The 48,621-nt window shown below is 68.6% G+C and carries 48 protein-coding genes, 4 tRNA genes and 1 pseudogene; 29 read left to right on the top strand and 24 right to left on the bottom strand.

The window, feature by feature from the left end; genetic code table 11:
* The coding region (gene mutS / locus KDH83_RS08220) for a DNA mismatch repair protein MutS (RefSeq protein WP_249204934.1) at positions 1 to 1,802 on the bottom strand (1,802 nt) is incomplete at its 3' end.
* A gap of 124 nt (positions 1,803 to 1,926) precedes the next feature.
* Between mutS and KDH83_RS08215 the strand changes: the two genes are divergently transcribed.
* A complete protein-coding gene (locus tag KDH83_RS08215; protein ID WP_212314287.1) occupies positions 1,927 to 2,844 on the top strand; it encodes an aldose 1-epimerase in 918 nt (305 codons plus the stop codon).
* A 30-nt stretch (positions 2,845 to 2,874) separates the two neighbouring features.
* Positions 2,875 to 3,231 carry a hypothetical protein gene (locus tag KDH83_RS08210; protein ID WP_212314285.1) on the top strand — a complete coding sequence of 119 codons (357 nt, stop codon included), beginning with the start codon at positions 2,875 to 2,877 and terminating at the stop codon, positions 3,229 to 3,231.
* A 75-nt stretch (positions 3,232 to 3,306) separates the two neighbouring features.
* Here the strand turns inward: KDH83_RS08210 and KDH83_RS08205 are convergent, their stop codons facing one another.
* The 5 genes from KDH83_RS08205 to KDH83_RS08185 form a co-directional block, all read right to left on the bottom strand.
* Positions 3,307 to 3,705, bottom strand: coding sequence for a hypothetical protein (locus KDH83_RS08205; protein WP_212314283.1), 399 nt, complete (start codon positions 3,703 to 3,705; stop codon positions 3,307 to 3,309).
* Entirely contained in the window at positions 3,702 to 4,913 is a 1,212-nt protein-coding gene (locus KDH83_RS08200; protein WP_212314282.1) for a DUF418 domain-containing protein, read from the bottom strand. The genes KDH83_RS08205 and KDH83_RS08200 overlap by 4 nt, the downstream gene beginning before the upstream one ends.
* Positions 4,914 to 5,088: 175 nt before the next feature.
* On the bottom strand, positions 5,089 to 5,364 hold the full coding sequence (locus tag KDH83_RS08195) for a hypothetical protein (protein ID WP_249204933.1): 276 nt from the start codon (positions 5,362 to 5,364) through the stop codon (positions 5,089 to 5,091).
* Positions 5,365 to 5,508: 144 nt separating this feature from the next.
* Positions 5,509 to 6,522 (bottom strand): zinc-binding alcohol dehydrogenase family protein, encoded by a 1,014-nt coding sequence (locus tag KDH83_RS08190; protein WP_212314280.1) that lies wholly within the window; start codon positions 6,520 to 6,522, stop codon positions 5,509 to 5,511.
* 30 nt (positions 6,523 to 6,552) lie between these two features.
* The gene (locus KDH83_RS08185) at positions 6,553 to 7,347 is read right to left on the bottom strand and encodes an SDR family oxidoreductase (protein ID WP_212314278.1); all 795 of its coding nucleotides are present in this window, start codon (positions 7,345 to 7,347) and stop codon (positions 6,553 to 6,555) included.
* A gap of 162 nt (positions 7,348 to 7,509) precedes the next feature.
* Here KDH83_RS08185 and KDH83_RS08180 point away from each other — a divergent pair, with 162 nt between their 5' ends.
* The 3 genes from KDH83_RS08180 (at position 7,510) to KDH83_RS08170 (ending at position 9,189) form a co-directional block, all read left to right on the top strand.
* The gene (locus tag KDH83_RS08180) at positions 7,510 to 8,412 is read left to right on the top strand and encodes a LysR family transcriptional regulator (protein WP_212314276.1); all 903 of its coding nucleotides are present in this window, start codon (positions 7,510 to 7,512) and stop codon (positions 8,410 to 8,412) included.
* 149 nt (positions 8,413 to 8,561) lie between these two features.
* Complete coding sequence (locus KDH83_RS08175; RefSeq protein WP_103275523.1) at positions 8,562 to 8,777, top strand: dodecin; 216 nt, start codon at positions 8,562 to 8,564, stop codon at positions 8,775 to 8,777.
* A 232-nt stretch (positions 8,778 to 9,009) separates the two neighbouring features.
* Positions 9,010 to 9,189, top strand: a complete 180-nt coding sequence (locus KDH83_RS08170) for a hypothetical protein (protein ID WP_212314274.1) — start codon at positions 9,010 to 9,012, stop codon at positions 9,187 to 9,189.
* Between the two features lie 367 nt (positions 9,190 to 9,556).
* Here KDH83_RS08170 and KDH83_RS08165 read toward each other — a convergent pair whose 3' ends face one another.
* A complete protein-coding gene (locus KDH83_RS08165; RefSeq protein ID WP_212314272.1) occupies positions 9,557 to 10,108 on the bottom strand; it encodes an NAD(P)H-dependent oxidoreductase in 552 nt (183 codons plus the stop codon).
* A gap of 168 nt (positions 10,109 to 10,276) precedes the next feature.
* Here KDH83_RS08165 and KDH83_RS08160 point away from each other — a divergent pair, with 168 nt between their 5' ends.
* Complete coding sequence (locus KDH83_RS08160) at positions 10,277 to 10,816, top strand: antibiotic biosynthesis monooxygenase (protein ID WP_212314270.1); 540 nt, start codon at positions 10,277 to 10,279, stop codon at positions 10,814 to 10,816.
* Positions 10,817 to 10,869: 53 nt separating this feature from the next.
* Here the strand turns inward: KDH83_RS08160 and KDH83_RS08155 are convergent, their stop codons facing one another.
* The gene (locus KDH83_RS08155) at positions 10,870 to 11,103 is read right to left on the bottom strand and encodes a hypothetical protein (protein ID WP_212314268.1); all 234 of its coding nucleotides are present in this window, start codon (positions 11,101 to 11,103) and stop codon (positions 10,870 to 10,872) included.
* A gap of 235 nt (positions 11,104 to 11,338) precedes the next feature.
* Between KDH83_RS08155 and KDH83_RS08150 the strand changes: the two genes are divergently transcribed.
* From KDH83_RS08150 to KDH83_RS08125, 6 genes are all read left to right on the top strand, one after another.
* Positions 11,339 to 12,637, top strand: coding sequence for an imelysin family protein (locus KDH83_RS08150; RefSeq protein ID WP_212314266.1), 1,299 nt, complete (start codon positions 11,339 to 11,341; stop codon positions 12,635 to 12,637).
* The gene (locus KDH83_RS08145; protein ID WP_212314264.1) at positions 12,634 to 14,142 is read left to right on the top strand and encodes a di-heme oxidoredictase family protein; all 1,509 of its coding nucleotides are present in this window, start codon (positions 12,634 to 12,636) and stop codon (positions 14,140 to 14,142) included. Before KDH83_RS08150 ends, KDH83_RS08145 begins: the two co-directional genes overlap by 4 nt.
* Positions 14,143 to 14,225: 83 nt before the next feature.
* Entirely contained in the window at positions 14,226 to 15,320 is a 1,095-nt protein-coding gene (locus KDH83_RS08140) for an imelysin family protein (RefSeq protein ID WP_212314298.1), read from the top strand.
* Entirely contained in the window at positions 15,310 to 16,461 is a 1,152-nt protein-coding gene (locus KDH83_RS08135; protein WP_212314262.1) for a DUF1513 domain-containing protein, read from the top strand. The genes KDH83_RS08140 and KDH83_RS08135 overlap by 11 nt, the downstream gene beginning before the upstream one ends.
* A gap of 184 nt (positions 16,462 to 16,645) precedes the next feature.
* Positions 16,646 to 17,488: a mechanosensitive ion channel domain-containing protein gene (locus KDH83_RS08130; RefSeq protein WP_212314260.1), complete on the top strand. Its 843-nt coding sequence runs from the start codon at positions 16,646 to 16,648 to the stop codon at positions 17,486 to 17,488.
* 57 nt (positions 17,489 to 17,545) lie between these two features.
* The gene (locus tag KDH83_RS08125; protein WP_212314246.1) at positions 17,546 to 18,322 is read left to right on the top strand and encodes an APH(3') family aminoglycoside O-phosphotransferase; all 777 of its coding nucleotides are present in this window, start codon (positions 17,546 to 17,548) and stop codon (positions 18,320 to 18,322) included.
* Between the two features lie 91 nt (positions 18,323 to 18,413).
* Here KDH83_RS08125 and KDH83_RS08120 read toward each other — a convergent pair whose 3' ends face one another.
* Entirely contained in the window at positions 18,414 to 19,175 is a 762-nt protein-coding gene (locus KDH83_RS08120; protein WP_103275514.1) for an IclR family transcriptional regulator C-terminal domain-containing protein, read from the bottom strand.
* A 172-nt stretch (positions 19,176 to 19,347) separates the two neighbouring features.
* Between KDH83_RS08120 and KDH83_RS08115 the strand changes: the two genes are divergently transcribed.
* A complete protein-coding gene (locus KDH83_RS08115; RefSeq protein WP_212314244.1) occupies positions 19,348 to 20,337 on the top strand; it encodes a tripartite tricarboxylate transporter substrate binding protein in 990 nt (329 codons plus the stop codon).
* 105 nt (positions 20,338 to 20,442) lie between these two features.
* Here the strand turns inward: KDH83_RS08115 and KDH83_RS08110 are convergent, their stop codons facing one another.
* Positions 20,443 to 21,315, bottom strand: coding sequence for an RNA methyltransferase (locus tag KDH83_RS08110; protein ID WP_283093807.1), 873 nt, complete (start codon positions 21,313 to 21,315; stop codon positions 20,443 to 20,445).
* Between the two features lie 119 nt (positions 21,316 to 21,434).
* Between KDH83_RS08110 and KDH83_RS08105 the strand changes: the two genes are divergently transcribed.
* Positions 21,435 to 22,220 carry an inositol monophosphatase family protein gene (locus KDH83_RS08105; RefSeq protein WP_103275511.1) on the top strand — a complete coding sequence of 262 codons (786 nt, stop codon included), beginning with the start codon at positions 21,435 to 21,437 and terminating at the stop codon, positions 22,218 to 22,220.
* A gap of 25 nt (positions 22,221 to 22,245) precedes the next feature.
* Here KDH83_RS08105 and KDH83_RS08100 read toward each other — a convergent pair whose 3' ends face one another.
* The 7 genes from KDH83_RS08100 to KDH83_RS08070 all read right to left on the bottom strand — a co-directional run bounded on the left by KDH83_RS08100 (position 22,246) and on the right by KDH83_RS08070 (position 31,140).
* Complete coding sequence (locus KDH83_RS08100; protein WP_212314242.1) at positions 22,246 to 23,250, bottom strand: FAD:protein FMN transferase; 1,005 nt, start codon at positions 23,248 to 23,250, stop codon at positions 22,246 to 22,248.
* A gap of 104 nt (positions 23,251 to 23,354) precedes the next feature.
* A complete protein-coding gene (locus KDH83_RS08095) occupies positions 23,355 to 23,855 on the bottom strand; it encodes a nitrous oxide reductase accessory protein NosL (RefSeq protein ID WP_212314240.1) in 501 nt (166 codons plus the stop codon).
* Positions 23,852 to 24,685: an ABC transporter permease subunit gene (locus tag KDH83_RS08090; RefSeq protein WP_212314239.1), complete on the bottom strand. Its 834-nt coding sequence runs from the start codon at positions 24,683 to 24,685 to the stop codon at positions 23,852 to 23,854. The genes KDH83_RS08095 and KDH83_RS08090 overlap by 4 nt, the downstream gene beginning before the upstream one ends.
* Positions 24,682 to 25,599, bottom strand: coding sequence for an ABC transporter ATP-binding protein (locus tag KDH83_RS08085; RefSeq protein WP_212314237.1), 918 nt, complete (start codon positions 25,597 to 25,599; stop codon positions 24,682 to 24,684). The genes KDH83_RS08090 and KDH83_RS08085 overlap by 4 nt, the downstream gene beginning before the upstream one ends.
* Positions 25,596 to 26,870, bottom strand: coding sequence for a nitrous oxide reductase family maturation protein NosD (locus KDH83_RS08080; RefSeq protein WP_212314236.1), 1,275 nt, complete (start codon positions 26,868 to 26,870; stop codon positions 25,596 to 25,598). The genes KDH83_RS08085 and KDH83_RS08080 overlap by 4 nt, the downstream gene beginning before the upstream one ends.
* Positions 26,871 to 26,876: 6 nt before the next feature.
* Positions 26,877 to 28,793 carry a TAT-dependent nitrous-oxide reductase gene (gene nosZ / locus KDH83_RS08075; RefSeq protein WP_212314235.1) on the bottom strand — a complete coding sequence of 639 codons (1,917 nt, stop codon included), beginning with the start codon at positions 28,791 to 28,793 and terminating at the stop codon, positions 26,877 to 26,879.
* Between the two features lie 55 nt (positions 28,794 to 28,848).
* Positions 28,849 to 31,140, bottom strand: a complete 2,292-nt coding sequence (locus KDH83_RS08070) for a 4Fe-4S binding protein (RefSeq protein WP_349291608.1) — start codon at positions 31,138 to 31,140, stop codon at positions 28,849 to 28,851.
* 293 nt (positions 31,141 to 31,433) lie between these two features.
* On the opposite strand from KDH83_RS08070, the gene KDH83_RS08065 reads away from it, so the two are divergent.
* The 3 genes from KDH83_RS08065 (at position 31,434) to KDH83_RS08055 (ending at position 34,643) form a co-directional block, all read left to right on the top strand.
* Positions 31,434 to 32,078 carry a hypothetical protein gene (locus KDH83_RS08065; protein ID WP_212314234.1) on the top strand — a complete coding sequence of 215 codons (645 nt, stop codon included), beginning with the start codon at positions 31,434 to 31,436 and terminating at the stop codon, positions 32,076 to 32,078.
* A gap of 98 nt (positions 32,079 to 32,176) precedes the next feature.
* The gene (locus KDH83_RS08060) at positions 32,177 to 33,760 is read left to right on the top strand and encodes a TerC family protein (protein WP_212314233.1); all 1,584 of its coding nucleotides are present in this window, start codon (positions 32,177 to 32,179) and stop codon (positions 33,758 to 33,760) included.
* A 19-nt stretch (positions 33,761 to 33,779) separates the two neighbouring features.
* Entirely contained in the window at positions 33,780 to 34,643 is an 864-nt protein-coding gene (locus KDH83_RS08055) for an undecaprenyl-diphosphate phosphatase (RefSeq protein WP_212314232.1), read from the top strand.
* 115 nt (positions 34,644 to 34,758) lie between these two features.
* Here the strand turns inward: KDH83_RS08055 and KDH83_RS08050 are convergent, their stop codons facing one another.
* The 3 genes from KDH83_RS08050 to KDH83_RS08040 all read right to left on the bottom strand — a co-directional run bounded on the left by KDH83_RS08050 (position 34,759) and on the right by KDH83_RS08040 (position 36,852).
* Entirely contained in the window at positions 34,759 to 35,532 is a 774-nt protein-coding gene (locus tag KDH83_RS08050; protein ID WP_212314231.1) for a UDP-2,3-diacylglucosamine diphosphatase, read from the bottom strand.
* Positions 35,525 to 36,034: a peptidylprolyl isomerase gene (locus tag KDH83_RS08045; RefSeq protein WP_103276590.1), complete on the bottom strand. Its 510-nt coding sequence runs from the start codon at positions 36,032 to 36,034 to the stop codon at positions 35,525 to 35,527. Before KDH83_RS08045 ends, KDH83_RS08050 begins: the two co-directional genes overlap by 8 nt.
* A 134-nt stretch (positions 36,035 to 36,168) precedes the next feature.
* Positions 36,169 to 36,852 (bottom strand): tetratricopeptide repeat protein, encoded by a 684-nt coding sequence (locus KDH83_RS08040; RefSeq protein ID WP_212314230.1) that lies wholly within the window; start codon positions 36,850 to 36,852, stop codon positions 36,169 to 36,171.
* A gap of 294 nt (positions 36,853 to 37,146) precedes the next feature.
* On the opposite strand from KDH83_RS08040, the gene cysS reads away from it, so the two are divergent.
* The 8 genes from cysS to KDH83_RS08000 all read left to right on the top strand — a co-directional run bounded on the left by cysS (position 37,147) and on the right by KDH83_RS08000 (position 43,649).
* Entirely contained in the window at positions 37,147 to 38,601 is a 1,455-nt protein-coding gene (gene cysS / locus KDH83_RS08035) for a cysteine--tRNA ligase (protein ID WP_212314229.1), read from the top strand.
* 24 nt (positions 38,602 to 38,625) lie between these two features.
* Positions 38,626 to 39,270 carry a DNA-3-methyladenine glycosylase 2 family protein gene (locus KDH83_RS08030; RefSeq protein ID WP_212314227.1) on the top strand — a complete coding sequence of 215 codons (645 nt, stop codon included), beginning with the start codon at positions 38,626 to 38,628 and terminating at the stop codon, positions 39,268 to 39,270.
* 36 nt (positions 39,271 to 39,306) lie between these two features.
* Positions 39,307 to 40,272 (top strand): acetyl-CoA carboxylase carboxyltransferase subunit alpha, encoded by a 966-nt coding sequence (locus tag KDH83_RS08025; RefSeq protein ID WP_212314226.1) that lies wholly within the window; start codon positions 39,307 to 39,309, stop codon positions 40,270 to 40,272.
* A 194-nt stretch (positions 40,273 to 40,466) separates the two neighbouring features.
* The gene (tilS, locus tag KDH83_RS08020; protein ID WP_249204936.1) at positions 40,467 to 41,396 is read left to right on the top strand and encodes a tRNA lysidine(34) synthetase TilS; all 930 of its coding nucleotides are present in this window, start codon (positions 40,467 to 40,469) and stop codon (positions 41,394 to 41,396) included.
* Positions 41,397 to 41,563: 167 nt separating this feature from the next.
* A complete protein-coding gene (locus KDH83_RS08015) occupies positions 41,564 to 42,829 on the top strand; it encodes an aspartate kinase (protein WP_212314217.1) in 1,266 nt (421 codons plus the stop codon).
* Positions 42,830 to 42,918: 89 nt separating this feature from the next.
* Positions 42,919 to 43,011 (top strand) — tRNA-Ser (locus KDH83_RS08010).
* 349 nt (positions 43,012 to 43,360) lie between these two features.
* Positions 43,361 to 43,437: transfer RNA gene (locus KDH83_RS08005), tRNA-Arg, on the top strand.
* Positions 43,438 to 43,572: 135 nt separating this feature from the next.
* Positions 43,573 to 43,649: transfer RNA gene (locus KDH83_RS08000), tRNA-Arg, on the top strand.
* 164 nt (positions 43,650 to 43,813) lie between these two features.
* On the opposite strand, the gene KDH83_RS07995 is transcribed toward KDH83_RS08000, so the two are convergent.
* Positions 43,814 to 44,038, bottom strand: coding sequence for a DUF3079 domain-containing protein (locus KDH83_RS07995; protein ID WP_212314215.1), 225 nt, complete (start codon positions 44,036 to 44,038; stop codon positions 43,814 to 43,816).
* A 210-nt stretch (positions 44,039 to 44,248) separates the two neighbouring features.
* On the opposite strand from KDH83_RS07995, the gene KDH83_RS07990 reads away from it, so the two are divergent.
* Positions 44,249 to 44,325 (top strand) — tRNA-Arg (locus KDH83_RS07990).
* 209 nt (positions 44,326 to 44,534) lie between these two features.
* Positions 44,535 to 44,990 carry a GNAT family N-acetyltransferase gene (locus KDH83_RS07985; RefSeq protein ID WP_212314213.1) on the top strand — a complete coding sequence of 152 codons (456 nt, stop codon included), beginning with the start codon at positions 44,535 to 44,537 and terminating at the stop codon, positions 44,988 to 44,990.
* A 28-nt stretch (positions 44,991 to 45,018) separates the two neighbouring features.
* On the opposite strand, the gene KDH83_RS07980 is transcribed toward KDH83_RS07985, so the two are convergent.
* The gene (locus KDH83_RS07980) at positions 45,019 to 45,615 is read right to left on the bottom strand and encodes a short chain dehydrogenase (protein WP_212314211.1); all 597 of its coding nucleotides are present in this window, start codon (positions 45,613 to 45,615) and stop codon (positions 45,019 to 45,021) included.
* A 126-nt stretch (positions 45,616 to 45,741) separates the two neighbouring features.
* Here KDH83_RS07980 and KDH83_RS07975 point away from each other — a divergent pair, with 126 nt between their 5' ends.
* Positions 45,742 to 46,626, top strand: coding sequence for a LysR family transcriptional regulator (locus tag KDH83_RS07975; protein WP_212314209.1), 885 nt, complete (start codon positions 45,742 to 45,744; stop codon positions 46,624 to 46,626).
* A 174-nt stretch (positions 46,627 to 46,800) separates the two neighbouring features.
* Here the strand turns inward: KDH83_RS07975 and KDH83_RS07970 are convergent, their stop codons facing one another.
* On the bottom strand, positions 46,801 to 47,028 hold the full coding sequence (locus KDH83_RS07970; protein ID WP_103275490.1) for a hypothetical protein: 228 nt from the start codon (positions 47,026 to 47,028) through the stop codon (positions 46,801 to 46,803).
* An 88-nt stretch (positions 47,029 to 47,116) separates the two neighbouring features.
* The gene (locus KDH83_RS07965) at positions 47,117 to 47,737 is read right to left on the bottom strand and encodes a helix-turn-helix transcriptional regulator (protein WP_349291607.1); all 621 of its coding nucleotides are present in this window, start codon (positions 47,735 to 47,737) and stop codon (positions 47,117 to 47,119) included.
* 176 nt (positions 47,738 to 47,913) lie between these two features.
* Here KDH83_RS07965 and KDH83_RS07960 point away from each other — a divergent pair.
* A pseudogene (locus KDH83_RS07960) lies at positions 47,914 to 48,621 on the top strand (hypothetical protein); the annotation flags it as partial.

Raw genomic sequence — 48,621 nt, 5'->3', positions numbered from 1 at the left:
ATGTCGATGTCGGCCTGCTCGGACAGCTCGGGCGCCACCCAGTCGTGGCGGCGCGCGTGCTCGGCCAGCGCGGCCAGCGTGTCCAGCTCGGCCAGCGCCGCGGCGCAGTCGGACAGCGGGCGCACGTGTTCGGCCAGCACGTCCAGCAGCTGCTCGAACAGCCATTTCTCGCGCGCCAGCGAGCGGTCCTGCGCCGACAGCACCTTGTCTTCCCAGGTCTTGAGTTCGGGAGTGATGTAGCGCTCGGCGTTCTTCAGCGTCTGGCGGCGGCGGTAGTCCTCGGGCACCTTGGCGGTCTGGCCCTTGGTCACTTCGATATAGAAGCCGTGGACGCGGTTGAATTCCACGCGCAGGTTGCTGATGCCGGTGCGCTCGCGCTCGCGTGCTTCCAGTTGCAGCAGGAAATCGCCGCCGTCGGCGGCCAGGCCGCGCAGCTCGTCCAGTTCGGCATCGAAGCCCGCCGCCAGCACGCCGCCGTCGCGGATGGCCACGGCCGGCTCGGGCGCGATGGCGCGGGTCAGCAGGCCGGCCAGGTCGGGGTCGACCGACAGCTGCGCCAGCAGCTCGCCCAGGCGCGGCGAGGACGACATGGGGGCGACCAGCTCGCGCAGCGCCGGCAGCGCGTGCAGCGCGTCGCGCAGGCTGGCCAGCTCGCGCGGGCGCACCGAGCGCAGCGCCAGCCGCGCGGCGATGCGCTCGATGTCGGGAAAGGCGTTGAGCGTGGCGCGCAGCGTTTCCAGCAGGCCGGCGGCGCCGAAGGTCTGTTCCACGTCCATGCGGCCGGCCAGCAGCGCCGAGATGGCGTGCTGGCGCGCCAGCGCCGGCGCGTTCTCGCGCAGCGGGTGATGCAGCCAGCGCCGCAGCAGCCGGCTGCCCATGGGCGTGCGGCAGGCGTCCAGCAGCGAGAACAGCGTGGGCGCGTCCTCGCCCGACAGGGTCTGGGTCAGTTCCAGGTTGCGGCGCGTGACCGGGTCCAGCAGCACGTACTGGCCGGGGCGCTCGGCCGACAGGCTCTGCACGTGCGCCAGCGCCTGCGACTGGGTGCGCGCTGCGTAACGCAGCAGCGCGCCGGCGGCGCAGACGCCGGCCGGCATGTCCTCGACATCGAAGCCGGCCAGCGTGTCGGTCTTGAAATGCGCCAGCAGGTGGGCGCGCGCGCTGTCGCCCTCGAAGTGCCAGTCGGGCACGCGGGCGCGGGCGCCATCGAACGAGAAGGGCAGCTCGGCGCTTTCGGCGCAGATGATCTCGGCCGGCGCGACGCGGTGCAGCTCGGATTCCAGCTGGGCCGGCGCGCATTCGGTGACGCGGAAGTCGCCGCTGGCCAGGTTCAGCCAGGCCAGGCCGGCGCGCGGCGCGCGCGCGTTGCCGCCGATGAAGATCGAGGCCAGCGCGCGGTCGGCCTTGGCCGGCAGCAGCGCATCGTCGGTCAGCGTGCCGGGCGTGACGATGCGCACGATGCGGCGCTCGACCGGTCCCTTGGACGTGGCCGGGTCGCCGATCTGTTCGCAGATGGCGATCGACTCGCCCAGCGCCACCAGCCGCGCCAGGTACTGTTCCATGGCGTGCACCGGGATGCCGGCCATGGGTATCGGCGTGCCGTTGGACGAGCCGCGCTTGGTCAGCGTCAGGTTCAGCAGCCGCGCGCCGCGCTCGGCGTCTTCGTAGAACATTTCATAGAAGTCGCCCATGCGGTAGAACAGCAGCAGCGGCCCGGCCTCGTTCTTGAGGCGCAGGTATTGCTGCATCATGGGAGTGTGGCCCACGAGGGCGTCGGCGGCGGTGGTCTGTGTTGCGGAATTCATGCCCGTGATTGTATCGGGCCGGGCAATAGGACAAAGAGACGGTTTCGCGCCGGACTTGATCCCCGTCGCGTGCCCTGGGCACAATCACTGCCTGGGCGGCACAGACCAGCCGCCGGAGCCTTCCATGTCGGATTTCCCCAACGACGACACCCAACTGGATGCCAGTGAGCGCGTGCGCATTACCTGTGCCGGCCACACGGCCGAATTCGCGCCCGCGGCGGGCGGACGCCTGACCGGCCTGTCCACGGGCGGATTGGACTGGATCGTGCCGCTGACCGAGACGGACTGGCCGGCGGCCAAATGGCCGCGCGCCGGCTCGTATCCGCTGGCGCCGTATTCCAACCGCATCCGCGATGGCGTCTTCACCTTCGACGGCGCGCGCCATCGGCTGCGCTCGCTGGCGGGGCGGTCCGAGGCCATCCACGGCAGCGGCCTGTACCTGCCGTGGCAGGTGCGGGCGCTGGAGGCCGACTCGGTCGACCTGGTGCTGGACGCGCCGGCCGGGACGATGGGCTGGGCCTGGCCGTTCGAGTGCGTGCAGCGCTATCGGCTGGATGCCGGCGGCTTGAGCCTGACACTGATCATGCGCAATGGCGGCGACACGCCCATGCCCTTCGGCTTCGGCATCCATCCGTACTTCACCGCAAGGCGAGTGGCGCTGCACGCGCGCCGGCTGTGGCCGGCCGATGAGCGCGGCCTGCCCACGGGCAGCAAGGTCACGCATGTGCGCGAGCTGCGCCAGTCGGCCGAGGGCTGCGATACCTATCTGTCGCAATGGGAAGGGCGCGCCACGCTGCACTGGGACGACGGGCGCGAGCTGGCCCTGCGCGCCGATCCGGCCTTCGCGCATCTGGTGGTGTACACCGCGCCCGGCGCCGATTTCCTGTGCGTGGAGCCGGTCAGCAACGTCGCCGACGCCTTCAACCTGGCGGCGGCGGGCGACGCGCGCACCGGCATGCGAGTGCTGGCGCCGGGCGAGCGCCACAGCGCTTCGCTGCGCATGGATTTCCAGCTTGGAAAGCCCGGCGCGATCAGGCGATAATCCGCCGACATCAAGCCAGGGAGTCTCCAAGTGAAAAAGCTCAGCACCGAACAATTGCAGGCAACGGCGGAAATCTTGCGCCGGGTGCAGGAGCGGCTCGCGCGTTCGGGCAGCCTGCCGCTGGAGCCCACCATCTACGCCTGCGCCAAGGGTTTGCGCCGCAGCGCGGCGGACTACGCCTGGTCCTGGCTGTCCGGCCTGCTGGCGCCGCACAGGAGCCTGTCCGCCTGGATGGACGCGCACCAGCCGGACTGGCGCGCCGGCAAGACGCCGGCGGCGGTGGTCTATGCCCGCAGTGAGAACGGCTGGTTTTCCTGGCTGATCGCCGAGCTGGAGACCGAGATCAACGATCCCCAGGCGCGCGCCCGGCGCGACGCGCGCGGCTGAGGTCCGCCTGCGGCAGTAGCGGCCTGTCCGAGCGGGGCCAGACCGGACTCTGGGCGAGTCGCGCAGGCCGTCGCGCTAGCGGACCACGATGGCCTGGCCTTCCAGATGCTGCACTTCCTCCACCGAACTGGACGCGGTGTGCGATTGCCGGTTGTAGGTGGTGTTCATGCCGACCGCGCGCACGCCGCTGCCGGTCAGCAGCACGCCGTTGGCGCCCAGGCTGGCGGCCTGTTTCTTCAGTTCCTCGATCGCGTATTCCATCGAGCTTTGCGCTGTCAGGCCGGCGTCGCTCTCGGCCCGGACCAGTCCCACGACCTCGTAGTTGCGCCCCGGCGGCGCCGAATACAGCGTGACGTTCGCGGCCAGCGCGGGAGGATGACGGTTGCCGGTGGCGATGGCGGTGCCATCGGCGCAGCCGGCGCCCAGGACCGTCCAGGCCGCGAGGCAGGCGATGGCGGTGGATTTCATCATCATGCGTTCTCCATGCGCCGCTGCGGCGCGTTGACGGCGGTCGCCCGGCGACGCAGCGTTTGCCAGCTGCCGCAGGTGGCGCTGCGCCACAGCCATTCGCAAGGTCCGTAGTGAAAGCGCCGCAGCCACCAGGCGCTGCCCGCCGACTGGACGGCGAACAGCGCCAGGCCCAGCAGCAGGACGGGCGACAGCTCGCGGGCGGGACCGAGGCCGGCCCCGGCGCCGTAGTACAGCGCGACGCCGATCAGGCTTTGCGCCAGATAGTTGCTGAGCGCCATGCGCCCGGCGGGCGCGAACACCATCAGCAGCTTGCGCGGCAGGCCATGCTGGAACAGCAGCGCGAAGGCCGCCATATAGGCCAGCCCGAGCGAGAGCGAGGCCGCGGCCCGGATCACGCGGGCCGCGGCGCGAGCGTCGGCGCCGGCCCACCAGCCGTCGTTGAACAGGATCTGCTGGTCGCGCAGCAGCGCGAAGGCGGTGGCGGGCATGCCGACGGCCAGTCCGGCGGCCAGGATGCCGAGCCAGGCGCGCCGCCGCTCATGCGGATGGCTGAACAGCGTGGTGGCGCCCAGCGCCGCGCCCACCATCAGGCGGCCCAGCACGAAGCCGGCGAGGCTCCAGTTGGCCAGGCGCATGCGCAGGTCGTAATCCAGATTGGCGGCCCAGGCGCGGCCGGGATCGGGACTGGAGAAGGCTGCCAGCGCCTCGGCCGCCGCCCGCGCATGCGGCGTCACGGCGGGCAGCCAGGCTTTCGCAAACGGCGCCAGCAGCGGCGCGGCGAACAGGGCGACGGCGATGCCGGCCAGCGCCAGCCGGCGCGGGCTCCAGCGCGCCATCGGCAATAGCAGCAGCCCCAGCAGCGCGTAGTAGCGCAGGATGTCGCCCCACCACAGCAGCCAGGCATGCGCCAGGCCGATCAGTAGCAGCAACAGCAGCCGGCGGCGGTAGCGCGGGGCCGCGTCTTCGCGCGCGCGCATCTGCATGGCGAAACCGACGCCGAACAACAGCGAGAACAGGGTTGCGGCCTTGGCGTCCAGCAGCGCGGCCATCAGCTGCTGCGCGACGCCGTCCTGGATCGCGGAGGTATCCAGCAGGAACTGATGCAGGGAAAAATCGCGCAGATTGGCCAGCAATACGCCCAGCAGCGCGAAGCCGCGCAGCGCGTCCAGCAGGTCCAGCCGGGCCGCGGGCGCCGCGCTTGCAGTCTCCATGGGCCGATCTCCGTGCTTGCGGCCATCCTCAAGCCTGGGGCCGCGATGGATGGGATTCTGGCCGCGCGGCAGCCGTCAGTCTGGAGGGATTTGAATAGGGAGTGTGAAGATGCGTGCAGCAGGCTAAACCGGATGTAACGCCAGGCCATGCAGCGGCCGGAGCGCCGCCTGGCGTTCAGGGCCGGGTCTTGCCGTCACGGTATCGCCTGAACAGCGCGTACAGGGATTCGAGCAGCGCGGCGACCAGCAGCGCCGCCAGCACCGAGCCGCAGACCAGCGCGTCCCACAGGCGCGGGGGACCGACCCGGAACTGGATGGTGTCCAGGATCAGGCCCGACGTGATGCCGGCCACGAGCACGGCCAGCCAGCCTTGCAGCGGGACGAAACGAAGCAACAGTAGGGTCAAGGCGACCATGGCCCAGAGGCTGGGCTCCTGGGCCTGGTCGAGCATGTGGGCGAGCAGGGGAGTTCTCCGGAGAGCGCGCGGCTGCCGTCGGGCATCGCGCAAACGCGGTTTTAACCGTTTCCGCGCAGTAATACGAGATGCCCGCCGCAAGAAATCCGCTGGCGGCCGCCCGGCGCCGCCCCCCGGCCGTCAAAAGCCTTCCAGCACCACCTTGCCCTGTGCCCGCCCGCTTTCGATGAAGGCGTGCGCGCGCCGCAGGTTGGCGGCGTTGATCGTGCCGTAGTGTTCGCCCAGCGTGGTCCGCAGCCGGCCCTGGTCGATCAGGCGCGCGGCCTGGTTCAGCAGTTCATGCTGGGCGATCATGTCGGGCGTCTGGTGCAGTGGCCGGGCGAACATGAATTCCCAGTGCAGCGAGGCCGACTTGCGCTTGAGCAGGCGCACGTCGAGGGCGGCCGGGTCGTCGATCAGCGCGATCCGACCCTGCGGCGCGATGGCCTCGGCGATCTGCGCGAAATGTTGGTCGCTGTGGGTCAGGCTGGCGATGTGGCTGACTTCGTTGATGCCGATGCGCCGCAGTTCCTCGGCCAGCGGCTGGCCGTGGTCGATGACGTGATGCGCGCCCAGCTCGCGCACCCAGGCCTGGGTCTGTGGGCGCGAGGCAGTGCCGATCACGGTCAGGCCGGTCAGCTGGCGCGCCAGCTGGACCAGGATGGAGCCCACGCCGCCGGCCGCGCCCACCACCAGCAGGCTCTGCTGGCTGGGCAAGGCGTTGTCCAGCACGCGCAGCCGGTCGAACAGCAGTTCCCAGGCGGTGATGGTGGTCAGCGGCAGCGCGGCGGCCTGGGCGTAGTCCAGGCTGTCCGGCATGCGGCCGACGATGCGTTCGTCGACCGCGTGCAGCTCGCTGTTGGCGCCAGGGCGGTCCAGCGCGCCGGCGTACCAGACGCGGTCGCCGGGCTTGAACAGGCTGACGCGCGATCCCACGGCGCGCACCACGCCGGCCGCGTCCCAGCCGATGACCTCGGGCCGGCCGTCCTGGGGCTTGCGGTTGGCGCGGATCTTCACGTCCACGGGGTTCACGGAGATGGCGCGCACCTCGACCAGCAGGTCGCGCTCGCCCGGCACGGGCTCGGGCAGCGTGATGTCGCGCAGCGCCTCGGAATGGTCGGCGGGCAGGTTCTCGAAATAGGCGATGGCTTTCATGTCAGGGTTCCGGATGATGGGGGGGCGGTCTCAGGCGATCGAGCGGACCACGCCGCCGTCCACGCGCAGCGCCGCGCCATTGGTGGCCGAAGCCTGGGTCGAGCAGGCGTACACCACCATGTTGGCGACTTCCTCCACCGTGGCCAGCCGGCGCAGCAACGAACTGGGGCGGTTCTGGGCGATGAAGTCGCGCTCCATCTGCGCCTGCGGCACGCCCTGCGCCTGCGCCAGCTCGGCGAAGAAGGACGCCACGCCTTCCGAGCGCGTCGGGCCGGGCAGCACGGCGTTGACGGTCACGCCGGTGCCGGCGGTCAGCTCGGCCAGTCCGCGCGACACGCCCAGCAGCGCCGTCTTGCTGACGCCGTAGTGGATCATCTCGGCGGGAATCTGCAGCGCCGATTCGCTGGACAGGAAGACGATGCGCCCCCAGTTGGCCGCCAGCAGGCGCGGCAGGTAGTAGCGCGACAGGCGCACGCCGCTCATGACGTTGACGTCCATCATGTACTGCCAGTCGTCGTCGGTGATTTCGGTGAAGGACTTGGGCGCGAAGTAGCCGGCGTTGTTCACCAGGATGTCCACGTCCGGATGCGCGGCGCAGATCGAGGCGGCGCCGTCGGCGGTGGCCAGGTCGGCCTGCACGGTGCCCAGGCGCGCGCCGGGCACGCGCGCGGCGATCTCCTGCGCGGCGCGCGCCAGCTTGCCGGCGTCGCGGCCGTGCAGCACCACCTCGGCGCCGGCCTCGGCCAGCCCCTGGGCAATGGCCTGTCCGATGCCGCCGGACGAGCCGGTGACGAGCGCCTTCTTGCCGTTCAGTTCGATTTTCATGTGAGAGTTCCTGAGTGTGTCGGGTTTGCCGCGGTGGTGGCGGGCTTGCCCGCCGCCCGCCGCTGATGAATCGGGGTGTGGCCATCATTACCCGGCGCGGGGCGGGGAAAAACCGGCTAGCATCGGAACCAGTTTCAATAATTTTTTGAAAATGAGGACATCATGGTCCGCTTCGAAGACCTGAGGATCTTCGTGTCCGCGGCCGACCACGGCAGCTTCTCGGCCGCCGCGCGCGAGCTGGACCTGACGCCGGCGGTCGCCAGCGCCGCCCTGAAACGGCTGGAGCTGACGCTGGAGACGCGGTTGTTCGTCCGCTCCACGCGCAGCCTGCGGCTGACGGCGGACGGCGAGCGTTACCTGGAGTACGCTCGCTCGGCCATCGCCACGCTGGACGCCGGCCGCAACGCGCTGGCGCGCGACAAGACCGCCATCAGCGGCACGCTGTCGATCTCGGTGCCCTCGGACCTGGGGCGCAACGTGCTGCTGCCCTGGCTGGACGAATTCCAGCGCCGCCATCCGCGCGTCGGCTTCCAGGTGCGTATCAGCGACCGGCTGGCCGACCTGTTCCGCCAGCCGGTGGACATCGCGGTGCGCTACGGCACGCCCGCCGACTCCAGCCTGGTGGCGCTGCCCCTGTCTGAATCCAACCGCCGCGTGGTGTGCGCGTCACCGGCCTATCTGGCGCGTCACGGCACGCCGCAGACGCCCGTGGACCTGCGCCGCCACAACTGCCTGTCCTTCGTGCTGGGCGAGTCGCTGCACGACCGCTGGACCTTCGAGCGTGACGGCGTGTCCCAGACCGTGCCGGTCAAGGGCGACCGCGTCAGCGACGACGGTGAACTGGTGCGCCGCTGGGCGCTGGCCGGTTGCGGCGTGGCCTACAAATCGCGCTACGACGTGCTGGAAGACCTGCGCGCCGGGCGGCTGGTGCAGCTGTTCGGCGACCATCAGGGCGAACCTTCGCCGCTGTATCTGCTGTGCGTGCACCGCATGCTGCTGTCGCCGGCAGTCAAGCGCCTGCGCGCCTGCCTGCAGGAGCGCTTCGCCGCGTTCGAGGTTGGTTGATCGGGCGCATGATCCCGGCGTCGCGGATGCGACGACATGCGCCATGGCGGGCGCGGCGGGCGTATCCTGTCCGCATGGATTGCCGGTCGCAAGCGCCGGAGTCGCTGGCGGCCGACAGTTCGTGACTGATTCCTTCCAGGAGACACGCAATGTCCAACCACGTCTACAAGCAGATCGAGCTGGTGGGTTCCTCCACCAAGTCCACCGACGACGCCATCAAGCAGGCGATCGAGCGGGCCTCCGAAACCTTGCGCCATCTGGACTGGTTCGAGGTCACCGAAGTGCGCGGCCACATCAAGGACGGCAAGGTGGCGCACTGGCAGGTCGGCCTGAAGATCGGCATGCGCCTGGAAGGCAACGAATAGCGGCGCCGAGCCGGCTGGTCCGGGGCGGCCGCGGGCATCGCCTGGGGCAGGCGCCGGGCCGTCGCATGGGGCCGCGTTCGCCGCGGCCCGCCCTGTTCCCGGGGCGTGGACAGGTCATTCCTTGAGCAGTGATTGCAAGTCCTTGCCGTCAAAGAACATTTTCGGCTTGTCACTAGACTGTTCAGAGGCTTGTCCACATTCGATGGGGACAAGCGGCCACGCATCGTGAACGATGGCGCTGACCCGCGTTCACGGCAGCGCGCCGAACCGGCGCTGCTCGTTTATTGCCCACGGGTTCCAAGTCATTGACGCGAAAGAGGATTTGCAGGCTGCCCGCAAGCTGTCCTCAGCCTTGTCCACATTTGGCGGGGACAACCAGGGCGGGGATATCCGGGGATTGGGCGTTTCTTGAGCAGTGCCTGCAGGGTACTGATTGCAAAGAGGATTTCGCATCTACCCTCATGCTGTCCTCATGTTTTTCCACAGAAGGCGGGGACAATTGCGGCGCATGGGGATGAATGCCGCGACGGGTTGTCCGGATGCCGGCAAAACAGTGGATAACACGGTCGCGCAGGGCGTTTCGGAGCGATTGCGCAGTTTTTGATCGGCCCTTGCAAGTGCTTGGCACGGCAGGGTTTTTCCGGGCTGCCCCAAGGCTGTCCTCAAGCTTCTCCACAGTTGGCGGGGATAAGCCCACAGCCACGGGTTCGCCTACCGGAGCGCATCCGGATCCGCCAGATGCCGGACGCGGCCAAAGCCGCGCCCGGCCATGGCGCGGATCAGCTGTTGAACTTGCGGATCCAGTCGGCGTAGCGGTCGATCCAGCCCTGCAGGAACTTGCGCGTGCCTTCGTTGGTGATCTCGTGCTGGTCGTTCACCAGGCCGTCCGAGTACTGCAGGAAGACCTCGGGCGTGGTCAGCGTGCTGGCGCCTTCGGCGGCCAGGATGTTGCGCAGGTGCTGCTGCATGAGCGCGGTGCCGGCGGCGCTGGGCGAGGTGCCCAGCACGCCGGCGGCCTTGCCGGCCCAGGAGTTGTGGCCCCACGGACGCGAGCCCCAGTCGATGGCGTTCTTGATGGCGGCGGGCACCGAGCGGTTGTGCTCGGGCGAGACGAACAGCACGCCCTGGGATTCGGTGATCTGCTGCTTGAGCTTGGCCACGCCCGGGGGCAGGTTGTTCTCGTTGTCCTGGTTGAAGAGCGGCACGTCCAGGTTCACGTAGTCGAACTTGAAATCCGGGGGAACCAGTTTTTCCAGCGCGCGGGCCAGGCGCAGATTGATCGAGGCGGCGCGCAGGCTGCCGACGAAAACGGCGATCTTGTAGGTGCTCATGGGACGCGTGCTCCAAGTTGGGGGGAGGGGGTCGGGACAGTGTAGACGCGCAATCCTGCAGGCTCAATGCGGGCCGCCAGGTCTGCCGCGAGGCCCGGCTGGCACGCCGCTTGCTTGATGTTCCAGTGCCAGGCTCGCCAGTCGCCGCGAGCCGCACAGGAGTCCCTCATGCCGCGTTCCGCCTCGTCCGCCCCCGTCACCCTGCTCGTCACCCGCCACATCCAGCCCGAGCGCTACGGCGATTTCCTGGCCTGGATGCGGCAGGGCGAGATCCTGGCGGCGGGCTTTCCGGGCTTTCTCGGTTCCGGCGTGCTGCAGCCGCCGGCGGGCGGCGATCAATACCAGATCGTGCTGCGCTTCGACGGCGAGGCCAGCCTTGATCGCTGGGAACGCTCGCTGCCGCGCCGCATGTGGCTGGAGCGCGGCGCTGCGCTGGTGCGCGGCAGCGAGGTGCGCCGCGCGCGCGGCATGGACGGCTGGTTCGGCCAGGGGCCAAGCGCGCCGCCGCGCTGGAAGCAGGCGGTCAGCATCTGGCTGGCCTACTTCCCGCTGCTGCTGATGTTCTCGGCGCTGCTGGGCGAACGGCTGGCGGCCTTGCCGACGTTCTGGCGCGCGCTGCTGACCAGCGTCGCGCTGACGCCGGTGATGGTGTATGCCTGCATTCCGCTGGCCACTCGGCTGTTGCGACGCTGGCTGCGGCCCGCGTGATGGGGTCGGCTTGTTGCCGTCAGCTTGCTGCGGCGGTTCGCGTCCGACATGCGTTATATCGGTGCCGGGCGCGAACCGAGGCGGTGCGCCATGCACCAGTTGGAGCTGAAAGGGTCGAACTCCGGCTGCAGCAGCAGGTCGGCTGTCTCGGGGAATTGATCTTCCGGTCCCAGCGGTTCGTCCTGGCGCCATTGGGCCAGCAGCTCGACGATATTCCGTGGCGTGGTGATGGGCTCGTTGATGAGTCTGGCCTCGTGTGGCCTGGACGGATCATTGCGGATAGGCACGGCGTTCTCCTTTTGCGTTGAAGGTTCCCGCCGCCGGGCAACCCGAGTGTGGCGTGCACCTCTTCAGAGCGTACACCGTCGTCAACGGGAAACGCACAGCATCTATTCGGATAAATGTCAGCTAGCTGACCTCACGCTGAACGACAAACGAAAATTGTTTACACTCTCATCCGCAAAATAGAGTCCAGGCTGGTCCGCCGTGGGGGCGGGCCGCCGGAGTCACGGGAGAATTCGTATGCGCAAGTTGCTTTTGGGGGTGGCGCTGGCCGCCGCCGTATACGGCGGCACGGCACTGGCCGCGGTGCAACCCAAGGCCGTGGTCGCCAATTACTCGGATCTGGCCCAGGCCGGCTACGAGGACGCGCTGGCCTCGGCCAGGAACTTGCGCAAGGCGGTGGACGCGCTGGTCGCCCAGCCCAGCCCGGACACGCTGAAGGCGGCGCGCCAGGCCTGGCTGGAGGCGCGCGTGCCGTACCAGCAGACCGAGGCCTATCGCTTCGGCAATGCCATCGTCGATGACTGGGAAGGCCGGGTCAACGCCTGGCCGCTGGACGAAGGCCTGATCGACTACGTCGACGCGTCCTACGGCACCGAGAAGGACGACAACGCCTACTACGCCGTCAACGTCATCGCCAATTCCAAGATCTCGGTCGGCGGCAAGACCGTCGACGCCAGCAAGATCACGCCCAAGCTGCTGTCCGAGGTGCTGCACGAAGCCGACGGCAACGAGGCCAACGTGGCCACCGGCTACCACGCCATCGAATTCCTGCTGTGGGGCCAGGACCTGAACGGCACCGGCCCGGCGCCGGCCGGCCGCCAGGGCACGCCGCAGGAACGCCACTCGGGCAACCGTCCGCACACCGACTTCGACACCAAGCAATGCACCGGCGGCCACTGCGAGCGCCGCGTGGACTTCCTCAAGGCCGTGACCGAGCTGCTGGTGACCGACCTGGAAGAAATGGCGGGCCACTGGAAGCAGGGCGGCGCCGCGCGCAAGGCCGTCGAGGAAGATCCCAAGGCGGGCCTGGTGGCCATGCTGACGGGTCTGGGCAGCCTGTCCTATGGCGAACTGGCCGGCGAGCGCATGAAGCTCGGCCTGATGCTGCACGATCCCGAGGAAGAGCATGACTGCTTCTCGGACAACACCCACAACTCGCACTTCTACAACCAGATCGGCATCCGCAACGTCTACCTGGGCGAGTACAAGCGCATCGACGGCAAGACTGTGTCCGGCGCCAGCCTGTCGGAACTGGTCAAGGCCAAGGACCCCAAGCTCGACGCCGAGGTGCGCGCCAAGCTCGACGCCACCGTGGCCGCCATGCAGGCCATGAAGACGCGCGCCGAGACGGTCGAGACCTACGACCAGATGATCGCGGACGGCAACAAGGAAGGCAACGCGGTGGTGCAGGCCGCCATCGACCGCCTGATCGACCAGACCCGCAGCCTGGAACGCGTGATCGCGCTGCTGGACCTGGGCAAGATCGCCATCGAAGGCTCCGACAGCCTGGACAAGCCCGACGCCGTATTCAAGTGAAGCTCGTCCTGGCAGCCGTACTGGCGGCGTCGGCCCATGCCGGCGCTGCCGCGCAACCTCCGGTGCGCGACGACCTCACGCCCGGGGATCTGAAGCGCGTCACCGCCATCACCGCGCCCGCCCGCGATTTCTCCAAGGCCGAGACCTTCGAGACCATGCAGGCCGGCGCGGCCACCACCGGCAAGATGATCAACGCCGACATCTTCTCGCAGCCCTCGGCCAACATGGATTTCGAGCGCCGCCAGGAGTTCCAGGTCGGCAATGGCCTGTTTCGCAAGGACTGGGTGTCGGCGCCGTCGTCCACGCAGGCCTCCGATGGCCTGGGGCCGCTGTTCAACGCGCGCTCCTGCCAGGCCTGTCACACCAAGGACGGGCGCGGCTCCGTGCCGGGCTTCGATCCGCTGGAACGGCCCGACGCCGTGGCGCTGCTGCTGCGCCTGGCCATTCCCGAAGGGCCGGACCGTGGCCATCCGAGGCTGGGGCCGGACGAGATCGCCTCGCTGCCGGAGCCTGTCTATGGCGTGCAGCTGCAGAACTTCGCCGTGGCCGGCCTGCCGGCCGAAGGGCGGATGGAGATCGACTACACGCCGATGGTCGTGCAGCTCAATGGCGGCGAGACCGCCACGCTGATGAAGCCCGCCTACCGCATCGAGAACCTGGGCTACGGCCCGATGCGCGCCGACACGCAGATCTCGCCGCGCCTGGCGCCGCCCATGATCGGGCTGGGCCTGCTTGAATCCATCCACGAGGCCGACATACTGGCCAATGTGGGCGCCGACAAGCGCGACGGCATCGTCGGCAAGGCCAACTGGGTGACCGACGTGCGCAGCGGCAAGACCGTGCTGGGCCGTTTCAACCTGAAGGCCGGCCAGCCCACGGTCGAACAGCAGAGCGCCGCCGCCTTCTCCAACGACATGGGCCTGTCCACGCCGATGTTCCCCAGCCATTGGGGCGACTGCACGCGCGGCCAGCAGCGCTGCCTGGACATGCCGCATGGCGCGCAGCCGCGCTTTGGTCCCGAAGAGGTGCCGGCCAAGCTGATGGACTTCGTCACCGTCTACTCCACCAACCTGGCCGTGCCGCAGCGGCGCGACGCCGGCGATGCGCGCGTGCTGGCGGGCAAGAAACTGTTCTACGAGGCCAATTGCGTGGCCTGCCACGTGCCCAAGTACGTCACCAGCCGCAATGCCAGGCAGGCCGAGCACCGTTTCCAGCTGATCTGGCCGTACACCGACATGCTGGTGCACGACATGGGCGATGACCTGGCCGACGGCGTCAGCGACGGCCTGGCCAACGGCCGCGAATGGCGCACGCCGCCGCTATGGGGCATCGGCCTGACCAAGACCGTCAATCCCGGCGCGACCTGGCTGCACGACGGCCGCGCGCGCACGCTGCTGGAAGCCGTGTTGTGGCACGGCGGCGCGGCCAGGCCGGCGCGCGACCGCGTGGTGGCGATGACGCCCGAAGAGCGCGCCGACCTGATCCGTTTCCTGGAGTCCCTGTGATGCCTCCGTCCGCCGCCGGCCGCCGCGCTGGCACCGTGCCGTCCCGGCCCCTGCTTGCGTCGTTGATGGGGGCGGCGTTCCGGATGCTGCCTCGGGCATTGCCCCGATCCTTCGCGCGGGTCCTGTGCGCTGCCACGCTCTGCTCGCTGGCGCCGGTCGCGATCGCGGCCGGGCTGCCCGCCGATCTGGGCGAGCGCCTGGCGCGCGACTACGCCCGGCCCGCGATGGCCAGGATGGCGCAGGCCTCCGAACAGATGGACGCCGCGCTGGGCGCCTGGTGCGCGCGGCCCGACGCCGCCGGCGCCACGCGCGTGAACGACGCGCACACCGGGCTGGCCCTGGCCTGGTCCGGCATCGAGTTCCTGCGCTTCGGTCCGCTGGTCCAGGCCAACCGCTACGAGCGGCTGGCCTTCTGGCCCGACACGCGCGGCGTGATGCCCAGGCAGGTGCAGGCCGCCATCGCCGCGCAGGATCCCGAGCTGATCAAGCCCGGCGCGATGGCCGGGCGCAGCGTGGCGCTGCAGGGCCTGCCGGCGCTGGAATACGTGCTGTACGGCGAGCCGGCGCTGCTCAAGCGCGCCGACGGCGCGGACTTCGCCTATGCCTGCGGCTATGCCCGGGCGGTGTCCGCCAACGTGTCCGGCATCTCGCGCGAATTGGCGCAGGCCTGGAGCGCCGAAGGCGATTTCGGCCGCCAGTTCGCCGCGCCCAGGCCCGTCAACGACCTGTACCGCAATTCGCAGGAAGTGGCGGCCGAGGCCGTCAAGGCGCTGTCCACCGGCCTGCAGTTCGCGCGCGACGTGAAGATCCTGCCCGTGCTGGGCGACGCGCCCGAGGCCGCCCGGCCCAAGCGCGCCGCCTATTGGCGCAGCAATCTGTCCTCCCGCACGCTGGCGTCCAGCCTGGACGCCATGCTGGCCTTCTACCGCGCCGGCGCCTATCCGCTGCCGCAGGGCGGAGGCTGGATCGACGAGGCCGTGCGTGGCGAACTGTCGCGCGCCGCGCAGACCATGCGCGACGCGGCGGCGCCTTACCAGGACGTGGCCAGCGACGGCGAGACGCGCCGCCAATGGACGCTGGCGGGGTTGACCTTGAAGAACGCCAAGGCGGTGGTCGACCAGGATCTGGCGCCCGCGCTGGGCGTGACCATCGGCTTCAATGCGCTCGATGGCGATTGACCGCCGCCGCTTCCTGGCGCTGGGCGCGGCGCTGGGGCTGGCACACATCCCTGGCGCGGTCCTGGCCGCCGATGCCGGACGGGCAGGCGGCGCGCGCTACCTGAGCGCGCGCAAGCGCGGCGGCCGCGACGAGACCGCGCTGCTGGACGAGTCGGGCCGCGACCTGCGCGTCGTGCCGATGCCGGCGCGCGGCCACAGCTTCGCCATTGACGCGGCCGGCGGGCGCGCCGTGGTGTTTGGCCGCCAGCCGGGCTTCTTCGCGCTGGGTTTCGACCTGGACGGCGCGGCCGGGCCCATAGCACTGGACCTGCCGGAGAACCGGCATTTCTTCGGCCATGGCGCGTTCTTCGACGACGGCCGGCTGCTGGCCGCCACGGAAAATGATTTCGATGGCGGACGCGGCGTGCTCGGCATCTACGACGCCTCGGCCGGCGGCGCCTATCGGCGCGTGGGCGAATTCGATTGCGGTGGCATCGGGCCGCACGAGGTGCTGCTGCTGCCCGACGGCAAGACGCTGTGCGTGGCCAACGGCGGCATCCTGACGCATCCGGACTACGGCAAGCTGGAGCTGAACCTGGACACCATGCGCCCGTCCCTGGCCTATCTGGACGCGGCCAGCGGCAAGCTGCTCGAGCGGGTGGAACTGGATCCCGCGCTGCACCGGCTGTCGATCCGGCACCTGGCCGTCGCGGCCGACGGCGCGGTGTGGTTCGGCTGCCAGTACATGGGTCCGGCGGGCGACCGACCCGCGCTGGTCGGCCGCCATCGGCGCGGCCAGGCGCTGGAACTGTTCCCCGGTCCCGGGGATGCCCTGCGCCAGATGCGCAACTACATCGGCTCGGTCGCGGTGGACGCGGCCGGCGCGGTGGTGGCCACGTCCAGCCCCGTGGGCGGGCAGGTCATGTACTGGGACGCGGCCAGCGGACGCAGCCTGGGCGTCACCGCCGTGGCGGACGGCTGCGGCGTGGCGCCGGCCAGCGCCGGCGGCTTCCTGGTCAGCAGCGGCCTGGGGGCCATGTTGCGCGCGGATGCCGGCGGGCAGGAGCGGCCGGTGTTGCCGGCTTCGTCGGACTTGTCCTGGGACAATCATTTCCGGCGCGTGCCGGGCGTCGTGGCTTCCCGCTATCCTTACAAAGCTTGACACAAGAAGCCCGCGCCCGCGCCTTGGGCGCCATGGTCTTCTGATAAAGTTTTCGGTCGCATTTTTCGCCGCCGCGCCGCTCGCATGGGCTGGCGGCCGGGCCGGGCTCATGCCCGGCTCCGGATGTCGCCCCCGAGGCCTGGCCGGGCCGCCGGCGGCCGTTACACACTTTGCAGGAGATACCGTGGAAGAAGCCTTGAAATCCGTCAATGCATGGGCGCCCAAGCTCATGGACCTGGGCACGAATCTGCTCATCGCCCTGATCATCCTTGTCGTCGGCTGGTGGGTATCGGCCTTGCTGGGCCGCTGGGTCCGGCGCATGGCGACCCGTTCCAGCAAGATCGATCCGACGATCGTTCCCATGTTCTACAGCACCGTGGTCTGGACGGTGCGCATCTTCACGCTGATCGCCGTGCTGGCGCGCTTCGGGGTGCAGACGGCCAGCCTGATCGCCGTGCTCGGCGCCGCCGGCCTGGCCGTGGGCCTGGCCTTGCAGGGCACGCTGCAGAACATCGCGGCGGGCATCATGCTGCTGATCCTGCGTCCGGTGCGCACCGGCGAGTTCGTCGGCCTGAGCACCGGCGCCGAAGGCACGGTCGAGGAAGTCGGCCTGTTCCTGACGCGCCTGGTGCAGGTCGACGGCATTCACATCACGCTGCCCAACAGCGTGGTCTGGAACGCCACCATCACCAACTACAGCCGCAACAAGACCCGCCGCCTGGATATCCCGGTGCCGGTGCGCTATGGCGACGACCTGGAACTGGCGCTGGCCAAGCTCAAGGAAATCGTGGCGGCCAACGAGTTCGCGCTCAAGGATCCCGAGCCGCTGGTGAAGGTCAGCGAGTATCGCGAGAATGGCGTCATCGTCAACGTGCGCGCCTGGGCCGAGGCTTCGAAGTACTGGGACCTGCGCTGGGGCCTGTACCAGCAGATCCGGAGCAAGCTGGAGGCCGCCGGCTTCCAGGCGCCGATTCCCGTGCGCGAGATCCAGAACCCGGCGCAGTCCGCCAAGTCCGGCGCCGCCTGATTCTCTCCAATACGCAGCAAAACCGGCAGCGGCCGGGAGGTTCGCATGTGCTCGAGCATGTCCTTCACCCTGCCGCTGGCGGCGACGCGCTTCATCGGCGACGCCCGGCTGTCGCCCGACGAGGTTGGCGAATCGCCTTGCGACGTCTACCGCTTCACGCGCGGCAACGACCGGTACTTCCTCAAGATCTCATCCGCCGTCCTGGCGCCCACGACCTATAGCGTGGTGCGCGAGGCGCAGGTGCTGCAATGGCTGTCGGGCCGGCTCAACGTGCCTGAAGTGGTGCAGGCTGGCGCCAACGGCGGCGGCGCCTACATGATCACCCGCGCCGTGCCCGGCGAGCCGCTGACCGCGCGCGTCGACGCCGGGCGGCCGGTGCGCGCGCTGTACGCCGAGGCGCTGCGCCAGCTGCGCGCGGTGCCAGCGGCCGGCTGTCCGTTCGAGGCGGGCGCGGCCTTGCGCCTGCGCGAGCTGGAGTACCTGCTGGCCAACGACCTGTGCGACAGGAACTACGATCTGGAACCCTGGCCGGACCTGTCCACGCCCGAGGACCTGCTGGAGCGGCTGCGGGCGACGCTGCCCAGCGAGGACCTGGTGTTCTCGCACGGCGACCTGTGCGACAGCAATGTGTTCGTGGACGCGCGCGAACAGCTGCATTTCATCGACATGGGCCGGGCCGGCCTGGCGGACCGCTGGATGGACGTGGCCTTCATCCACCGCAACCTGCGCGAGGAAGTATCGCTGTCCGAGGCCGCCGCCTTCCTGGATGAGCTGGGCGAGACGGACGAGCCGGCCAAGCGGGAATTCTTCGAGATGCTGGACGAGCTGTTCTAGCGCGCTTGCCGGGGCAGGATCGGGTTCGAGGCCGTGCGTTCGACGGACCGCGTTCGAGGGCGCCGTGGCGCCATCGAACGGGCCGCGCCGGCTAGGCCTGCGCCGCCAGCCGCGCCAGCTCGGTCTTGATCCAGCCGGCGATCTCGCGCTGGCGCTGCGCCGGCATGCGGTCGATGATCGCGGTGACGCTGACCGCCAGCAGCGGCGCGCCGTGCGCGTCCAGCAGCGCGCAGCCCACGCCCAGGGCGCCGCGCACGGCGTGGTTGCCCACCACCGAATAGCCGCGGGCGCGGGTGTTCTCGATCAATCGGTACATTTCCTGCGGCGTCATGCCGCCGTACTCGTCGAGCCGGCCGGAATTGCGCTCGACGATGCCGCGCGCGACCTCGTCGGGCAGGGCGGCCAGGAGCGCCATGCCGCCCGATCCCACGCCCAGCGGCTGGCGCTTGCCGGCGTAGGTGGCGAGGATCTGCACGGGGTAGCTGCCGATCTCGCGATGCAGGCTGATGGAATCGTCCTCGTCGCGCACCACCAGGAACACCGCGTCGCCGGTGCGGTCGGCCAGCCGTCGCAGCACCGGCAGCAGCTGGCGCACGCGCGGATCGCGTGAGCGGGTATCGGGGTCCACCGCGAGCTGGGCGCGGTATTTCTTGGTGCCCGTCACCGGCAGCACCAGGCCGGCGTCTAGCAGGGCCGCCAGCAGGCGGTAGATGGTGGGGCGCTGGATGCCCGTCAGGCGGGCGATATCGGTCACGCTGAGGCCGTCAGGGCCCTGGTCCCGCAGGGCGGCCAGGACGGCCAATCCGCGCCGCAATGTGCGTGGGCCTGCGGCCGCGGCATCGCTGTCTTGCATGCAACTCTCTGAAAACTTTGGGGGTTATCACCAACTGGCAAAAACCGGGCAAGGGAAAACCATTGTCCGTTGCGTGGACTCTACCTTGATGTGCCGACCGTGTATAGCCGAGAATTCCCTATTCAAGAATTCGAATCGTCCACTTGATGGACAGTACCTGCACGGAGACATCATGATTCCAGGTCACAAGCCCGGTCTGCGGCGCCTTGCCGCCACCCTACTGACCGCCGCCGCGGGCGTGTTCGCCAGCGGCGCCGCCCTGGCGGCCTATCCGGACAAGCCTGTCCGCATCGTGGTCGGCTTTTCCGCCGGCGGCACCACCGACGTGATCGCCCGCATCATGGCCAAGGAACTGACCGAGAGCCTGGGCCAGTCCTTCGTGGTCGAGAACAAGCCGGGCGCGGGCAGCAACATCGCCACCGACCAGGTGCAGCGCGCGGCGCCGGACGGCTACACGCTGCTGTTCGTGGCCGTGACCAGCGCCATCAACCAGACGCTGTACAAGAACGTCAACTTCGACCTGACCCGTGATTTCGCGCCTGTGGCGCTGGGCGCGAAGGTGCCCAACATCCTGGTGGTCAATCCGCAGGTGCCGGTAAAGACCGTGCAGGAGCTGGTCGACTACGCCAAGAAGAACCCCGGCAAGCTGGCCTTCGCCTCGTCGGGCAGCGGCACCTCGATCCACATGGCGGGCGAGCTGTTCAAGATGCAGACCGGCATCGACGTGCTGCACGTGCCCTACAAGGGCAGCGCGCCGGCCATCACCGACCTGATCGGCGGCCAGGTGCAGTTCATGTTCGACAACATGCCCTCGGCCTGGCCGCATGTGCAGTCGGGCAAGCTGCGCGCGCTGGCGGTGACCACCACCGAGCGCTCCAAGAGCGCGCCGGACGTGCCGACCATGAAGGAAGCCGGCTTCGCCAATTTCGACGTGTCGTCGTGGTTCGGCCTGATCGCCCCGGCCGGCACGCCGCCGGAGGTCATCAACAAGCTCAACGCCGCCATGGTGAAGGCGCTGGACAAGCCCGAGGTGCAGCGCAGCTTCGAGCAGCTGGGCGCCGTGGGCGTGAAGACCACGCCGGCCGAGTTCGGCCAGTTCATCAAGTCCGAAGTGGAAGGCTGGGCCCCGGTGGTCAAGGCCTCGGGCGCCAAGGTGGACTGAGCGCCGCGGGCCGGCCTGGCCGGCCCCGGCGAATCGCCCAGGCCCGGCGCCGGATGGCGGGGCCTGGACGGACAGGGGACGGAATTTCCGTCCCCTTTTTTCTGCCTATCTTTTCCTGCTGTTCCGGTAGTCCGTCAGCATCGCGGTGCAGACGCCGCGCATCATGTCGACCTCGTCGCGCGTGAGGCCGGCCCGGGAAAACAGGTGCCGCATGCGCGGCATCAGCTTCTTGGGGTGGGCGGGGTCCAGGAAACGCACCTCGACCAGCGCCGATTCCCAATGGGCCAGGAAGGCCTGCACCGCCTCGCTGGAGGCCGGTTCCGCGCCGCGCGAGGGTTCCTGCGCGGTCGAGACGGGCAGCAGGGTCGCGCCCTGGTCGATCAGCAGCGCGTAGCGCAGTTCCCAGGCGGCCAGCTGCAGCGCCTGGGCCACGTTCAGCGAGCTGTACTCGGGATTGGCCGGGATGTGGCAGATGCGGTGGCACAGCGCGATCTGGGCGTTGGTGAGCCCGGACTTCTCGGTGCCCAGCACGATGGCCGCCACGCCCTCGGCGGCCTGTCCCAGGTGCGCGCAGGCCAGCTCGGCCGCCTGGCGGATGTCGCAGGGCGGGGGGCCCAGGTCGCGCACCCGCGCCGTCAGCGCGAAGGCCAGCGTCACCGGGGCCAGCGCCTCTTCCAGCGTGGCGTAGACGCGGGCGTTCTCCAGCACGTCGGCGGCGCCGCTGGACAGGGCCACGGCCTCCGGGTGCCGGGTCACGTCCTCGACATGGGGCGCCACCAGCACCAGTTCCGAGAACCCCATGGTCTTGATCGCCCGGGCGGCCGAGCCGACATTGCCGGGGTGGCTGGGGTTCACCATGATGAAACGGACGCGGGAAAACGCCGCCGGCGAGCCGGTTTCGGGGGGCGCGGAGACCCCTTCGGAAGAGGGCGATTTACCGTCCCGGGACGGTTCGCCGATGAAATTTTCTTGAGTCATTTAAAATGGCGCGTTTGGCTTGGCGCTTTCCTGATGTTTTCGGGCCGTTACCCCAGTGTGGGAGCGGCGCGGCGGGGAGGCGGCTGACGGCCTATCTCACCGCATTCGTACGGAATTTTATGCACCCGATGCTCAACATCGCCATCAAGGCGGCCCGGCGTGCCGGCACCATCATCAACCGTGCCAGCCTGGATTTGGAACGCCTGAACGTGGCTCGCAAGGGGCCGCGCGATTATGTCACGGAAGTCGACCGCGCCGCCGAGGAGTCCATCGTCGAGACGTTGCGCGCCGCTTACCCGGACCACGCGGTCCTGGGCGAGGAATTCGGCCTGCAGGGTCCGGATCAGGCCGAGTTCCAGTGGATCATCGATCCGCTGGACGGCACCACCAACTTCATCCACGGCCTGCCGAACTACGCGGTGTCGATCGCGCTGACGCAGCGCGGCCAGGTCACGCAGGCGTGCATCTATGATCCGTCGCGCAACGAACTGTTCACCGCCAGCCGTGGCGGCGGCACCTTCCTGAACGACCGCCGCGTGCGCGTCTCGGGCCGCATCCGCTACCACGACGCGCTGCTGGGCGCCCACTGGCCCAACTCGGGCGACATGGAGCAGGGCTCGGCGCGTTTCCGCAAGATGGCCGAGAACAGCGCCGGCGTGCGCCGCCTGGGCGCCACGGTGCTGGACTTGGCCTACGTGGCCTGCGGCCGCCTGGACGGTTTCTGCGGCGTGGGCCTGAAGCCCTGGGATGTGGCCGCGGGCAGCCTGCTGGTGCTGGAAGCGGGCGGCCTGGTCGCCGACTTCGACGGCGAGCAGGGCTGGATGGATTCCGGCAACGTGCTGGCCGCCAGCCCCAAGATCTTCACGCAGATGCTGGCCGGGCTGAATCCGTCGGCCTCGATCTGATTCCGGCGGGGCCTGTCGACAGGCCCTAACCCAGCCGGGCCCGGCCGCCGTCGGGCAATGTGAACCACGCGCGCAGCCCCAGGCTGCGCGCGATTTTTTTGGCGTCCTCCAGCGGCATGTGGGAGAACGCGGTCGACAGTGCGTCGGCCGCCGTGGCCGTGGGCGCCATCACCGACACGCTGCGGTAGCGCGGCCGGGCGTTGCCGTCGCGCGGATCGAACAGGTGCGTGTAGCGCCCGGCCGCGTCTATCGGCGTGCCGTAGCCGCCCGAGGTGGCGAGCGCGCGGTCGCGCAGCGTCACCTGTCCGGCCAGCGCGTCGGGATGGTCCGGGTCGGCCAGGCCGGCGCGCCATGGCTGCCCGTCGCCGCGCTCGCCCATGGCATAGATCTCCCCCATGTCCACCAGCGCGCGGTCCAGGCCGCCGCGCCGCAGCAGGTCGGTCACGCGGTCGGTGATATAGCCCTGCGCGATGCCGTTCAGCGTGACGGCCATGCCGGGCCGCGCGTAGCGGATGGCGCGGCTGTCGAGCACCACGGCGGCGTGGGACACCTTGGCCAGCGCCTCGCGCAGGCGCGCCGGCGGCGGTCCGTCGGGATCGGCGCCGGGCTGCGAGAAATGCCCGGCGTATAGCTGCCACAGCGGCTGCACGGTGGGATCGAATACGCCGCCGGTCAGCACGCTGAACCGCCGGCTTTCGCTCAAAAGGCGCAGCAGGTCGGCGGGCGGGTCGTTCAGATGGCCTTGGCGGTTCAGCACGGCCAGCGCGCTGTCGTCGCGGTACAGGCTGAATACCGTCTCCAGCCGGCGCAGCTCGTCCACCGCGCTGTCGATCAGGCGCCGGGCCGCGTCCCGGTCCGGATGCAGCAGATGCAGCTCGGCGTCCGCGCCCAGCGCGACGCCGCGCCAGACCACGGGTTCCAGGCCGGCTTGCGGGCGGGCGCCGGAGGCCAGCGCCCGCCAGGGCAGGAGGCCGAGCGCCGAGCTGGCGGCGGCGATGCCGATGAATCGGCGGCGTGAGGGAAGCTTCATGATGCGGGTCTCGATGTGGGGCTCGATATGACTCTGGATGCGAGGGCCTGTTGACGCGATGGGTTGATGCGATGGGTTGATGCGATGGGCGCGGCGCCACCGCGCTATTGCGCGAAGACGTAGCGCTCGGGCACCTCGCTGAAGGCGGCCACGCGGCCGCCGTGGCGGCGGGCGAAGTCCTGCGCCCGCGCCTGGTCGGAAAACGGCATGGCGTCCTCGGCGCCCATACCGCCGATGTAGCCGCCCTCGATCACGTAATAGGCCTGGCGCGCGTCGATCCACACGGCGGGATCGGGCGCGCCGTCGGCGCCGGCGGTGGCCATGTCGTTCACGTACACGGCGAGCAGGCCCTTGGGTTCCTCGGGCAGCATGGTGTAGGCGAAGACCTGCTTGATCGACGAGAACCACACCGGACCGGCGCGGCCGCGCACGAAGATCTGGCCCTTCGGGCCGGCGTGGTCGTTCAGGACCATGCCGCAGTAGTGGCCGACGGCGTCGGCGCTCATGGCCTGCGGCGCGGGCGGCGCGGCGGGCGTCTCGTCGCCGCAGGCCGCCAGGGCCAGCGCGGCCGCGGCGGCAGCCAGCAATGTCCGTAGCGTTTTCATAGCTGCCGGCTCCGGAATACCGCCGCCGCCAGCAGCAGCGGCGCCGCGATCCACAGCAGCAGCGCCAGCACCAGCGTGGGCAGCGGCAGGCTGGCCTGGTCGCCCACGCCGGCCATGCCGGCGTACATCGCGATGTGCTCGAAGCCGGTGAGGTTCAGCAGCCGGTACACGTCCGAGGGATTGAGCAGCAGCAGCGCGTTGAGCGCGCCAGGGCCGATGTGGCGGCCCTGGTCGGCCGCCAGCGCGCCCAGCAGCGCCATGTCGTAGATCACCACGAAGAACAGCCAGACGCCGACCGCGATGCCGGCCGCCGTGGCGCGCTCGCGCACCGCCGCGCTGACCAGGTAGCCCAGCGCCAGGAAGCTGGCGCCCAGCAGCACGCTGGCGCCGATCAGCAGGGCGAAGGGACGCCAGGCGGCCGCGTCCAGGCCGCCGCCGTGCAGCCATTGCAGCGCCAGGCCGGCGAAGCCATAGCCGGCGCCGGTGGCCAGCGCCAGGATGACCAGGTGGCCGGCGAACTTGCCCGCCATGACCTGCCAGCGCGCCACCGGATAGCTCAGCAGCAGCGCCAGCGTGCCCCGGTCGGCCTCGCCGACGATGGCGTCGTAGGCCAGCAGCATGGCGATCAGCGGCACCAGGAAGATCGACAGGCTGGACAGGCTGACCACGGTGACGGTCAGCGGATCGACCTTGACCGAGCCGGTGGGGGCGCTGCCCAGCAACCCCAGGGCCAGCGCCAGCGCGGCCAGCAGCAGCGAGGTCGCCAGCACCCAGCGGTTGCGCAGGCCGTCGCGGATTTCCTTGGCGGCGATGGCGTGGATGGCGTTCATATGTCCTCCCGTTCCAGCAGATGGGCGTAGATCTCGTCCAGGCCCGGCACGTCGATGTCCAGGTCCCGGATGTCCTGGCCGATGGCGCCGATGGCGCGGATCGCCGCCACCTTCTCGTCCTCGGCGCACAGGCGTTCGTAGCGGTTGCCGTCCAGCGCGCGCCAGGGCGGGGGCAGCGGCGCGCCGGAGCCAGACCCGGACCCAGGCCCGGCCAGTGTCAGGCGGATGCGCAGCGGCAGGCCGGTGCGCCGGCGCAGTTCGGACAGGGTGCCGTCGGCGATCTTGCGTCCGGCCTTCATGACCACGACGCGGTCGGCGTGCCCGGCCAGCTCGGACAGGGCGTGCGTGCTGAGCAGGATGGTGGCGCCGGCCGCGCGCAGCTCGGCGACGATGCGGTAGAACAGCTGGCGCGAGGCCGGGTCCAGGCCGGTGGTGGGTTCGTCCAGCAGCAATACTTGCGGCTCGCCCAGCAGCGCCTGCGCCAGCGCCAGGCGCTGGCGCATGCCCTTGGAATAGCCGCCGACGCGCCGGCCGCTGGCGGCGGCGATGCCGACCCGCTCCAGCAGCGCGGCGTTGGCCGACAGCGGCTGGCGCTTGAGCCGCGCATAGAAGGCCAGCGTCTCGGCTCCGGTCATGGACGGATGCAGCGCCACGGTTTCCGGCAGGTAGCCGACGCGCGCGCGCAGTGACGCGGCGCGCGGGCTGTGGGCGTCGTGCCCGAACAGCGCGACGCGGCCGGCGCTGGGGCGGATCAGGCCCAGGATCAGCTTGATCAGCGTGCTCTTGCCGGCGCCGTTGTGGCCGGCCAGCGCCACGCACTCGCCTTGCCGCAGTTGCAGGTCCAGGTCCTGCACCGCGTGGTGCGCGCCGTAGCGCTTGCCGACGCCGGCCAGCGCGACGTGGGGGGAATTCATTGCAGCTCCTGGTTGCTTGCGCCGGGCGGCTTCATCAGCGGCGCGCTGTCCACCACGCCGCCCGGCAGGATCGCGGGGAATTGGGATTGGGCCCAGCGCACCACCGACACGGCGGGGCTGTTGAGCAGGATGCGCGCGGACGGGGCGCGCCACAGCAGCTGGTCGACCACGTCGTTGGGCCGGTAGGCGGTGTCGGCGATGCCGTCGCCGTCCAGGTCGAAGGCGGTGTTGTCGCTCCAGTAATTGCCCTGGCCGTCGACCGACCAGTCCAGCGTGCGGGTGCCGACATACTTCACCTGGTTGCGGTTGTGCAGGAAGGCGTTGCGCGAGATGCGGTTGCCGTCCGAGCCGGCGGTGAAATGCACGCCGATGTCGCAGTTGGCGAAATGGTTTTCCTGGAAGGTGTTGTGATTGGCGTTGTAGATGAACACGCACTTGCCGCCGCCGTCCACGCTGTTGCCGGTGATGACGGAGTGGTTCGCGTAGTTGAACATCAGGCCCTGCTCGACGCTGCCGCGCGCGATGTTGTCTTTCACGACCAGGCGGTGCGAGTACATGATGGCGTAGGCGATGTCGTTGCCGATCGAGACGTTGCCGCTGATCTCGCTGTCGTTGGTGTACATGTAGTGCACCGCGTAGCGCAGTTCGTGGAAGCGGTTGCCGCGGAACAGGTTGCGCTTGCTGGTGTTGACGAAGATGCCGTCGCGGCCGGCGGAAATGTCGTTGTCCAGCACCCGTGTGCCGGGCGTGTTCCACAGGGTCAGGCCGTTGCCGCGCTCGGCCACGCGCAGCTCGCGGTTGCCGACGATGCGGTTGCCCTGGACGGTGGCGTCGTCCGGTCCCCAGACGTGCACGCCCACCAGGTTGTCGAGGATGTCGTTGCGCTCGACCAGAGCGCGGTGCGCGGTCCGGTCCAGGAACACGCCGGCGTCCATCTCGGCCAGGCTCAGGCCCGAGCGGGTCACGGTCAGGTGGCGCAGCGTCACGTCGGGCGCGGTGATCCACAGCGTGCGGCCCTGGCGCGTGCCGACGATCTCGGCGCTGCGGTCGGCCGGGCCTTCCAGCGTGAGCGGCTTGTCGATGACGAGGCCGCCGGCGTAGCGGCCGGAGGCCAGCAGCAGGCGGTCGCCGGGCGCGGCCGCCGCGACGGCGCGCGCCAGGTCGGCGCCGGCGCCGATGGGAATGTCGGCCGCGGCGGCCGGGCCGGCCAGGGCCGCGCACAAGGCGGCTCCGGCCAGCCGCCGCGGCAGGGGCGGGGCGGGCTGGCGCATGGGACCCTACGCGGACTTCTTGGGATGCACGATCATCTGGCCCGACATCTCCATGTGCAGCGCGTGGCAGAACCACTGGCAGTAGTACCAGTGCACGCCCGGCCGGTCGGCGGTGAAGGTGACCGAGGCGGTGGCCTGCGGCGCCAGTTCCATGGCGATGCCGTGGCCTTCCAGCGTGAAGCCGTGCGTCAGGTCCTCGATCACTTCCATGTTGGTCACCACCACCGTGACCTCGTCGCCCTGGTTCACCTCGAACCGCTTCAGGCTGAACATGGGCGCGACCGCCATCATGTAGACGCGTACCTTGTTGCCGTCGCGCACCACCTTGGCCGCGTCCTCCAGCGTCACGCCGTCCTTCTTGGCCATCTGGCGGGCGTCTTCCCACATGGGGTCGTCGCGTTTCCAGATGCTGACCGGATTGATCTTGGAGCGGTGCACCAGGCACATGTCATGCGGCTCGGCGAAGCTGGGGCCGTCGTGGACCAGCTTCATCTCGTCGCCGGAGATGTCGATCAGCTGGTCGTTCTCGGGCTTGAGCGGGCCCACGTTCAGGAAGCGGTCCTTCGAGAACTTGTTCAGCGACACCAGCCACTTGCCGTCGGCCTCGCGCGTCTCGCCCATGGTCGAGTGGTTGTGGCCGGGCTGGTAGTGCACGTCCAGCTTCTGGATGATGGGGTCGACCTTCTCGCCCTTGAAGGCGCGCTTGGCCAGGTCGATGTTCCACTTGACCATCTGGCTGTCGATGAAGAGCGTGGTGTAGGCGTTGCCACGGCCGTCGAAGGCGGTGTGCAGCGGGCCCAGTCCCAGCTGCGGCTCGGCCACCACGCAGTCGCGCGGCTTGATCTTGTCGTCGAACAGGTCGTCCAGCGTGCGCACGTCCAGCACCGTCACCGTGGGCGAGAGCTTGCCGTTGAGCACCAGGTGGATGCCGTCGGGCGCGGCGTTGCAGCCGTGCGGCGAGTTCGGCACCGGGATGTAGCGCGTGTACTTCGAGCCGTGGCGTCCGTCCACCACCGGCACGCCGCCCATGGTCTTGAAGTCGCCTTCCTTGATGGCCTGCTCGATGCGCTTGATGTTGAACACCACGACCCAGTCCTGCTCGTTGGCCGAGGCTTCCTCCACCGACACGCCCTTTTCGGAGTTGTAGCAGGTGGAGAAAGAGTACTTGCCCTGGTAGTCGGCGTCGCCGTTGTCCAGGTTGCCGTCCACCAGCACCTGCCAGGCGATCTTCATGGTGTCGCCGTCGATGGCGGTGTAGACGGCGAAGAAGTTCTTCTTGGGATCGTCGGTCACCTTGCCATCGTTGGGCAGCGGGATGATGTGCTCGCCGTTGGCGAAGACATAGCCGGTGCGCGGATAGCGCTGCGGCCGCAGCCCGTGCACGCCCGACACGTTGGGCAGCTCGATGATCTTGTCCGTCTTCATCACGTCCAGGCGGATGCGCGCGACGCGGTTGTTGGCCTTGTCGTTGACGTAGAGATAGCGCCCGTCGTAGGTGCGGTCGGTGAAGGACAGGTGCGGGTGGTGGGCGTCGCCGTTGATGAACACGCCGCCCTTGTCCTTCAGGTAGGCGCGCGTCTCCGGCGTCAGGCCCTCGGTCAGGATCTTGCGGCTTTCGTTGGTGCGGCCCCAGCCGGTGGCGCTGCAATGGTTGAAGACCGGAATGCGGACCAGCTCGCGCATCGACGGCAGGCCCAGCACGCGGATTTCGCCCGACTGGCCGCTGGAGTTGAAGGCATAGTATTCGTCCAGCTCGCCGGGGCCGATGTGCGAGGTCTGGCCGCCGGCGGCGGGCTTGGCGTCCTTGCCGTGCGCGACCGGCAGGTGCGAGCCCGCCACCAGGCCGGCGGCGCCGGTGATGGCGGCGGTCCCCAGGAAACTGCGGCGACTGAGGCCGGACTTGGGAGCATTGCTTTCAGACATGGGTGACTCCAGGTAAAGGACGGCGCATGCGCGTCGTGTATCGGAACGGTCGGGCTCAGGCTCCGGCTGGAGGCTGGCCGGCGTCGCCGGGATTGGGAAAGCGGCGCATCACGACTTCCTGCGGCGCGGCCTCGGCGGGCGGGGCGCGGCGGCGTTCGCGCCGTGCCTTGCGTTGCAGCAGGTGCGGGCACTTCTCGTCGTGGTGGTAGAGCATCTGGCAGTGCAGGCACTGGATGCACTCGTTGGGATTGATCTCGCCGCTGGGCTCGATGGCCTGCACCGGGCATTCGTGGTTGCAGCGCTGGCAGGGATTGCCGCAATCGTGATAGCGCTTGAGCCAGTTGAAGATGCGCAGGCGCGCGGGAATGGCCAGCGCCGCGCCCAGCGGGCACAGGTAGCGGCAATAGAAGCGTTCGATGAAGAGCCCCGCGGCCAGCAGCAGCGCGGCGAACAGCACGAAGGGCCAGGCGCGCGCGAAGCGCAGGATGATGGCGGTCTTGAAGGGCTCGATCTCGGCCAGTCGCTCGGCCAGCGCCAGGTCGTACAGCGCGTAGCCGAACAGCAGCACGAAGATGATGTACTTCAGGGCGGAAAGGCGCTGGTTGACGCCGTGCGGCACCTGCAGCTGCTTCACGCCCAGGCGCTTGGCCGCGCGGTTCAGCAGTTCCTGCAAGGCTCCGAATGGGCAGAGCCAGCCGCAGAAGGCGCCGCGGTTCCAGAACACCATCGACACCGCCGTGGCGCACCACAGGATGAACACCAGCGGATCCATCAGGAAGTAGTCCCAGCGGAAGTCGCTGCGCAGCGCCGAGAAGAAGGTCAGCACGTTCACCACCGACAGCTGGGCCTGGCCGTACCAGCCGATCCAGAACAGGGCGAACAGCAGGAAGGCCAGCCGCAGGCGGTCGTGCAGCAGCGGCCGGCGGGCCAGCTGGTCCTGGAAGAAGAAGATGCCCGCCAGCACCGCCAGCGCCGCCGTCAGGATGGCGATCTGCAGCGGCTTGCCGTTCCAGATCTGGCGCCACAGCTCGGGCGGGGCCTCGTCCGCTGGCGCGCCCGCCTGGGCCGTGCCTGCGGACGAGGGGTCCTGTGACGCAGGCGTGGCGGTCGCTGGTCCGGCCGCAGCGCCAGCGCTGGCCGGGGCCGCACGCGTATACGCCGTCGGCAGCTCGTAGTCCAGGTCGAAGGTCACGAAGGCCTTGTCCGAGACGCTGAGCACGCGCTGCACCATGAGTTGCAGGCGCCACGGCGCCACCGGGTCGAACGGGGCGTCTTGCGGCACCACGAACAACGCCACCTCGCGCAGCGCCGGCGCGCCCTCGGCGGCGATGTCCGCCAGGCGCTGGTGGTCGCGGTCGCGGAAGCGGAAACCGGCGTCGTGCTGGATGACTTCGACGCGGTCGAAGATGCCGCCGCGCACATAGCCGGAGCCCTTGAACGAATACAGGCCGCCGCCCGCCACCAGCACCGCCTGCTGCCCGGGCTTGAGCCGTTCCTTCAGGCGCAGCCAGCCGGTCTCGCCCAGCAGGCTGCGGCCGACGGCGGGCGCGCTGACCTGCGCGACGTAGAGCTCGATGAAGGCATCGGCCTCGTCGCGGCTTTCCGCGTGCACGGCGGCGTCGTCGCGGCCGGAGGCGCGGAAGGCCTGATTCACGTCGGCCACGCTCAGGCGCAGCTGGCGCACCGCGCCGTTGTCGAGCAGGGCTTGCCAGGAGCGGATCTCGCCCGGCGCCTCGTCAACCGTGCGCGCCTGGGTGCGCGTCGCCGCCTGGGCGGGCTGGGCTGCCTTGCCGACGCCGTGGGCGCGCGCCACCGCGATGGCCGAGCGCGTGATGCTGTCGCCGATCACCATCAGCGTGACCGTGGCGCCGCTGACGATGTCCACCGGCGGCGGCGCGCCGTGGCGCGGCGGGGTGTCGACGAAGTTCAGGCCGACATAGCCGCTGATGAAGTGGTCCACCTTGGACTGGGGGATGCCGATGAGCACGATGGGCTCATGGTGCTCGACCAGCTTCGCGCCCGCGATGCGGCCGTCGCTGGTCAGCGCCACCAGCACGTCGATGGGCTTGCTGGAGTAGCCGCGCGTGTTGACGACGTCGGACGTGAGGTACACCAGCCCGAGTTCGCGGTCGCCCGAATAGGCCTTGGCGACCATGGGCTTGCCTTCGGGCGGGCCATAGCGGTCGGCGCCGGGGAACAGCTCGGCCGGCGGCGTGGCGCCCAGGAAATCGGGCAGGCGCTGGGCCCACGCCGACTGCATGAGTCCCGCGGTCAGACAGAGCAACAGCGCAATCGCCATGCGGATGATGCGGAAACTTCCATGACGCCCTGCGGTGCTGCCAGACATGCTTGAACCCGATCCGTCGTTGTTGTTCAGGCGCATCCTAAGAGCGCGCTGGAGGCGCGGTTTTGCGGTGGGTCAAAAGCGCCGTCCTGCGAGCGCAGCAGGACGCAATACCCTTGCACGGCGTGGGGATATCGGCCAATCGCGGCCCCGCGCAAGGCGCGCGCTTGATGCCGCGCAAGCGCGACGGACGCGCGGCGGCGTAGGCTACCGGCGCCGGCCAGGCCTGCGCGTGGCGGGCGGGGCACAGGCTTTCCAGGTACGATGGCCCGCACACACATATGCGGGAGGGGCTGATGGGGTGGATGAATCCGATGGAGTGGATCGGCGGACCGCAAGCCTGGTTCGGCGTGCTGGGCCTGACCATGATCGAGATCCTGGTGGGCCTCGCCAACGTGGTCTTCATCGCCATCCTGGCCAATGAGTTTCCCGCCGCGCAGCGCAACCGCGCGCGCCTGTTCGGCCTGGGCGTGATGCTGCTGATGCGCCTGTGGCCCCTGGCCCAGGGGCTGGACTGGCCGGTGAAATTCCTGAACCGGTCGCAGCTGTCCGTCGGACCGTATGAGTACACCGGACAGCATCTGTTGCTGATGGCGGGCAGCGTGCTGGTGCTGTCGCTGCTGTTCCAGGGCGCCAGGTCCGGATGGCGGATCTGGAAGGGCGCGCCGGATCCGGCGGATTCCGGCGGGGGCGCCGGCCTGAGGGCGGTGCTGGTCCTGTTCCAGATCTTGGCGCTGAATGCGGTGTTCGCGGCCCGGTCGGTCGTTACCGCCTCGGCCATGGCGTCCCGGGTCGAGGTCGCCATGGCCGCGATGCTGGCCGCCTTCTGGTTCCTCCTGCGCCTGTCCCGGCCGCTGGCGCGCGTCGCCGGGACGTCTCCGTGGCAGATGACGGCCTGGACCGCGCTGCTGGTGTTCGCCAATCGGATGGACTGGGCCTGACGTCCGGGCCCGGCGCCTTGCCGGGCGGGGTTTTCATGACCGGCGTGTCATGGATTTTCCAGGTACGATTGTCGGCTGAGTAACTTTTGGAGCTCCTGATGGAGTGGCTGCTGGACCCCGCTGCGTGGGTCGGCCTGCTTACCCTGGTCGTTCTTGAGATCGTCCTGGGCATTGATAACCTGATTTTCATCGCCATCCTGGCGGACAAGCTGCCCCCTTCGCAGCGCGACCGCGCGCGCATCCTGGGGCTGAGCCTCGCGCTGGTCATGCGCCTGGGCCTGTTGTCCGTCATGTCCTGGCTGGTCACGCTGACCACGCCGCTGTTCTCCATCGGCCCCCTGGCGCCGTCCGGACGCGACCTGATCCTGATGGCGGGCGGCTTCTTCCTGCTGTTCAAGGGCACCATGGAGCTGCACGAGCGGCTCGAGGGCGGTGGCCACGGCTCTTCGTCGGGGCCGCGCGTGTACGCCAGCTTCTGGGTCATCGTGACGCAGATCGTGGTGCTGGACGCGGTGTTCTCGCTGGACTCGGTCATCACCGCGGTCGGCATGGTGGACCACCTGGCCATCATGATGATCGCCGTCATCATCGCCATCGGCATCATGCTGCTGGCGTCCAAGCCGCTGACCCGCTTCGTCAACGCGCACCCCACCGTGGTGGTGCTGTGCCTGGGCTTCCTGCTGATGATCGGCTTCTCGCTGCTGGCGGAGAGCTTCGGTTTCAAGGTGCCCAAGGGCTATCTGTACGCCGCCATCGGCTTCTCGGTCGCGATCGAGGCGCTGAACCAGCTGGCGCGGCGCAATCTGCTCAAGCTGGATGCGCGCCGCCCCATGCGCGAGCGCACCGCCTCCGCGGTGCTGCGCATGCTGGGCAAGCGTCCGCCCGCCGACGAGCCCGACCTGCCCAGCGCCAACGCGCCGGCCATCCCGGCTTTCGGCGTGGAGGAGCGCAACATGGTCAGCGGCGTGCTGACGCTGGCCGAGCGCTCCATTCGTTCCATCATGACGCCACGCACCGACGTGTCGTGGATCAACATCGACGATGACGCCGAGACCATCCGCGGCCAGCTGATCGAGGCGCCGCACAGCTTCTTCCCGGTGTGCCGGGGCTCGCTGGACGAGGTGCTGGGCATCGGCCGCGCCAAGGACCTGATCGCCGACCTGATCACCGAGGGCCGGGTGCGCCGCAACCGGCTGCGCGATCCCATCATCGTGCACGAGGCCATCGGCATCCTGCGCCTGATGGACACGCTCAAGCGCTCGCGCGGCCAGCTGGTGCTGGTGGCGGACGAGTTCGGCGCCATCGAGGGCCTGGTGACGCCGATCGACGTGTTCGAGGCCATCGCCGGCGAATTCCCCGACGAGGACGAGCTGCCCGACATCGTGGCCGACGGCGAGCGCACCTGGAAGATCGATGGCGCGGCCGACCTGCACCATGTCGAGCAGGTGCTGGAAACCGAAGGCCTGATCGACGAGGCCCAGGACTTCTCCACGTTGGCCGGCTACCTGCTGTCGCGCTTCGGCCATCTGCCCAAGCCGGGCGATGCCTGCGAGTATGAAATCCACCACGACCATTTCCGCTTCGAAGTGCTGGAGATGGACGGACGCCGCATCGCCCTGGTGCGGGTCGAGAAAAAGCCCCAGGAGCCGCTGTCCGACGAAGCGTCCCTGACCAACGACTAACCCTGGACCCGCCCATATCGTGACTGAAAATACCCTGTATCTGATCAAGGCCTTCTTCCTGGGCATCGTCGAAGGACTGACCGAGTTCATCCCGGTGTCCAGCACCGGCCACCTCATCCTGATTGGCGACTGGATCAACTTCGAATCCAGCCAGGGCAAGGTGTTCGAGGTGGTGATCCAGCTCGGCTCCATCCTGGCCGTGATGTGGGTGTTCCGCGCGCGGCTGCTGCAGCTGATCCGCGGCACGCTCACCGGCGTGCCCAGCGAGATCGCCTTCACGCGCAACCTGCTGATCGCCTTCCTGCCGGCGGCGGTGATCGGCGGCATCTTCATCAAGTCCATCAAGCAGGTCTTCTACCATCCGGGCGTGGTGGTGGTGACGCTGGTGCTGGGCGGCCTGATCATGCTGTGGGTCGAGCGCAAGACGCGGCACACGCCCGGCGACGTGCCGGGCGCGGCCGACGACACCGCCTCGGACGAGCGCGCCACCGCGCGCAGCCTGGAGCAGATCACCTGGAAGCAGGCGCTGGGCGTGGGCGTGGCGCAATGCCTGGCCATGATCCCGGGCACCTCGCGCTCGGGCGCCACCATCATTGGCGGCATGATCGCCGGCATCCAGCGCAAGACCGCGACCGAGTTCTCGTTCTTCCTGGCCATGCCCACCATGCTGGGCGCGGCGGTGTACGACATGTACAAGAACTTCGGGCTGCTGACCCAGCACGACCTGTCCGGCATCGCGGTGGGCTTCGTCGCGGCCTTCCTGAGCGCCATTGTGGTGGTGCGGGCCGTGCTGCGCTTCGTGGCCAACCACACGTACCGCGTGTTCGCCTGGTACCGGATCGTGTTCGGCGCCGTGGTCGCCGCGTGGATCTGGCTGGGTTGACGTTCCTTCCCGGAAATGACCCGCCATCGCCCGAGTAGCATTCCGGCATGGCGGCAAAGGAAAGCCCGCGGATTCGCACCCGCGGGCTTTTTTCTTGCGACGGCTGGCCCCGCTTTCAGTCCTCGGTATCGAGGTCGTAGAACGTCAGGCCATCCTGATCGATCACCAGCCAGCCGCCGCGCGGCGGCTGGGCGTGGTCGCAGTCCCAGTCGGGCAGCACCCAGCGCTCGCGCTTCTTGCCGTCGATCTCCAGCACGTGGCGGGCCGGGCGGTGCGTGTGGCCATGCACCAGCAGGTTCACGCCCGTGTCGCGGAAGACGGCTTCGATGGCGCCGGCGTTGACGTCCATGATTTCCTGCGACTTCATCTGGTTGGCGGCCTGGCTCTCGCCGCGCGCCTGCTGCGCCATGGCCAGGCGTTCCGGAATGGTCTTGGCCAGGAAGGCGGCCTGCCATTGCGGATCGCGCACCATGGCGCGGAACTGCTGATAGGGGGCGTCGTCCGTACAGAATTCGTCGCCGTGGGTCAGCAGTACCGTGCCGTAGTCCGTCTCCAGCAGGGCCGGTTCCGGCAGCAGCTTGGCGCCGATCGCGGCCGCGAGTTCCTCGCCCATGAGGAAGTCGCGGTTGCCGCGGCCCAGCCAGACCGGAATGCCGGCGGCCGTCTCGCGCAGCGCCTTCAATACCGTCGCCAGCCAGGGCGGGGCGACGCGGATCGCGTCGTCGCCGATCCAGGCGTCGAAGATGTCGCCCGGCAGCAGCAGGGCGCCCGCTTCCTCGCGCGCGGCCTGCAGAAAGGCCAGGAAGGCCTCTGACGTGGCCGGCGTGGCCGGCCCCAGGTGCAGATCCGAGGCCAGCCAGACCGGGCCGGTCAGCGCGAGCTTATTCAAGAACTTCGGCCTTCTCGATGATCACGTCCTCGTTCGGGACGTTCTGATGGAAGCCCTTGTTGCCGGTCTTCACGCCCTTGATCTTGTCGACCACGTCGGTGCCTTCGGTCACGGTGCCGAACACGGCATAGCCCCAGCCGTTGGGCGTGGGGGCGGTGAAGTTCAGGAAGTCGTTGTTGGACACGTTGATGAAGAACTGGGCGGTGGCCGAGTGCGGGTCGCTGGTGCGAGCCATGGCCAGCGTGTACTTGTCGTTCTTCAGGCCGTTGTTGGCCTCGTTCTCGATCGGGGCGTGGGTCTGCTTCTGCTTCATGCCGGGCTCGAAGCCGCCGCCCTGGACCATGAAGCCGTCGATCACGCGATGGAACACCGTGCCGTTGTAGAAGCCTTCCTTGGTGTAGGTCAGGAAATTGGCCACCGTCTTGGGCGCCTTGGCGGCGTCCAGGGTGATGACGATGTCGCCTTGGTTGGTGTGCAGCTTGACGCGGGGATTGGTGCTCATGGATTTCGTGCCTTCAGTGGTGGAGGGGGTGGAGGAGGCCGCGGGCGCGGCGCTGGCGAGCGCGGGCGCGACAGCGGCCAGCGTGAATGCGCAGGCCGTCAGGCGCAGCAGGCGCAGGGGAGAATAGCTCGACATCATTTGCCTTGTTTTTCCTTCAACATGGTTTCGACTTCGCGGGCCTTGTCCTGCATGCCCGGCACGCCATCGCTGGCGGCCTGCTTGTAGGTGCGCAGGGCCTGCAGCAATTGCAGGTCGCCCAGGTTGGCGCGCGCCGCGGCATAGCCGGGATCGGCGCGCAGCGCCATTTGCAGGGCGTCCTGCGCTTTTTCCAATTCACCGCGACCCGCATATAGAGCGGCAAGGTTGTTCCAGGGTTCCGGCAATTCGGGGTAACTGGTTGTCATCTCGGTGTAGACGTCGATGGCTTCCGCCGTGCGGTGCAGGGCGGCCAGGGCGCGCGCGTGCTGGAACATCAGTTGTACGTCGGTGCCGCGCTGGCCCTTGGTCTCGGCCAGGCGCTTTTCGATCATGTCCAGCGCGGTGGCGTTGTCGCCGCGGTTGAGCAGGCGCTCGATATGGTCGGTGACCTGCGACGCGGTCGGCGTCAAGCGGGTGTCGACGCCGGGCTGGGCGGCCTTGAGCACGTTGGCCAGTCCTTCCCAGCCGCCTTCGGGGGGGATGGGGTCCAGGGTGGTGCGGCTGGCGTTGGGATTGGCGGCGCCGCCGCCGGACATGGATTGGGCGAAGGAGGGACCGGCCAGGCCGCCGGCCAGGGCCAGGGCGATCAGGGCGACGCAGAAACGCGGCTTGATAGTCACGTGGGCATCCGTTAAAAGTCGCGAACCCGCCGCGCTTACGCGCGCGGCCGGGCCGCTTGCTATACTTGTCGGTCGCCATTTTAGCCCCGGAACCGTTTCTTGCCGGAAGACCGGGCGGATATGGCGGACAGCCCCCTGGAGATGATCCTCCCGGCGACCTGGAGCACAGGCCGGGGCAGGAGCCGGCGGCTTGCGGCGCGAGATTCTCGAGCGTATCCGTGCCATATGGGGATGCCGCGCCGGAGCGCAAGACCTCGCGGCCATCCCGGAAACCCACACGAACCCAATAGCGCCATGCTGCAAATCTACAACACGTTATCGCGTACCAAAGAACCGTTCAAACCGGCCCAGGCCGGCCAGGTGCGCATGTACGTGTGCGGCATGACCGTGTACGACTTCTGCCACCTGGGCCATGCCCGCATGCTGGTCTCCTTCGACGTGGTGCAGCGCTGGCTGCGCGCCAGCGGCCTGGCGGTCGATTACGTGCGCAACATCACCGACATCGAAGACAAGATCATCCGCCGCGCCGTGGAAACCGGCCGCCGCATCGGCGAGGTCACCGAGTTCTACATCGACGCCATGCACGCCGACGAGCGGGCGCTGGGCGTGCAGAAGCCCGACCGCGAGCCGCGCGCCACGCAGTATGTCGGCGAAATGCTGGACATCATCGGCAAGCTCGAACAGAAGGGCCTGGCCTACCAGGCCGATGACGGCGACGTGAACTACGCCGTGCGCGGCTTCGAGGGCTACGGCAAGCTGTCGGGCAAGTCGCTGGACGACCTGCGGGCCGGCGAACGCGTGGCGGTCGGCTCGGCCAAGCGCGATCCGCTGGATTTCGTGCTCTGGAAATCGGCCAAGTCCGAGGAGCCCGAGGACACCAAGTGGGAATCGCCCTATGGCCTGGGGCGTCCGGGCTGGCACATCGAGTGCTCGGCCATGAGCAAGGCGCTGCTGGGCTTGCCGCTCGATATCCACGGCGGCGGTCCCGACCTGAAGTTCCCCCACCACGAGAACGAGATCGCCCAGACCGAGGGCGCCTTCGGCGGCGTGCTGGCCAATGTCTGGATGCACTGCGGCCCGCTGATGGTGGACTCGGACAAGATGTCCAAGTCGCTGGGCAATTTCCGCACCATCCGCCAGACCATCGCGCTGGATGACGCGCCCGCCGACCAGGCCGGCTATCGCGTCAATCCGCGCGAGGCCGAAATGGTGCGTTTCTTCATCGTGCGCAACCACTACCGCAGCCCGCAGAACTACACGCCCGACAATCTGGTCGATGCGCAGAACGCGCTGGACCGGCTGTACCAGGCGTTGCAGAACGTGCCCGCCGACGGCCAGGGCGTGGACTGGAACGAGCCGCAGGCCCAGGCCTTCAAGGCCGCGATGGACGATGATTTCAACAGCTCGGGCGCCGTCGCGGCGCTGTTCGAGCTGGCTTCCGAGGCCAACCGGACCAAGAGCGCCCGCAGCGCCGGCCAGCTGAAGGCGCTGGGCGCCCTGCTGGGCCTGCTGCAGCAGGATCCGGCCGCCTATTTCCAGTCGACCACCCGCTATTCGGCCGTGGGCATGGAGCAAGGCGGCCGCCCGGCGCTGGACGCCGAGGCCATCCAGGCCCGCATCGACGCCCGCGCCGCCGCCAAGGCCGCGCGCGACTTCGCCGAAGCCGACCGCATCCGCGCCGAGCTGCGCGATGCCGGGATCGAGCTCGACGACAAGCCCGGCGGCGTGACGCAGTGGCGCCGGGCCTGATGAGCCGGCAGGAATAAGCCCGACATGTCCACCGCAGATACCCCGATTCCCAAGCCCGACTATTGGGAAGCCGCCGTCGCGCACCTGATGCGCCGCGACCGCATCCTCAAGAAGATCATCCCGCAGCATCCGGACGCCTGGCTGACCTCGCGCGGCACGCCGTTCGTGACGCTGGCGCGCGCCATCATCGGGCAGCAGGTGTCGACCAAGGCGGCTGACGTCGTCTGGGACAAGTTCATCGAAGCCGCTGGCAAGCGCCCCACGCCGGTGGCGGTGCTGCGCGTCGGCATCGACGGCCTGCGGCAGGCCGGCCTGTCGCAGCGCAAGGCAGAGTACGTGCTGGACCTGGCCGCCCATTTCGGCGAGCGCCGGGTGCATCCCGAGCGTTGGGCGGACATGGACGACGAAGCCGTCATTTCCGAGCTGGTCGCGATCCGCGGCATCGGACGCTGGACGGCGGAGATGTTTTTGATTTTCAATCTGCAGCGACCCGATATCCTGCCACTGGATGATCCTGGGTTGCTGAAGGCAATCTCGTTACACTACTTCAGCGGCGAGCCCGTCTCTCGCTTCGAGGCCCGCGAGGTCTCGTTGGCGTGGCAGCCCTGGCGTACCGTGGCGACCTGGTATTTGTGGCGCAGTCTGGAACCGGATCCGGTTCAATACTGACGTTCATCAGGCCGCCCATCTACGGAACCACACTACATGCGCAATACTTTCCTGGAATTCGAACAACCGCTCGCCGAGCTTGAGAACAAGATCGAGCAGCTGCGCTACGTGCAGGCCGATTCCGCCGTGGACATCTCCGATGAAATCGGACGTCTGCAGCAGAAGAGCCAGACGCTGGCCAAGGAGATCTACGCCAAGCTGACGCCGTGGCAGACGGCGCTGGTGGCGCGCCATCCCCAGCGTCCCTACACGCTGGACTACGTGCGCGAGATCTTTACCGACTTCCATGAGCTGCACGGCGACCGCATGTACGCCGACGACCAGTCCATCATCGGCGGCCTGGCCCGCTTCAACGGCATGCCCTGCATGGTCATCGGCCACCAGAAGGGCCGCGACACCAAGGAACGCGCCGCGCGCAACTTCGGCATGCCCCGGCCCGAGGGCTATCGCAAGGCGCTACGCCTGATGCGCCTGGCCGAGAAATTCAACCTGCCCGTGTTCACCTTCGTGGACACGCCCGGCGCCTATCCCGGCATCGGCGCCGAAGAGCGCGGCCAGTCCGAGGCCATCGGCCACAACCTGTACGCCATGGCCGAGCTGAAAGTGCCGGTCATCGTGACCATCATCGGCGAGGGCGGCTCCGGCGGCGCGCTGGCGATCGCCGTGGGCAACGCCGTGCTGATGCTGCAATACGCCACCTATGCGGTGATCTCGCCCGAAGGCTGCGCGTCCATCCTGTGGCGCAGCGCCGAGAAGGCGCCCGAGGCCGCGGAGGCGCTGGCCATCATCGCCCCGCGCCTGAAGGACCTGGGCCTGGTCGACCGCGTCGTCAACGAGCCCGTGGGCGGCGCGCACCGCGATCCCCGCGTCATGGCCCGCCTGCTGCGCCGCGCGCTGGGCGACGCCCTGCGCCAACTGCAGGGCATGACGCCCGAGCAGCTCGTGGAGCAGCGCATCCAGCGCCTGCTGTCCTACGGCGCCTTCCAGGAAGTGCGCGCCTGATCCGCGCGGGCGCCGGTCTTGCCGCCGGCGCCGCGGCCGAGGTCCACGCGCCCCGTTCCGCCATGAACACGCCGACCGCGCCCGACGCCATGCCCTCGGGCGCGCCGGCTGGTTCCCATTCCCATCCGCTTTCCCCGGCCCTGGCCGAGGCGCTGCGACAGGCGCTCGCCGGCCTGCCCGCGCGTCCGCCGCGCATGGCCGTGGCCGTCAGCGGCGGCGCCGATTCGGCCATGCTGGCGCTGCATGCGGCCGCCATCGCCCGAGAGCAGGGCATCGACCTGCTGCTGTTCCATGTGCATCACGGCTTGCAGGATGCCGCCGACGCCTGGAGCGAACAGACGCGCGCGCTGGCCCGGCTGCTGGGCCTGCCGGCGCACGAGGCGCGCGTGACCGTGGCCGCAGGCGCCGGCAAGGGCATCGAGGCGGCGGCGCGCGACGCGCGCTACCGGGCGCTGGCCGGGCTGGCCCGCGAACACGGCGCGCCGCTGGTGCTGCTGGCGCATCACCGGGGCGACCAGGCCGAGACTGTGCTGTTGCGCCTGCTGCGCGGCACCGGGCTGGCCGGCATGGCCGCCATGGCGCCGCTGTCGCGCCGCGACGAGGTCGACTACCTGCGGCCCTGGCTGGACCAGGACCGCGATGACATCCTGCGCGCCTGCGCCGCCTTCGAGGCGGCCACCGGCTGGCGCGCGGTGCAGGACCCGACCAATTCCGATCCCCATTACACCCGCGCCGCGCTGCGCGAGTTGCTGGCGCCGGCGCTGGACGAGCGCTGGCCCGGCTGGCGCGGCATCGTGGCGCGGCATGCGCGCCACATGGCCGAGGCGGCGTCCATCCTGGACGAAGTGGCGCGCGAGGATTTCGCCGCGCTGGAGCCGGGCCCGGACGGCGCCAGCTTCTCGCTGCGCGCGTGGCGCGGGCTGTCGCCGGCGCGGCAGGCGCAGGTGTTGCGCTGGTGGCTGGACGCCAATGGCGCGCGCATGCCTTCGGAAGCGCGCATGCGCGACCTGCTGCGCCAGCTGCGCGGCCTGCACAGCCTGGGGCACGATCGCCAGCTGCGCGTCGAGCAGGCCGGCCATGCGATCCGCTGCCATCGTGGCCGGGTCTGGCTGGAGCGCCGCTGAATCCAGGCCGGGCCTGGCTGGAACGCCGCGGTCCACGGGCCGGGCAGGGCGCTTTTGCGGGTAAACCCGAGGGAAAGTCCCAGGCTGCGCAAATTTTTACCGTGGCGCTAGAATATGAGGTTTTGCCCGTCAACATACTTGGGGCGGGTTCCCAGCCAGAGTACGAGATGTCCCTCATCGTTCACAAATATGGCGGTACTTCGATGGGCTCGGTCGAGCGCATCAGGAATGTGGCGCGTCGCGTCGCGAAGTGGCACGCCGCAGGCCACCAGGTTGTCGTGGTGCCGTCGGCCATGGCGGGCGAGACCAATCGCCTGCTGGGCCTGGCGCGCGAGCTTTCGCCCGTGCCGGATGGCCGCGAGCTCGACATGATCGCCGCCACCGGCGAGCAGGCCAGCAGCGGCCTGCTGGCCATCGCGCTGCAGGCCGAAGGCGTGGCCGCGCGCAGCTACGCCGGCTGGCAGGTGCCCGTGCGCACCGACTCGTCCTACACCAAGGCCCGCATCACCTCGATCGACGACGCGCGCATCCGCGCCGACCTGGACGCCGGCCGCGTGGTCATCGTGACGGGCTTCCAGGGCGTGGACGCCGACGGCCACATCACCACGCTGGGCCGCGGCGGTTCCGACACCTCGGCCGTAGCCGTGGCGGCGGCGATCAAGGCCGATGAATGCCTGATCTACACCGACGTCGACGGCGTCTACACGACCGACCCGCGCGTCGTGCCCGAAGCGCGCCGCATGGCGGTCGTGTCGTTCGAGGAAATGCTCGAGATGGCTTCGCTGGGCTCCAAGGTCCTGCAGATCCGCTCGGTCGAATTCGCCGGCAAATACCGTGTGCCGACGCGGGTGCTGTCCTCGCTGACCGACCCGCTCATCCCGCTCGAAGAAGAAATGCATTCGGGCACGCTGATTACTTTTGAGGAAGACGAAAAAATGGAAGCCGCCGTTGTCTCCGGCATCGCCTTCAGCCGCGACGAAGCCAAGATCACCTTGCTGGGCGTGCCGGACAAGCCCGGCATCGCCTTCTCCATCCTGGGTCCGGTCGCCGCCGCCAACATCGACGTCGACATGATCGTGCAGAACCAGTCCGTGGCTGGCACGACCGACTTCTCGTTCACCGTGAACCGCAATGAGTTCGCGCGCGCCGTGGACCTGCTCAAGCGCGAGGTCATTCCGGCCGTGGGCGCCCGCGAGCTGTCCACCGACGAGAAGGTCGCCAAGGTCTCCATCGTCGGCATCGGCATGCGCTCGCACGTCGGCGTGGCCAGCCTGATGTTCCAGACCCTGTCGCAGGAAGGCATCAACATCCAGATGATCAGCACCAGCGAGATCAAGACCTCGGTGATCATCGACGACAAGTATATGGAACTGGGCGTGCGCGCGCTGCACAAGGCCTTCGGCCTGGACCAGGCGCCCGCCGCCAAGGCCTGAGGAACAAGAATCCGGCGCAAATTTTTTCGTGATTCGTACCCGATTCCGGGCGAGGTCCGAAAAAGTCGTGCTAGAATCTCTTTCTCTTCGGAGACGTGCCCGAGAGGCTGAAGGGGCTCCCCTGCTAAGGGAGTATGTGGCTAAAAACTGCATCGAGGGTTCGAATCCCTCCGTCTCCGCCAGACGCCTCTTCGGTCCAGTCTGACTGGATCGAAGACAAAAACCCGCAACAGTGCAAGCTGTTGCGGGTTTTTCTTTTTCGGATGGGGCATGGCCGTCTGGCCTGTTGTTTCTGGCCTGTTGTTTGCGTGTGCCGCGTCTGTCTGATGTTGACGCATTGCCAACGGATCATTCCGCATGCGCCGGCGTGTAGATCGAACCTTCATGGCAGACGCATGCGCAGAGTGCTTGTGCGAATCTGCCTGCGCGACTGTGCATGTCGCTGTTCTGACGTCATGGCATTGCGTGGCGGAACCTGGCGACTTGCGCAGTTTCCGAAACAACGCTATTATTCAAGGCTTGCTTTGAAACGCGCCCGTAGCTCAGCTGGATAGAGTACCTGGCTACGAACCAGGGGGTCGTAGGTTCGAATCCTGCCGGGCGCGCCAAGTTCTTGAAAAAGAGCCTGGATGCCGAAGCAAGTGGTATGTAGTGCGTAGTATGCAATTCGTAGTATGGCAATGCCGTGACGAATTGCCGGAAGTGCGGCGAATTATCTGATATAATTTTGCCTCTTCACCGGAGCGCCCGTAGCTCAGCTGGATAGAGTACCTGGCTACGAACCAGGGGGTCGTAGGTTCGAATCCTGCCGGGCGCGCCAAGTCTTGAAAAAGACAGATGAGAAGGCCTTTGATCATTGATCGAAGGCCTTTTTGTTTTGGTTCTGGGTTCTTGCCTGGTTCTTGGTTTTTTGCCTTGGTCTTCCTGGCACCCGGAGTTCGTGGGGGCGGCGAGATTCGGGTGCCGCGCGTTGCCGACCCGAGCCTAGCGTTCCAGGACCTTGCCGTTCGCGTCGCGCAATGCGGCGTCGGCTTCCACTTCCAATCCCCAGTTGCCCACCGTGTACCAGTCATCGCCCAGCAGCTCGGCCGGATGCATGCTGCGGTCGGAGCCGTTGCCACAGGCCATCGCGTCGGCCGCGCAATAGCGGTCGCAGCCCCAGCAGATGCGTTCGGGGTGTTTGGGATGGAGCGGGAATTTCTTTGCCATGGGGTCTCCTCATGCTTCATGCGAGCCTGGGGCCACGCGCGCCTTGCGCTATGGCATCCCGGCCTGCTTGTCCTCAGACTACGCCGGGCATGCGCCGCGCCATTTGCGCAGGCGCAAGGACGCGCGTGTTAGGAGCAGGCCAAATGTGGTCCCGCATGCGGTCCATTTGCGAGCCCCGCCTTATCCATGGTATAAACACGCCTCTTTAGCGCGCCCGTAGCTCAGCTGGATAGAGTACCTGGCTACGAACCAGGGGGTCGTAGGTTCGAATCCTGCCGGGCGCGCCACCAATACGCGGCACCAATACGAAAGCGGCTTGATGACATTGCGCATCAAGCCGCTTTGCTTTGGGCGTTTTGCGTATGGGCGCTGTCGCGGTGATTTACTTCTGACACGCGCTCTGCCTATAGTGCGCGTCTTGCCGCCGGTTTGCGCAGGGATTCGAAATCGCGCCGGCGTTTTTCATCGCCTCCATGACAGGATCGCCGCTTCATCCATGAGCCAGCTCGACATCCGCCACGCCAGCGTCGCCGACGCCGCCCGCATCGCGCCCTTGTTCGATGCGTACCGCCAGTTCTACGAGCAGCCGGCGGACGCCGCCGCCGCGCTGGCCTTCATCACCGCGCGCCTGGAACGCGGCGAATCGGTGATCCTGCTGGCCAGCCAGGATGGCGCGCCGGTGGGCTTCTGCCAGATGTACCCGTCGTTCTGCTCCGTGATCGCCGCGCCCATCTACGTGCTGTACGACCTGTTCGTCGCGCCGGCCGCGCGCAAGAGCGGCGCGGGCCGGGCCTTGCTGCGCGCGGCGGAGACGCATGCGCGCGAGCACGGCTGCAAGCGCATGGACCTGACCACGGCCCGGAACAACGCCACCGCGCAGTCGCTGTACGAATCGCTGGGCTGGGTGCGCGACGAGGTCTTCTACACCTACACCCGCGACCTGGCGGCCTGATATCGCGGCGTTGCGTCCGGCGCCGCGCTTACCAGACCTGGAACACGCGTCCGGTCTGCGCGCCTTCCACGCTGCGGCTGTAGGCCAGCGCCACGCGCTGGGCCGGCACCGCCTCGAAGCCCAGGAAGTACGGGCCGTAGCTGCCCCAGGATTCCCGCAGCACGCTGGGGCTGACGGCGTTGATGCGGCGGCCCTGCAGTTCCACCGCCGCGCCGTGCACGAAGCCGTCGATGGCCGAGTTCACGGCCGAGGCGTTGGCGCCATAGCGGATGGGTTCGGCGCTGACGATGCCGCTGGTCAGCGTGATGGAGCCGCCTTCGTTGAGATAGTGTTGTCCGATCAGCGCCAGGTCCACCTGGCCCAGCAGCTTGTCGTGCAGGCCGATCTTGAACTGCTCGGCCGTCATTTCCGACAGGGGGCCGAAATGCAGGCCGCCCGCAGCCGACACGATGGCGTCGACCTTGCCGATGCGCTCGAACAGCGCGCGGATGCTGTCGCTGCGGGTGATGTCGACCTGATGCTGGCCGCTGTTCCTGCCGACCGCGATGATGTCGTGGCGCTGGCCCAGTTCCTGGACGATGGCGCTGCCGACGGTGCCGCTGGCGCCGATGAGTACGATTTTCATGGAATCTCCGTGAGTCTGGTTGCGGGCGCTGGCGGAAGGCCGGCGCATGCAAGCATTCTGGTCGCCCGATTCCTTACGAAAAATCCTAGAATGGTTGGAATACTTCATACCTGGAGTCAGTAATTCATGGACCGCCTGCTCAGCATGGAAGTGTTCGTGGCTGTCGTGGAGCTGGGCAGCCTGACCGCGGCGGCCGCGCTGCACGACATGTCGCCGGCCATGGCGGCCAAGCATTTGAAGAGCCTGGAGACGCGCCTGGGATTGCGGCTGATGGTGCGCACCACGCGCCGCCAGAGTCTCACCGAGGCCGGGCAGGCGTACTTCGCGCGCTGCAAGGCCATCCTGGCCGAGATCCGCGATGCCGAGCAGGGCGCCGAGGCCATGCGCGAGGCGCCGCGCGGCAATCTGCGCATCACTTCGACCGTGTCCTTCGGTTCCTTCGCCCTGACGCCGGTCATCGCCGACTACCTGTCCACCTATCCGGACGTGAGCGTGGAACTGTCGTTGAGCGATCTGGTGGAAGACCTGGTCGCCTCGCGCTACGACCTGGCCGTGCGCATCGGCGAGCCGGCGGATTCCGGGCTGATCGCGCGCGGGCTGGGCCGCTATCAGATGATGGTCTGCGCGGCGCCCTCGTATCTGGAACGCTACGGCACGCCGGCCACGCCCGCCGACCTGGTCCGGCATCAATGCCTGGATTTCTCGTACTGGAGCCGCCGCACCGGCTGGCGCCTGGGCAATGGCGATGGCGGCGAGACGGGTTATCCCAGCGGCCGCTTCGTGTCCAACAATGGCCAGGCGCTGCGGCAGGCGGCGCTGGCGGGATTCGGCATCGTGCTGCAGCCCGAGCTGCTGCTGGCCGATGATGTGCGCGCGGGCAGGCTGACGCCGATACTGCGGCCCTATTGGCCGGCGGCGCGGCCGATCTCGCTGCTCTATCCGAAGGACAGGCAGGCGCTGCCCAAGCTCACCACTTTCGTGAACTTCGTGGTGGCGCGTTTCACGCCCTAGTGTGCTGTCCCGCAGATACGCCCGCACGAAATCCACCCCTAGCCGCCATGGCGTCGTTGCAAATCCTCGTGATACCTACGGGTATCACTGCGGTTTGCGCCTAGCCCTGACGTCTATGGATGAATTTCGTCATGCGGACGTACCTACGGGACAGCACACTAGCAGGACCGGACATCAGCCGCGTCGTCGGTCGACCGCGGTCAGCGAAGTGCCGCTCTTGAGCAGCTGGTAGGTTTGTCCGCCCAGCCAGGCGACCTTCTCGCCGGAACTGGTGCGGCAGACGCAATGCGTCCGGGGGTCGAAGCGCGAGGTGCCCATGGCCGAGTAGGCGTCGGGGTCCGAGACGAAGCGCTCGATCCGGTATAGCGTGCCGTCCGGCGCGGTGGCCAGGACGTCGGTCAATCTTCTTGCTGTTCCGAGCATTTTTCCATCCCCCCTCATGCGCGGGCCATTCCCTGCTACGGCGCCGAAACCGTCCTGCCGACGGGCATCAATGCATGTGTCCGCCGAAAGACGAGTCGTCGAGCTGTTCGGGCGATACCCCCAGCGCTGCCGATACCCGCTCCAGGATGATCTGGCGGGGGCGCGGCCGCGGCCGTTCCAGTTCGATATAAATGGAGTGGTCCACTCCAAGCCGGGCAGCCATGTCAGCGGTGCTGATGTTCAGGTGCTCGCGCCAGGCGCGGATCAGGCTCCAGTCGTTGCCGGTTTTCAAGTTGATCACAGCCAATGGTAACTCGGTCCTGGACGGAGGCTGCGCGACCGGAGCCGCCTGCGTGCGGCAGGCGTCCAGCGCGGGTTCGGCGTCCGGCTTCTGCTGGCGGGTCTCGCCCTGGGCCTGGTGGGGCCGTACCGCCGTGTAGACCTTGCCGCCATCGACCTGGCGGTAGCGGTTGTCGCCGATCCAGGCCAGGGCTTCCCCATTGTCGAGCATGCACTGGCAATCCAGGTGATAGTCGCTGGGAATGCTCTCAAGCTTGGCAATGGTTTCCGTGGTCGTGGCATGCCGCACCACGCGGTGCAGGGCACCGTCGGGCGAGCGCACGAACACGTCGGGAAGTCTCCAGGAAAATGGAATGATGCTCTCCAGGGCCGGATGGTGTCTTGCCACTTTAAGTCCATCGCGAGCGCCCTGGAATTTGGGGTTTCCCCTCGTTTCGTGGCGGCTCGCGCGTAGCGCTCACAGGACTCGGCTACAACTTCACAAATCTTCACCGGCGCGAGGGCTATCATCCCCCGGTCGCCCTTGGAATCGGGCTTGTCAGTCGAGTATTGCAGATGGTCCCGATGCTTGCCGCCGGCCATGTCAACGGCCTGGGCTGGGATGGCGGGAATACGCGCGGCAGGCGTGCAAGGGCATGGGTCGCGGCCTTGCTGGCCTGCGCCTTGCACGTGGGCATCGGGAGCCTGATCTGGCGCGGCATGGCGCCAGTGCCGATTGCACCGGCCATGCCGTCTGATTCCGAGTCCATGTTCGTGGAGCTGCTTGCGCCACCAACGCCACGCGCCGAGCGTGGCGCGCCGCCGCGCGGCGAGAGCAGGCCGGTCGCGGCGCCCGCGCAGGGTTCCGCGCAGGGTTCAGTGAAGACGCCGGCGGCGGATGCGCCGCGAGCGCAGCCCGAGCGCGCCGAGCCATCGCGTGCGCAGCCATCGCCCACGCCGACGAACACTCAAAAAAGTACGCAGACAAGCACGCAGCCAGCGGCCGCGCAACCTCGCGTCCAGCCCGAACCTCGAGCGGGCAAGCCGGCTGACGCGCCGTCCGCCGCCGCGCCAGCGCCACGCGATTTCGGTTGGCAGCCGTCGGACTCGGCGGGGCCGGGCGAACGGCGCGCGCGCGGCGAACCCGTGCCCAGGCTCGCGCCCAAGGCGCCGGCCGAACGCACCGTGTTGTCGCGCGAGATGGAGAAGGCCGCGCGCCCGCCTTGCCGCGATGCGCATGCGTCCAAGGGCCTGCTGGCGCTGCCCTTTCTTTTGGCTGACACGGTCACGGAC

Source organism: Achromobacter sp. Marseille-Q0513 (assembly GCF_018195695.1).
Classification (GTDB): Bacteria; Pseudomonadota; Gammaproteobacteria; order Burkholderiales; family Burkholderiaceae_B; genus Achromobacter.
Note: the sequence above shows the minus strand (reverse complement) of the source record. Positions and strands in the feature narration are given on the sequence as shown.

What these genes read in the sequence shown, in the direction of transcription:
- KDH83_RS08150 (WP_212314266.1), top strand. Translation starts at nt 11,339, where the DNA reads ATGCGCAAGTTGCTTTTGGGGGTGGCGCTGGCCGCCGCCGTATACGGC.
- KDH83_RS08025 (WP_212314226.1), top strand. Translation starts at nt 39,307, where the DNA reads ATGCGCAATACTTTCCTGGAATTCGAACAACCGCTCGCCGAGCTTGAG.
- tilS (WP_249204936.1), top strand. Translation starts at nt 40,467, where the DNA reads ATGGCCGTGGCCGTCAGCGGCGGCGCCGATTCGGCCATGCTGGCGCTG.
- KDH83_RS08125 (WP_212314246.1), top strand. Translation starts at nt 17,546, where the DNA reads ATGTCCTTCACCCTGCCGCTGGCGGCGACGCGCTTCATCGGCGACGCC.
- nosZ (WP_212314235.1), bottom strand. Translation starts at nt 28,793, where the DNA reads ATGTCTGAAAGCAATGCTCCCAAGTCCGGCCTCAGTCGCCGCAGTTTC.
- KDH83_RS07995 (WP_212314215.1), bottom strand. Translation starts at nt 44,038, where the DNA reads ATGGCAAAGAAATTCCCGCTCCATCCCAAACACCCCGAACGCATCTGC.
- KDH83_RS07975 (WP_212314209.1), top strand. Translation starts at nt 45,742, where the DNA reads ATGGACCGCCTGCTCAGCATGGAAGTGTTCGTGGCTGTCGTGGAGCTG.
- KDH83_RS08205 (WP_212314283.1), bottom strand. Translation starts at nt 3,705, where the DNA reads ATGATGATGAAATCCACCGCCATCGCCTGCCTCGCGGCCTGGACGGTC.
- KDH83_RS08115 (WP_212314244.1), top strand. Translation starts at nt 19,348, where the DNA reads ATGATTCCAGGTCACAAGCCCGGTCTGCGGCGCCTTGCCGCCACCCTA.
- KDH83_RS08190 (WP_212314280.1), bottom strand. Translation starts at nt 6,522, where the DNA reads ATGAAAGCCATCGCCTATTTCGAGAACCTGCCCGCCGACCATTCCGAG.
- KDH83_RS07980 (WP_212314211.1), bottom strand. Translation starts at nt 45,615, where the DNA reads ATGAAAATCGTACTCATCGGCGCCAGCGGCACCGTCGGCAGCGCCATC.
- KDH83_RS08070 (WP_349291608.1), bottom strand. Translation starts at nt 31,140, where the DNA reads ATGTCTGGCAGCACCGCAGGGCGTCATGGAAGTTTCCGCATCATCCGC.
- KDH83_RS08045 (WP_103276590.1), bottom strand. Translation starts at nt 36,034, where the DNA reads ATGAGCACCAATCCCCGCGTCAAGCTGCACACCAACCAAGGCGACATC.
- KDH83_RS08105 (WP_103275511.1), top strand. Translation starts at nt 21,435, where the DNA reads ATGCACCCGATGCTCAACATCGCCATCAAGGCGGCCCGGCGTGCCGGC.
- KDH83_RS08100 (WP_212314242.1), bottom strand. Translation starts at nt 23,250, where the DNA reads ATGAAGCTTCCCTCACGCCGCCGATTCATCGGCATCGCCGCCGCCAGC.
- KDH83_RS07985 (WP_212314213.1), top strand. Translation starts at nt 44,535, where the DNA reads ATGAGCCAGCTCGACATCCGCCACGCCAGCGTCGCCGACGCCGCCCGC.
- KDH83_RS08160 (WP_212314270.1), top strand. Translation starts at nt 10,277, where the DNA reads ATGCCGCGTTCCGCCTCGTCCGCCCCCGTCACCCTGCTCGTCACCCGC.
- KDH83_RS08135 (WP_212314262.1), top strand. Translation starts at nt 15,310, where the DNA reads ATGGCGATTGACCGCCGCCGCTTCCTGGCGCTGGGCGCGGCGCTGGGG.
- KDH83_RS08095 (WP_212314240.1), bottom strand. Translation starts at nt 23,855, where the DNA reads ATGAAAACGCTACGGACATTGCTGGCTGCCGCCGCGGCCGCGCTGGCC.
- KDH83_RS08215 (WP_212314287.1), top strand. Translation starts at nt 1,927, where the DNA reads ATGTCGGATTTCCCCAACGACGACACCCAACTGGATGCCAGTGAGCGC.
- KDH83_RS08085 (WP_212314237.1), bottom strand. Translation starts at nt 25,599, where the DNA reads ATGAATTCCCCCCACGTCGCGCTGGCCGGCGTCGGCAAGCGCTACGGC.
- KDH83_RS08185 (WP_212314278.1), bottom strand. Translation starts at nt 7,347, where the DNA reads ATGAAAATCGAACTGAACGGCAAGAAGGCGCTCGTCACCGGCTCGTCC.
- KDH83_RS08140 (WP_212314298.1), top strand. Translation starts at nt 14,226, where the DNA reads ATGCTGCCTCGGGCATTGCCCCGATCCTTCGCGCGGGTCCTGTGCGCT.
- KDH83_RS08030 (WP_212314227.1), top strand. Translation starts at nt 38,626, where the DNA reads ATGTCCACCGCAGATACCCCGATTCCCAAGCCCGACTATTGGGAAGCC.
- cysS (WP_212314229.1), top strand. Translation starts at nt 37,147, where the DNA reads ATGCTGCAAATCTACAACACGTTATCGCGTACCAAAGAACCGTTCAAA.
- KDH83_RS08090 (WP_212314239.1), bottom strand. Translation starts at nt 24,685, where the DNA reads ATGAACGCCATCCACGCCATCGCCGCCAAGGAAATCCGCGACGGCCTG.
- KDH83_RS08080 (WP_212314236.1), bottom strand. Translation starts at nt 26,870, where the DNA reads ATGCGCCAGCCCGCCCCGCCCCTGCCGCGGCGGCTGGCCGGAGCCGCC.
- KDH83_RS08175 (WP_103275523.1), top strand. Translation starts at nt 8,562, where the DNA reads ATGTCCAACCACGTCTACAAGCAGATCGAGCTGGTGGGTTCCTCCACC.
- KDH83_RS08065 (WP_212314234.1), top strand. Translation starts at nt 31,434, where the DNA reads ATGGGGTGGATGAATCCGATGGAGTGGATCGGCGGACCGCAAGCCTGG.
- KDH83_RS08180 (WP_212314276.1), top strand. Translation starts at nt 7,510, where the DNA reads ATGGTCCGCTTCGAAGACCTGAGGATCTTCGTGTCCGCGGCCGACCAC.
- KDH83_RS08120 (WP_103275514.1), bottom strand. Translation starts at nt 19,175, where the DNA reads ATGCAAGACAGCGATGCCGCGGCCGCAGGCCCACGCACATTGCGGCGC.
- KDH83_RS08015 (WP_212314217.1), top strand. Translation starts at nt 41,564, where the DNA reads ATGTCCCTCATCGTTCACAAATATGGCGGTACTTCGATGGGCTCGGTC.
- KDH83_RS08200 (WP_212314282.1), bottom strand. Translation starts at nt 4,913, where the DNA reads ATGGAGACTGCAAGCGCGGCGCCCGCGGCCCGGCTGGACCTGCTGGAC.
- KDH83_RS08110 (WP_283093807.1), bottom strand. Translation starts at nt 21,315, where the DNA reads ATGACTCAAGAAAATTTCATCGGCGAACCGTCCCGGGACGGTAAATCG.
- KDH83_RS08060 (WP_212314233.1), top strand. Translation starts at nt 32,177, where the DNA reads ATGGAGTGGCTGCTGGACCCCGCTGCGTGGGTCGGCCTGCTTACCCTG.
- KDH83_RS08195 (WP_249204933.1), bottom strand. Translation starts at nt 5,364, where the DNA reads ATGCTCGACCAGGCCCAGGAGCCCAGCCTCTGGGCCATGGTCGCCTTG.
- KDH83_RS08165 (WP_212314272.1), bottom strand. Translation starts at nt 10,108, where the DNA reads ATGAGCACCTACAAGATCGCCGTTTTCGTCGGCAGCCTGCGCGCCGCC.
- KDH83_RS08170 (WP_212314274.1), top strand. Translation starts at nt 9,010, where the DNA reads ATGGCGCTGACCCGCGTTCACGGCAGCGCGCCGAACCGGCGCTGCTCG.